Origin of the sequence: Ottowia thiooxydans DSM 14619 (assembly GCF_000422885.1) — a bacterium.
Lineage (GTDB): Bacteria > Pseudomonadota > Gammaproteobacteria > Burkholderiales > Burkholderiaceae_C > Ottowia > Ottowia thiooxydans.
Genome location: NZ_AUGX01000016.1, coordinates 113,611 through 159,353 on the forward strand (window position 1 = coordinate 113,611; position 45,743 = coordinate 159,353).

The window sequence follows — 45,743 nt, forward strand, 5'->3', positions numbered from 1 at the left end:
CGAAAAATCACTGTACTACGTGAGGCGCTAGCCGCCAACGTGGGCGCAGACGCGAGTGATCCGATAGCCGTGCTGGCCGCCCTGGGAGGGTTTGAGATCGCCACGCTCACAGGTGCCGTGCTGAGGGCTGCGTACGAACGGCGCGTGATCGTGGTCGATGGCTTTATCAGCTCAAGTGCCGTACTGCTCGCTTCACGATTGGCTCCCGGTGTATTGCAGCGATGCGTATTCGCCCATCTTTCGAACGAGCAGGGTCATGCCCGCATGTTGCGGGAGCTGGGTGCCGCGCCGCTACTCGATATGGGGCTTCGCCTGGGGGAAGGTAGCGGAGCTGCGCTGGCCTGGCCCATGTTGCAGTCGGCCTGCGCTATCTTGCGTGACATGGCCAGTTTTGAATCGGCAGGCGTGTCGGGAAAATCCGAATGAACGAAAAGAATCAGTCGGCACTGCGCCATTTTTTGCTGGCACTTCAGTTTTTCACGCGCATTCCTGTCACCGGCAAGCTAGGCGCATGGGTGGGGTATAGCCCTGAAATGCTGAGCGCGAGCAGTGCGTACTTCCCCGCAGTGGGGTGGGTAATAGGGGGCGTGGCTGCGGTGGTTATGGGGGTGGCGTTGGCGTGGTTGCCCATGGGTGCGCTTGGCGCATTGGCGGCGGCTTTCATCGCCACCATAGGTACGGTGTGGCTTACCGGTGCTTTTCATGAGGACGGCTTAGCTGATACGGCAGACGGTCTTGGTGGCAACGTTTCGCGCGAACGTGCCCTGCAGATCATGAAGGACTCACGCATTGGCAGCTACGGAACGGTGGCGCTGATTCTGGCCTTGGGCTTGAAAGTGGTGCTACTGGGATCCATAGCTCAAAGTGGTGCCTGGACTGTCATGACTGCGCTGTTGGCGGCGCATGTCTTGTCTCGCTTGGCACCGCTGGTGGTGATGCGCACTCTCCCTTACGTGAGCGATGCAGAACACTCCAAATCAAAGCCTATTGCTGAAGCAGTCACAGGCTTGGGTTTTCGCACCGGATGCCTGTGGTCGATTCCGGCGCTGCTTCTCATTTGGCAAGCTCACGGCTTCGGTCACCTGATCGTCGCGCTGATCCTTTGGACGGCTGCACTCGCTTTCATGCTGAGATGGCTCCGCCGACGTCTGCAGGGCTTTACGGGGGACACGCTGGGCGCGGTTCAGCAGGTCTGTGAACTCGCGCTCTACCTGGGGCTCGCCGTGCAATAAGCATGGTGATGGAGTCGTCTCAGGCATAAAAAAGCAGGCTCTCGCCTGCTTTTTTTATTCAGAGTATTACTCTGAGCTCTTGTTGGCTACGCACCAGGCGCCGGCCGTTTTGACTCGGTACTGCGCTGGCTGGTAGGGATCGACGGGTTGGATGTGGGCTGAATCCACTCCATAGTCCCAGAGTGCCTCGAAGTACGCGTCGCCTGATCGTGTGTTGGAGAAATAGGCTACTGCAGGTTGGCCTGGCCAGAACCCCTCAGTGTTGGGGACGTTTGTAGCCGTGGCCTGTTTGAAGCCCTTCTTGACGAACCATTCAAAAATGCCAGTGCCGCCGTCGGCATTGCCACTGTTATTGGGGCTGTCTTCACCTTTGACGACTGCATGCAACTCAGCCTCTGTCGGCAGACGCCAGGTAGAGTAACCACCGAATTTCTGCTTTGCCTTTTGCACGCAGGCGGAGTGAGCAAGGCTATGGTAATTTTCCCAGCCGTTTTCTTGAGTGGAGGGCAGATTGGTGATGGGCCCCCGCAGCCAGACGAGGCCAGTACGAAGCTGTTCGATCACGTCTTCGTCTTTGTAGCGCACTTCCTCAATGCGAGCCAGCTGCTTAGGCAGGCTGTCATAAAGATACAGATCAAGCGCTGCCTGGCCACCATTGTCTGCTGCCTTGGGCCGGTACGTGTCTGCAGCCTTCTGCGCTGGCCCATGGGCCCGGTAGCTGTATGCCTCCACCAAAAGATGAACACCCATCTCTTGAATGGCCCTGTAGTAATCGTGCAGCTCGATAAGGCGCGGATCAGTAATGGGCGCGTCAAACGGCCTGGTGGTTCGCAGGAAGTCGTTGGCACGCACAATCAGTCCGGGCTCTGTCACGGTCATGGCGATGTGCTGAGCGGCAATGGAGGCCAGACGTGCTTCCACCCCCGTCGTTTCATTCAGGATGGCGTCTATATAGCCCTCGATCTTCTTCTTGCGGATGTCCAGATCAAGGTTTCTGAAGTTCTCACAAGCCGAGAAGTTGGCCTGGTCTTTGGGGTCGCAGGTGTTGCTGGCGGCTTGAGCCACCGTGGTCAGATGTTTGTATTGTCCTTGGATGAACGTCACATCCTTGGCCAATGACAGCGTGAGGTTCTGGAGCAGTTCGTCCTTTTGGCCGCTGAGCAACTCGAACGTAAGTTTGATGAGGTTGTCGAGCTTGGCATTAATTTCGTGCAGCTGTTCCAGGATTTCAGCTGTGCTGTCAAGGCCGTCGAGCGCGGAGGCTTTCTCAAAGACCAAGCCAACACCTTCCTCTGCTAGAGCTTCGGCAAGAAAGTCCAGCAACGAGAATTCCTTTCCACCTACCGTAGGCGTTCTGGCGAAAGAGTGAGACGGAGCGCCTGCTGCCATTTCACCTACGACACTGTTCAGAAACACGTTCAGTGAGGTGGCATTGCTTTGCGCTGCCTGATTCAGCAGCACATCATGGCTGAAGTAGCTTTGCTTGGGGTTGGCTACGTCGAAACCTGCACTGGAGGTCGTAGGAATCTGGAGAAACTGCTTGACCTTATTAGATGCTTCTTCAACTCCAATGCCAGGGTGGAGGTCAATGTAGCGGCTGATCATGGTGGTGGCCGCGTTGGCGTACAGCACGTCTTCATCAACTACAAAATTCTCGACGTCCAGGACCAAGGTGTCCTTGAACGGCTTGCCTTCATAGGTGCCACCTGTCGCCGTGATGCGAAAACGTGAGGTTTTGTTTTCAGGTACGGCGAGATGAAAGACGCCGCCAGCGTCTGTTGGACGGTCTGTGTTGCCTACCTGGTTTCCGTTGGCGTCCAGCAATTTGACCTGAGCCCCAACGAGTGGGGCGCTCAGATGAATTTTGCCGATGGCTTGCTTGCTTGCGCTATCCGAATCAGAGTCTCCCGATCCGCCGCAGGCCGTAAGCAGCACAAACGCGGCGAGCGAGAGGCATTTTGAGAGTCTCTGCATGAGATTTCTTTCGTTAGGTGAAAATGTTTTCGTGCGGCTGAGCGGAAGTTCCTAGCTGCTGTTGCCGGAAGCCGTAACGAAAGAAGTGCGAAAGGTAATATATATTCTTACCCCACAAAGACCGCATTCTCAAGTAAGGCGGGACACATGGTCAACTGATAGATACGGGTGTAATAGCCGCTCCCTAGTTGAGTAACCTCACGAACGAACTGGTTCCATGGGGTCGGCTTAAAAACCGGATTCCGTCAAATGGCAAGCCGATTGACTGAATGACCCGCCCAAGTTGGACTCTGCCGAGATGAATAACGATTCCAGGCTCTTGCTGGTTCGCCATGCCCCCGTGCTGATTGAAAAAGGCGTGTGCTATGGCGCCACTGACCTGCCTGCGGACGGAGCAGCCAATGCTGAGGCGGCGGCGCGGCTGGCTGAAAGGGTGCCTGAGGGCTTGGTCGTGCGGGTTTCCCCCTTGCTGCGCTGCCAACAACTAGCCCGGAGCCTGCAGGCCCTCAGGCCGGACCTGAGCTTTAGTGATGATCCACGCCTTCGTGAAATGGACTTCGGAGCTTGGGAAGGCAAGCCATGGGCTGATATACCGCAGGCAGAGTTTGACCGTTGGCTGAGTGATTTTTCACATGCCAGACCGGGCGGTGAGGGTGAAACGGTCGCGGCCTTGATGGACCGCGTGGCACAAGCTTGGAGCGAATGGTGCTCCAGTGAAGTGGATGCCCTCTGGATTACCCATGCCGGCGTGATGCGTGCGTCGATCCTGCTCTCAAAAGGGGTGAATCTTCCTGCCACTGCTGCCGATTGGCCGGCGGTAGATCTACCGTTTGGCCAAACCCTGGAGTTACGACCCTGACGCGCTGAGGCTTGCACTGCTCTAAGGAGGGGCTGGTGATTGCCGTATTAGTATTAGGTGTAGCCTTCTAGCTCCAACACGCCGAAGTACGGCATGCGCGCTATCCGGCCCAGCTTCTTCATACAGCAATGAACCTGCCGACTTTTGACCGCGATGCAGCGCGAGCACTGATCAAAGAGAAGGCCGATGCACCTTTCTCTGCATTTGATATCGGCGACCGCGCGCATCGCAGGCAGGACCGGCAGCTTCACGCTGAGGCTGCCTTGCTTTTCTGCCTTGCTGCCGAACGGGCGGATGCCGAATATGGAGCGGATCAGTCCAAACCCAATCAGGCGATGAACTATCTCGTGCGCGCGGGCATCGCATTCAATAGCGGGGCCCAGATCGAAACTGCTGAGCCGCTACTGCGCCAGGCCATCGCCTTCGATTGGGGCGGACGAGGGCTTCCAAATGACACGCATATGGTGGAGTGGGCCTTCTTCCAGCTTCTGATAAACGCTCGGCATGATGCTGGCCGCTTTGCAAAGCTGTTCGACGAAGCCGTGTCACGATGTGCCGAAGTCGGCAGGGACTACGCGGGGATCCATCCGCACCAGGAAGCACTGCTTGAGATCGCCATTGGCATGGAGCATCGGCCTATTGTGGAGCGACTTGCCGGGAAGATGGCGGAGCGACGCCCCGCCAAGAAAGCGAGCAAGGAACTATTGGTGCGGGCTAAGGCATTCCTCGCTAGCCCCACCTGAATGTTGGCAGCCTCGGCACTTCAAGCTGCCTTGAATGCCCTGAGAAGGTGTGAACGAATCCCTCATGTCCGCCTTGACCGCCCAAAACCACCCGCTCTGCGTTACAAATGCTCGCCATAGCCCGAGCTATGCCTGCGCTTTGCGCCTTGATCGGGCAGTTTTTGACGGCCCTTTCGGGCACGCCGGATTCATTCACACCTTCTGAGTTCTTTTGCGAGGCTCTCCTTGAGTTTCTGAGCGGTGCGGGACTCCGGTTTCCATCTGTCCGTTTTGGCCAGCCACTTGTTGAAGCAGGCTCCTACAAACTGATTTCCAGTTTCGGTGAGGTCGGTCGGAGCAATGTAGAAGTGCTCGGGACTCTGGCGGTACCTTTCCAGAAGACTGACCGTCGCCAGCCCTAGCTCGTCAAATGCTTGCGCGACGCCAAGCGAGAACGTCAACACGCTTTGCCTGTAGGAGGTGTTCTTGTTTCTTGACAAGGCGAGGGGGTTCGAGACGTAGAGAACACCAAATTTCTTCCAGAGAGCATCGTTGAGCTCGGAGAGCGCTTTGTCGGCGGCGGCTCTGACGCATGACATGCACAAGCCGCTGTTGACCAGCAACGTACTCTCCAACGCAAGAGTGCCACAGACCTTGCAAGCTAGGCGATTGGGTTCCACTGTTGACCTAGGGTGTGTTTCCCGCAAAACCTGGGGAATAAGCTGAGTAATGCCGGATGCAACCACTCATGTTGGTCACAATTCGGGTGTTTGCCATATACTGTTGTTTTATCCAGTAATAACATCTTCTGGAGTTAACAGGATACCCGGTATGAATATCCAGTTATCGTTACTCGCTGATGAGACTGTGGAGTTGGTGCGAGATGCCGAAGGCGGTATCAGGTACTACCCGGGCTGCGTGCCTGAACGCTTAGTCTCCGAGTGGTTTTCGGCCTTGGGACCCCTAATACCCTGGCGCAGCGATCGGCGCCCCATGTACGACCGCATCGTGGATGTACCGCGGTTGATGGCCAGCGCGTCCTTGAACGATCCTGATTGCCCACCTTGTATCAAAGCCGCGCTCGAGGCCGTGCAAACAGTGGCCCCGGCCCCTTACACCCGTGTAGGGCTCAATCTATACCGAGATGAGCACGACAGCGTGGCCATGCACAACGACCGTACAAACGATCTGATGGCCGGCTACCCCATCGCCATTTTTTCCCTTGGTGCCCCGCGAGATATGTTGATTCGCTCCAAGAAGGGGGGCCCTAGCCAGCGAATAACATTGGATCCGGGCAGCGTGCTCGTGATGAGCCATGCTTCGCAGCATACGCATGACCACGGTATTCCGAAGTGCTCCAAGGCCCAGGGACCCAGGATCAGCCTGGCATTTCGGGTTCGGACGGCGGCTTGAAAGGGGCCGTGCGTCCTAGGAGGCTGTCGGACTTGGAAATCGCCGGCTGCAAATGGGCCGCAGCGGTCCATTTTTCACGGTCTTTTTGACCCATAGCTGGGCTATGGGCCTGCAAATCCCGCGAAAACTGTCCTCGCTGGGGCCCATTTTCGCTATCGGCGCTCCAAGTCCGACAGCCTCCTAGCCAGCCATCGCCCGCAAACTGGCTTCAACGGCAGCGGCGGTAGCAAGGGGCTTTTCCATTGGAAAGAGATGCGTGCCTTCCATCATCATTACCCGCCCGCGAGAGATACGACGCGTGTGGTCCAGCCCACCCACTTGCTTCATTTCCGCAGATTGCAGCCCACCGATGAAGGATACCGGGCAGCGAAGGGGATGCGCCCTCAGCAGCGCCCCAATGTTGTGCGGCAGCGTGTCATAAATGGCGGATTCAATCTCCCGATCAAAAGCCAATTGCCAGCGGCCGTCTGCATCTAACGTGCCGTGATCGACATAGTCATGTAGTACTTGTGGGTCCCATGAGGCAAAGATTTTCTTGCCACGGAAGTACTCATACACCGCTTCACGGTTGTCCCACTCATGGCGCCGCTTGCGGCTGATCAGGCTGGGCGAAAAGCGTTTCATCAGCGGAGTGAGCTTCGCCACACCCAGCGCGCCCGCTCGCCAACCGCCGAGCACGGGTGAATCCAGCAATAAAACGCCACGCGCCAGATCCGGGTGCCTGGCGGCGCACATCAAGCTCAGGATTCCGCCAAGTGAGTGGCCAACCAGCCAGGGTGCTTGGCCACCGTTGGCCTTGCGTTGGCTGGCGGCGAAGTCCGCCAGTTGTTGAACGAGATGAGGCCAGTTGTCGGTGACCGGGTATTTAGGGTCATGGCCGTATTTCTCGACCGCGCTCACGGTGAACCCGCGCGCCCGCAAACTGTCTAATACAACGCGATAAGTACTCGCGGGGAAGCTGTTTCCATGCGAGAAAACTAAAGAGAGCATGCGTTGAGTTCGGTTCAGTTCAGTTCAGTTCAGATCAGGCGCTCGTCCGCCGACGCAATTTTCTTCAAGGGCGGGTGGCGGGGTGAAGACACTCTGAGAGGAGTATCGGTTTGACCTCCATTCCATTGGGGGTCTTCTATGCTGTCAAACACTTCGCGCAAACGCTGACCCCATGAGTCGTGGAGCATCTTGAAGTAAGGGTTTTCGTAGTCAATGCAAACTATGCGATCCGTTTTTAGTTGATCTGCTTCGTACACCACCAAATCAAGCGGCAGGCCTACGGAGAGGTTTGATTTGAGCGTGGAGTCCATGGACACCAGCGCACATTTGGCCGCTTCCTCAAGAGGTGTGTCCGGGGTAATGACCCGATCAAGCACCGGCTTCCCATACTTGGATTCACCGATCTGGAAGTAGGGCGTTTCTGCGGTGGCTTCTATGAAGTTTCCCGCTGAATAAACCAGGAACAGGCGCATGCCTTCTCCGGCGATTTGGCCACCAAAAATCAGTGATACGTTGAACTCCAGTCCCGCCTTGCGCAACTCAGCCCCATCTCGCTGACTGACGTGCCGCACGGCGCTTCCCAGAACACGCGCTGCGTCGAACATGCTCCGAGCGTTCCAGATCGAAATGCCTTCACCCGTTTCAGCGTCCTTGACCTGTTCATTCTGGAGAATTTCCCGCACAGATTGCGAGATGGAGAGGTTGCCCGCCGAAAGCATCACCATGAAGCGATCGCCTGGGCGTTCATAGATCAGCATCTTGCGAAAGGTACTGATCGCATCCACGCCGGCGTTGGTGCGGGAGTCAGAAAGAAATACCAGGCCGGCGTTGGTCTTGATGGCGCAGCAATATGTCATGAGCGATGAGGCGTCCAGGGCGTGTACACACTAAAACCACCCCCGCGTGAGGTTCCGGCAACCCGCACGCGGCATTGCAACTCCTCGCCGGGCGTGCATTTAGTGGTGAGCAGGCCCTAGTTACGCGGCGGTAGCCAGTTTTTTGAGGGAATAAAGGGCATCGAGCGCTTCACGCGGGCTCAGTGCATCGGGATTAATCTTGTCAAGTGCTGATTCTACGGCGCTAGCCAGAGTGGGGGCTGCAAGTGGGGGCGGGGCAAACAAATCTATCTGTGCGCGGCTTTGACTGGCGCCGTCTTCCAGCGCTGTCAATGCGTGGCGGGCATGGTTGAGTACCGCCAGTGGCACGCCGGCCAGGCGCGCCACTTCCAGCCCATAGCTGCGATTGGCAGGGCCGGGCTGGATTTCATGCAGAAAAACGATCTCGGCGCCGGTTTCGGCCGCGCTCACGTGCACATTCACTGCTGCGTGGTGCGTGGCGGGAAACTCAGTCAACTCGAAGTAATGGGTCGCAAATAACGAGAACGATTGCGTCCGGTCATGTAGATGCGCCGCAATACCAGTAGCCAGCGCCAGCCCATCAAAAGTGCTGGTCCCTCGGCCAATCTCGTCCATCAGCACGAGCGATGCACGCGTGGCGCTATGCAAGATCTGAGCGGCTTCCGTCATCTCCAACATGAACGTCGATTGCGCGTTGGCGAGATCGTCAGCCGCCCCTATGCGCGTGTGAATAGCATCAATGGGCCCCAGGCGACAGCTTTCCGCCGGCACGTGGCTGCCCATGGAGGCCAGCAATACGATCAGTGCTACCTGGCGCATATAGGTGCTCTTACCACCCATGTTGGGGCCAGTGATCACCTGCATACGCCCTTTGAAACCGAGCAAGGTGTCGTTGGGAATAAACGGCGTGCCGGTGGTTTCCTTCAGCCGTGCTTCGACCACCGGATGGCGACCGCCGCGAATTTCTATACAGGGTTCGCGCACGAACTGGGGCGCGCACCAGCCCAGGGTGAGAGATCGTTCGGCCAACGCGCATAGCGCATCCAGGCCCGCAATAGCCCTGCCAAAGCGAGTCAGGCGGGGAACGTGCGCTTGCAATTCGGCCAGGAGGTGCTCATAAAGCCACTTCTCGCGTGCCAGTGCCCGCTCCTGCGCGGAGAGTGCCTTGTCTTCAAAGCTCTTCAGCTCCGGTGTGATGAAGCGCTCAGCGTTCTTGAGCGTTTGCCTGCGCCGGTAATCTGCAGGCACCTTCGCTGCCTGGCCTTGCGTGACTTCAATGTAAAAGCCATGCACTCTGTTGAACTGCACGCGCAGGTTTGCAATGCCTGTACGCTGACGCTCCCGCGCTTCCAACTCGAGCAGGAAGGCATCGCAGTTGCTGGAGATGGCGCGCAGTTCATCCAGCTCTGCATCCAGCCCTGCTGCGATCACGCCTCCGTCTCGGATCATGGCGGATGGCTCGTCCAGGAGCGCAAGCTGAAGCAGCCCTGCGGCATCGGTGGGAGGTTCCAGATCAGCCGATATTTGGTTCAAAAGCCCTTCTGCTCCGGCAGGAACCAGGCTCAGCAGGTCTCGGTTCTGAATCGCGTTTCGCAGCGCGACCAATTCACGCGGACGGACTTGATTGAGCGCCAAGCGTGCGGTGATCCGCTCTACATCGCTCGTGCCTTTCAACCGGGCACGCAGCCTTTGCCATGAACCATCAGATTGGAGAGCCGCAATGGCGCCGTGGCGGGCGCTGGCTTGTCCGCGATCACGCGCGGGAGCCAGCAGCCAGCTTTTAAGCATGCGGCTACCCATGCCGGTCATGCAGGAATCCAGCAGGGAAAACAGCGTTGGCGCGTCTTCACCACGCAGCGTTTGCACCAACTCAAGGTTTCGGCGTGTGGTTTGGGGCAGATCTATGAGTTCATCCGGGCGCTCCACGCGCAGCCCGCGCACGTGAGGAAGCGAGCGGCCCTGGGTATGTTCGGCGTAAGTGAGCAGCGCGGCGGCGGCAGCGTGAGCTTGAGGCAGTTCCTCGGCGCTCCAGGCGGCAAGATTCGCAGTCTGAAGTTGCTCGGTCAGTTTGCGGCGCCCTAGTTGGGCGTCAAACTGCCAAGCAGGTCGGTAGGTCAGGGCAGGGGGGCGGCCACTCGCCAGGCGTAAGCCTTTTAACCGTTGCTCAAAAGCAGGCGTCAGGTCACTGGCCGCTAGAAGCTCGCTGGGTGAAATGCGATCCAGCCAGCCGGCCAATTCGTCTGGAGAGCATTCGGCCAGATGCACCTCACCCTGCGTGACTGCTAGCCAAGCCAGGCCGCAACGATTGCGTGCGCCTGGATGAACTGCCAGCAAGACTGATTCGCTTTTTTCGGGAAGCAGCTCAGTGTCGGTCAGCGTTCCAGGGGTGACCACTCGCACCACCTTCCGCTCCACCGGGCCTTTCGAAGTCGCTGGATCACCGATTTGCTCGCAAATAGCGACCGACTCACCCATTTTGATCAGGCGCGCCAGATAGCCTTCGACCGAATGAAACGGCACCCCCGCCATCGCAATCGGTTGACCGGCCGATTGCCCCCGCTGAGTCAGCGTGATGTCCAGAAGCTCGGCAACCCGCTCCGCGTCGGTATAGAACATCTCATAGAAATCGCCCATGCGATAGAACAGCAGCGTGTCCGGATAGTCCGACTTGAGAGTCAGATATTGCTGCATCATGGGCGTATGGCCCGACAGGTCGGGTTTGCCTACCTCCTGATTGGTCTGGAGGTCTTTCTGTAGTCCCTTGGTCATCAATGCTTGGGTGTGGAATAGAGCTTGCTGGGCGAACGTGTGATTGTCGCTGATGGGCTGGGTTGCAAGTGTTTGATTCGTGCAGCGTGATTGAGCGCCTGATCTCGCGTAGGGAGGAGACGACGCTTGGATAGTGGCTTGAAATTAAAAAATCGGATCTGACCCCAGTTTCTCGGCAAGCTTGGACATAAGGCCGCTTGGACCCGTGGGCTGTTCGTCAGCAACAGCGGCTTCACCGAGGACGGCCTTGCCGCCTTCGGCAAGGGGAAGCGTATCGTCTGCATGGATAGCGTCGATCTCTACAAGACTCTGAGCCGTGAGTTGCCGCTTAACCACGTCTTTGAAAGCAAGGTGCGCAGTGCCGCTGAGACCGGCATGCCGTTCGCTCGCGTGCGCGATCTTTTTCCAATATAGATGACCGGAGAGATTTATGGCTAGTTCGCTGATCGAAAAAATTTTGCAGACACCCGCGGGGGCGGCGGAGGCTCGCGTTGTGCCCTCATTACGGGCGCCGATGGCTTCCGACATAGTCGTCTGGCCAATCAAAGTTACGGATTTATGGAGTTCAAGCCGAGCAACGCGGCGGCAGTCACAAAAAAATTGAGGGACCCATCGCTTCACATCGGACAGATCGATGTCCATCCGCACGACCGCCCGGTGAGTATCGATTGGGACTTGCAGCCTGGCGACACCCTTGCCGAGGCCGAGTTTGGCAAGGTTATGAAGACGATGAGAACTCTCACCAGTTTTTTAGATGGTTCGTGCCGTTCGAAGCGACTGCTCCAACGAAGCTGGCGTCCCCGTCGAGGGCGACGCCTGCGGGTTGAATGCTGGGTCGAGACAGGGCGCCTGGGTTGGTTTCAAAGCGAGAGATGGAAGGTTCCGTGGACTTTGCTTCCCGACAAAGTCGAGAGTCAATTCGTGAGGCTGTCGGGTTTTAAGTAAACTTCATTGAGGAAGACAATGCCCGCATCAGAAGTTCTTTTTAAGCCAAATTCTGGTGATGAATTCATTAGAAGCTGCAGCGGCTTGGCCCACAGCGATCGCGAGATCCTCGGCCATCGTTCAAACCGCGGTCATAGGCCTGCACTCGATCTACCGGCCGGGCTTCAAGCTAGCCAAGGCCGGCGTGATGTTGCTCGATCTCGCGCCGGCCAGCCGCGAGCAGTTTGAGCTCGATCTTGGCGAGCAGGAGTCGGAGCGGGGCCGAGGCCGGCTGATGCAGGCGCTCGATGCGGTCAAGGACCGTTGGGGAAGAGGCGTGCTGAAGGTCGCAAGCGTGAAGGTGGACGCGGCGCCGCAGGCTTGCCGCATGAAGGAGGACCGCAAATCACCAGATTACACGACATCTTGGGATGACCTGCCCACCCTGAGGGCCTGACCCATGGTCGACCGTATCCAAGTGCGAGAATATGGGCAAAAAGGGAGACTCGCCATGGCACAGCATCAGTATCCGGTCGAGGTCCAATCCGACTTCTTGGAAAAGATCACTCGCGCAAAGCCAGTGCAGGCCTTAGCGGAACTCATTTGGAATGGCCTCGACGCAGACGCTGGCCGAGTTTCAGTCTCGTTTGAGAACAACGAGATGGACACCTTGTCGGAAGTCATCATCCGAGACGATGGCAACGGCATTCCAAGGGCAAGCGCACCGGAGTTTTTTCGACGCCTAGGCGGTTCATGGAAGAAGCCGGGAGGTTCGACTGAAACTGGAAGGTTCTTGCACGGTCAAGAGGGAAGGGGGCGCTTCAAGGCGTTCGCCATCGGGACCCGTGCTGAATGGGCTGTCACATACAAACGCGACGAGAAGCTTTGGAAATATTCGATCACGATGTCGGCCAACGACATCCGTCATGTGAATATCTCAGATGAAGTTGAAGTCGTAAAACCGACCGATGCCGGCGTCACGTTGACGATCTCCGATCCACACAAGGACTTTCGCTCCTTTGTCAGCGACACCGGCATCCATGTTTTGGCCGAAGTGTTCGCCCTCTATTTGGCCGACTATTCTGATGTGAACGTGACCATTGGCGGCCGTCGCATTGATCCGGCCCAAATGATCGCCAGTAGGAAGGCCTTCAATCTGACCGACATTGAAGCAGTTGGGAAGACACATCCCGTCCGGCTCGAAATCGTCGAGTGGAAAGGCTTGTCCAATCGGGCCCTGTTTCTTTGCAATGAGAAGCGGTTTCCTCTCGTGCAGGTCGATCGCCGTTTTCACATCGGCGATTTCCAATTCACTGCGTATCTCGAATCCTCCTATTTGACGGTTGCTCAGACAGAGGGGACCGTGGACCTCGCGGAGATGCAGACGCCCGTCGTGGCGGCGATCGACGAGGCACAGAAGACGATCAAGGATTACTTCCGTCAGCGTTCCGCGATGGAGGCCCGCAGCTATGTGGAGGAATGGAAGACGGAGAATGTGTATCCCTTTGTTGGCGACCCGACCACGCGCGTGGAAGAAGTCGAGCGGCAAGTGTTCGAGATCGTTGCCGTCAGCGTTGCCAAGAACCTACCGGAGTTCGGCAGTTCTGCCCCGCAACACAAGTCGTTCCAGCTTCGGATGCTTAGGCAGGCAATCGAAAAAAGCCCCGAGGAGCTGCAAGTCATCTTGAACGAAGTTCTGCGGCTCCCCAAGCGTCAGCAAGAGGAGCTTGCTGAGTTGCTGCGGGACGTGTCGCTGTCGTCGATCATCAGCTCCGCCAAGATCGTGGCGGATCGATTGAAGTTTTTGACCGGCATCGAAGCGGTGCTGTTCGATCCCGAGCCAAAGAAGCGGCTCAAAGAGCGCACCCAGTTGCACCGCATCGTCGCTCAAAATTGCTGGATGTTTGGCGAGGACTTCATGCTGTCGGTCGATGATCAATCGCTGACGGAAGTCTTGCGGTCTCACAAGAAAATCCTCGGCGAAGATATCGTCATCGACGCCCCGGTCAAGCATGTCTCGCAAGAGCGCGGCATCGTGGATTTGATGCTGTCCCGATCGACACGGCGGCACAACTCGGATTCGATCACTCATTTGGTGGTCGAGTTGAAGGCGCCGAAGGTCAAGGTCAACACAGACGAGATATCGCAAATCGAGGGCTACGCCGCCTCAGTCATGGATGACCAGCGGTTTCGCAACGTCAAGGTGTCATGGGTGTTCTGGGTCATCAGCGACGATGTCGGCCCGCACGCGAAGTTCCGCATGACGGACGAGTCGGGACTGATTCACAAGAAGGACAATGTCTGCATCTTTGTTAAAACTTGGGGCCAGGTGCTGTCGGAGAACAGAAGCCGCATGAAATTCTTCCAAGAGCGGCTCGAATATCAAGCCGACAAAGGCGCCTCTCTCAAACATCTGCAAGACCACTATGCCAAATACTTGGAAGGTGTTTTTGATGCAGGACCTGTTGAGGCCGTTCCGGCCAGCGGAGAAGAAGTCGCTGTGGCGAAGTGAACGCCTCGCCGATTTGGGCAACTGACAGTGCGATTTGCTGGCAGTTATAGTTCCACCCGAACGCAAGTTCCCCTGCTTCAACCCCCTGAGCTGTGCCATCCAAGATGATTCGAAATCTACCCGCCACACGGCCGGTGGATTTGTTTTTCGCCCTCAGCCTTCGAGGGAAGAGAAGTCGAGCCCCTCAATCAACAAGGAGAGATCAAGGCCGTTCTTCTTGCAGAACTTTCTGAGATCGCTCCAAATGGGCCAGCCGGACTTAGCCTCCGCGATCCCAATCATCTGGACGCCGAAGTCGTTTTTATCGTTGTCGAATACAAAGCCTGCGTTGTCCAAAATCGAGAGGCATTCGCGCAGTTCGTCAGGCGCGAGCCGAGTGGCTTGCTTGATATCTGCGATGGAGCAATCAAGATCGGCGCTGAATTGGCCGTCCTCGCCACGCTTCACGAGAATCGAGAAGAGCTCCCGGCTTGGAAGCGGAATTTTGCTGATCTTGTCGATGAGCTTGACCAGCTCCGCAAGCGACTCGGCAAGTTCGTCGTCTGAGAGGTTCCATTTGAGCGTCTGATTGATCTTGTTCAGATTCTGTGGAGCCCGCGCCGTGGTCAGCGTGGTGTGGTCCGTGACCGACATCAGCATGGTGCCCACGACATCGGAGAATTTCTTCTCGTGCTCTACCTTGATGCGGACCATGGCATCGACGGGGAACTTGCCCACGTTGTTGGTCTCGACATGGTGGTCGTAGCACATGAGGACAAGGTTCGCGGGCGCGCGACGCTGCTCGTTGGTCTGCTTCTTGTTGAACCGTTCTCCGCCTGGCTCGGCCGCTTCGATATGGCATATCTGGCCTACGAAGACGCCCTTGATGTTGAACAAGGATTTCTTGCATCCGGTGAACGCGCAACGGTTTCCGGATTTGAGATAGAGCTCGCGAAGGGTTTCTCGCGTGGGCGCCAAGCGCTTGGGGACTTCGGGTGTGGCCATGGGCGGATTCGATGTTGTTCTTCGCACCATTTTGCCCGCTGCGACTTTAGCCATTTGCCTCGCGTTGGCGCATGGCATGATCGTTAACCATGACCAAACGCTTGTTGCTCGTGGATTTGGAGAAGGTTCACAAGATCGACCTCTCCCTGCTCGACGAGACCTATCGGGCGATCGTTTACGTTGGCGCCAAGCAGAACCCGCCGAAGGCCGCCTCGAAGAAGACCACGGCCCATCGCTTCCAACTGGTGGACTTCCAGAAGATCGAAGGCACGGGCAAGAACGCGTTGGACTTCCACATCGCGTTCCAGCTCGGACGCGTGATCCAGACCGAGCCCGGCACGGAGTGCATTGTGCTGTCGGCAGACAAGGGCTTCGATCCGCTGCTGGCCCATTTGAACAAGAACGGCCTCGCTTGCCGGCGGGTGAATGCCATGGCGGATTTGGTCCCGTAGGCCGAGCCATTGATCGAGGCGGACGACCCCGAGCGGACCGTATGCCCGAGGTGCTACAAGCCCAGCACCATCGAACACCACGGTGGCCGCTGGTGCTCAAACTGCGGTTGCTTCGCTGTGCGTCCCGATCCGAGCCGCTTGCCGTCGGCGTCCCTTGCCAATCAATCGACCCGCAGCTCGCTATTGATGGACTGATTGGAGAAGGAGCGGTATCTGCGAAACCTGCTGGTCTGCGGCTGGTGCCACCAGCAGAAGGACATGTCCACGGGCATCTACGACGATGGTGAGTGGATGTGCGGCGACTGAGTGTCTGACTACGCGACGTAGCCACTCTGCCAAGTTTTCAGCGTTGAGCTCCGCCAAGAATGCTTTGGGAGCAAAACTTGGCGCCACATGCACCAGAGAGGGCGTTCTCGAGAGAAAAGCGGTCTATCGAGCTGCGAATTTGGTAGCCAAGTTGCCGCCAAGTTTTGTGTTTTTCGTGAAGAATCCAGTATCCATGCGGGATGCAGAGCCTAGCGCGGATGATGCTGCACCATGGGCATGGGCGTATACCCCGATTGGTCGGGTTTGCCAGCCTCCTGATTGGTCTGGAGGTCTTTCTGTAGTCCCTTGGTCACATCAATGCTTGGGTTTGGAATAAAGCTTGCTGGGCGAACGTGTAAATGTCGCTGATGGGCTGGGTTGCAAGTGTTTGGTTCCATGCGGTGTGATTGAGCGCCTTATCCCCTAGGGGAGGGAGGAAGACTATCCTTGGATAGTGCTTGCAATTGCAAAAACGGGATCTGACGCCGTTTTTCTTTCCTCTGTCAGGCGCTACTAGAACGTTTTGCTGTGGAAATTTGATAAAGATTTAAAAATCGTAGTCAGACAGCGATTGCGAGGAAAAATCCAAATTTGCCAAAATTTTAAATAAATGATTGAATCGTAGTATGGCTACGACTAGAAGAAGCAAGTTAAACGCGCTCTATACACGCCTGCCTCCGGGCGCTCCGATTACTTCGGAAGACTTGGCAGGTCTTGGCATCTCCGCCGACCTGGCGGTGCACTACGTGCGTGCTGGCTGGCTCACGCGCCTGATGCGCGGGGTGTTCTGTCGTCCCAACGACACCCTGGCCCTGCATCCGAGTCTGCTGGTGTTGCAGCGCCGCTTTGAGGGCCTGCACGTGGGAGGTAAGTCGGCGTTGGACTGGTATGGGGTGCGTCAGTATGTAGCGCAGCAACCAGTGCTGCAGCTTTACGGCTGGACGGCTGGACATCTGCCGGAATGGTTTACAGAGCGATTTCCGGCCGAGTACCACCGAAAGCGGTTATTCAATGAGCAGCCGAGAGCGTTGTTGCATGTGGGACAGTTCGAGAAGCGCAGCGAGGCGCCACAGGTATCGGCGCCGGAGCGCGCGCTGCTGGAATTATTGAGCGAAGTGGGTGTACGTCAGCCGCTGCAGGAGGCCCGCGAGTTGGTGGAGAGCGCCTATAACCTGCGCGCCGACGTGCTGCGCGATCTGCTACAGCGCTGCACGAGTGTCAAGACTGTGCGCCTGTGCCTTCAACTGGGCCGCGAGGCTGCGTTGCCATGGGTGGACAAGCTCGACCCGGCCACGCTGCCGACGGGTAGCGGTCGGTCCTGGGTATCTCGATCGGCCGATGGTCTGCTGGTACTCAAGGCATGAACCAGACCTATCTCGATACCGCGCGACTACTGACCCAGGTTGCGCCGCTCGTGTTCGCTGACGACACCTTCGCATTGAAGGGGGGAACTGCGATCAACCTCTTCGTACGTGACATGCCACGCTTGTCGGTGGACCTCGATCTAGTCTTTCCGGATCACACGCTGCCGCGCGACGAAGCGCTCGCGCGCATCAATGAGGCCGTGCGGCAGGCAGCCGAGCGACTGAATAAGCGGGGCTTTCAGGCGCACGCGCCGGCAGCAGCAGCGGGTGAGACCAAGCTGCTGGTGCGTCGCGGTCCTGTTCAGGTCAAGATCGAAGTGAATTTTGTGATGCGAGGCACAGTGTTACCAGTGAGGCAGGCCACGCTTACGCCGACTGCGCGCGATGTGCTGATGGCTGACCTGGAGATTCCAGTCGTCTCGATGGAGGACGTGTATGGCGGCAAGCTGGTCGCGGCGTTGGATCGGCAGCATCCGCGTGACCTATTCGATGTGATGCAACTCTTCGCGCGCGATGGCATTACCCCCGGTATCCGGCGAGCCTTCGTGGTTTACTTGGCCAGTAGCAACCGGCCGGTGCATGAGGTGTTGTTTCCGCCATTGCGCGACATCCGGCACGATTTCGAGCACAACTTCCAGGGAATGACGGCAGAGCCGGTGCCGTTGGATGCATTGCTGGCAACCCGCGAGCGCTTGGTGCGTGAGATTCAGCAAGGGCTGGATGAGAAGGAGCGGAATTTCTTGCTGTCGCTCGTCTCAGGTATTCCTGAGTGTGCGCAGTTGAGCATCCCGCATTTGGAGCACCTGCCAGGCGTGAGGTGGAAGGTCCAGAACTTGGCACAGTTGAAGAAGACCAATCCGAAGAAATTCGCCGAGCAGGCCGAAGTGCTTGCTACGCGGTTATTCGCTATCGCACCGAGCGAGGACGAACCACCGACGAAGGACTGAGTATGAATGTCCTGTTTTTTCCGAAGGAGCGCACGAGCCTCCTTCGCCAATCGTATTGCCGATGGTTCACGCCTCCCAGTCAAACCGATATCGCGATCGTTGACCGGCTGATTGCTCTCAATGAGTCCGTGTGATGTCCAGTAGCTCAGCCATCCGCTCGGTATTGGCAGAGAACATCTCATAAAAATCGCCCATGCGATAGAACAGCAGCGCGTCCGGATAGCCCGACTTTAGAGTCAGATATTGCTGCATCATGGGCGTATGCCTCGACAGGTCGGGTTCGCCTAACTCCTGATTGGTTTGGAGGCCTTTCAGTAGTCTTTTGGTCGTGGAATAGAGCTTGCTGGGTGAAAGTGTTATTTTTTCTGATGGACTGGGTGGCAGTGTTTGATCAAGTGCGGTGGGGTTGAACGTCTGATCTTGCGCAGGGGAGGGTGGAAGGGGATCCTTTGATAGTGTCTTGCAATTGCAAAAAATGAGATCTGATCCTGGTTAATCTGCGGCTGTGTTCGTCGTCGTCCTCATGGACCACTACTCGGGTGGCTTCTCCGCCTGAGGCTGATGATTACGCGGACTTGCGGCCCTTCGAATTGCGCAGTCTCGTCGCGCCGCGGCTGACGCGCAACGCGGGATCCTGATCGGTCTCCGTTTTCGCCAGGTGCTCTCGCAGCTTCTCTCCCTCGGTGAGGTTGTGCGCTTCGGCATGAGCGCCAGCCTCGTCGGAACGGCCCGCTAGGATGGCCTCAACTAACGGACGGTGCTGCTCCAGGATGGCCTCCGGGCTTTCGACCAAAGCGTCGCTTGAACGAATGCACATTCGGATCTGGCGTTCGATAGTTTCGTACTGCAGCTTAAGCCTCGAATGGCCCGAAAGCTCGATCAACGCTTTGTGCAAGGCGAAGTCCGCTTCTGCGATTTCTTCCTTATCGCCTCGTGAACATGCATCGCGAAGTGTGATCCACGCCGCACCAAGCGCCGAGCTCTTGTCGACGCTCAGCGTTTGCACGACCAGCTTGGCGGCTAGTCGCTCCAGTCCCGAGCGAAGCGTGTAGAGCTCCCAGACGTCAGCGGCACTCAGGGTGGCCACTGTCCAGCCCGTGTAGGGAATTAACGAAGTCAGGCCCTCTTTGGCGAGTTGGTGGAGAGCTGCCCGCGCGGAGGCGCGGGAAAGCTGCAGCTCAGCTGCAAGCTGGGCTTCGGTAATTCGGCTGCCTGGCGAGATGCGCCCACTGACAATCGCCTCGCGCAGTGCTTCTGCAGCCTGGATTTCGACCGGAACCTTGTTGATGGGATGGATGCCGATGACACTCATTGTGCGCCCTGATTTTGGTTTATAAGATTATTGTCGCCAATTGTGTGGATTATGGCTGACTCCAGATGCAGTCGAGCTACACATGCTAAATCACCAGAAAATTTCATCTCATGAGGGTAATTACCAAATACATCATGGTCGACAATCACCAATAATGTGTCCCATGACACTAATCAAGAACAGCGACAAACTTACCGCTTGTGGTGACGCCGCGCTGCGCGGTCTGGCCCTGGAAATTGCCGAGGAAAGCGTTGAGTTCGCCAACCCTGGCAACGCGGTTCGCCGGCAAGTGCGGCTGGAAGGGCGTCGACTTGTAGTGGGTGCCACTAGCTTCGAGCTCGGGGTTGGGCGTGTCTTCGTGATTGGTGCAGGAAAGGCCACGTTTCCCATAGCGAAAGCGCTTGAGGAAGTGCTCGGTGAGTTCCTATACCGGGGCCTGGTGGTCTGCAAGCACGGGCAGGAGGGCAGTCTCGAGCGCATTGAAATGCTGCAAGCCGCGCACCCGTTGCCCGACGCCAATTCGGTGGATGGCGCCCGCAAGACGGTGGAACTGCTGCGAGAAGTTCGCGCCGAAGACATGGTGATTGCCTGCTTCACCGGGGGCTCGTCGTCTCTCTTTGTTCTGCCAGCAGGCGACATAGGGCTGGACGATAAGGCGCGGGCGAGTGAGCTCCTGCTGACCTGCGGCGCAAACATCGTTGAGATCAATGACGTGAGGAAGCACTTGAGTATTGTCAAGGGCGGTCGTCTCGTTCGTAACCTACCGCGCGGAACGCGCTTGTTGAACCTAACCGTGTCAGACGTGATTGGAGATGCGCTCGACTACATCACGGATCCCTCGTACCCTGACGAGTCCACCTTCGCGAGTGCGGCTGCAGTGCTCTCCAAGTACGAACTCTGGGGCCGCATGCCGCACTCCGTCGTCGCGCACCTGCGCCGTGCCGCGCCGGAGCAGGAAACCGCCACCGCGCAGCAACTCGCACACCTCGAACGCACGGACGTGCTGTTGCTTAGCGCCGACGCTGCCTGTCGTGCCGCTGCCGACGCGGCGCGCGCCAGAGGCTTCACTCCCGTGCTGCTCTCAACGCTGTTCGAAGGCGACAGCGGCATGCTGGGCAAGAACTTCGTCGCCATCGCCAAGCAGATCATGCGCGACGGCCATCCAGTGATGCCGCCGTGCGCACTCATTGGTGGCGGGGAGACGACGGTGATCACCAACGGTGCGCGTGGACGCGGTGGTCCCAATCAGGAATTCGCAGTCGCAGCAGCACTTGACCTGCACGAGCACCCAGGCATCGTCGTGCTCGGCATCGACACTGACGGGACAGACGGCCCCACTCCATACGCGGGCGGCCTTGCCGATGCCGAAACGCTGAATGTGGCTGCTGCCAGGGGCATCGATCTGCATGCGGCATTGCGTATGCACGACGTTTCCACGGCGCTCCATGCTATCGACCACCACATAGTGACGGGAAACACCGGCACGAACGTCAACGACCTCAAGCTCGCGCTCATCGCCGCCCAGCCCACGGAATCCTCTCAATCTCGTTCCTGAGACCATCACCCTAAACCGGAGTTCACCATGCCGAAACTCAATCTCATGCGTCTGATTACGGCCGTCGGCCTGGCAGGCGTTGTCAATTTCGCCCACGCCCAAGAGAAGCTGTCTGTTCGCCTGGACTTTTCCCCGTGGGGTATTCACGCCGCCATGCACCTCGCCAAGGAGAAGGGTTGGTTCAAGGAGGCTGGACTCGATGTGGACGTCCAGGACGGCCGAGGGTCGGGCAACACGCTCCAACTGGTCAATTCTGGTCAGGCTGACGTGGGGCAGATTCAGCTGGGTTTGCTGCCGCAGGCGCGTGCCAATGGTGCCACCGTGGTCGGCATCGCCGGCTTTGGTCGTCGCACCGACCTGGGCGTTCTGGTAGACCGTAACTCATCCATCAAGAAGGCAGCAGACTTTAACGGCAAGACGGTGGCCGTGTTCGCCGCGAGCCCTTGGGCGCCGCTGATTGATTACTGGTTGAAGCTGGGGGGTCTTGATCGACAGAAGGTTAACGTGATGTTCGTCGACCCGTCGGCACTCTGGGGTATCTATACCAACGGGCGTGCCGACGGCCTGATGTCCACGCAGCCTTCCGCCGTTCCTGTAGCGGAAGCGAACAGGCCCTCCCGCGCTGTGCTGGCCGAGGACGTCGGAATCGCATTTCCGGGCTACGGCCTCATCGCCACCGAGAAGACAGTCCAGGCACGCAAGCAGGCGCTCAAGGCGTTGGTCGGCGTCCAGCGCAAGGCGTGGGATTACATCCGTGCAGGCAACCTCGACGAAGCCACGGCAGCAATCATGAGGCAGCGTCCTGACGTCAAGCTCGATCGTACCGTCGTCCGCGAGCAGATCAAGCAGTCGATTGAGTTCTTCGACACCCCGGCGACCAAAGGAAAGCCTAACGGCTGGCAGGCCGAAGAGGACTGGAACAAGGCGCTCAAGGTGATGGAAGCCGCAGGCGCGATCAAGGCCGGCTGGAAGACTGCCGACTACTACACCAACGAATTCGTGCAGTGAGCGAGACCACGATGCTGACCAGGGTTGAACCACCAGTGCGAGTTGTCGAATCGTCTTCCGCGGCAGAAGCGCACATCCGCGTCGATCACGTCGACAAAATCTACAAGTCCGACCACGGCCCCGTGCATGCGTTGCAGGACATCTCGCTGGATATCAAGCGCGGCGAGTTCGTCTCAATCCTCGGGCCCAGCGGTTGCGGCAAGTCCACTTTGCTTAAGTGCATGACCGGGCTTGAGGGCATCAGCAGCGGAAACATGCGAATCGCCGGCAAGCGGCTCGATGGCCCGCCTCTGAATACCGGGATGGTCTTCCAGCGCGACGTACTGCTCGACTGGCGAAGCATCCTCGACAACGTCCTGATCACCGCTGAATTCCAGGGGTGCAAGACTCCCGAAATGCGCGCCCGCGCCATGAAACTACTTGATCGCTTCGGCCTAGTCGGCTTTGAGGACCGGCATCCGTGGGAGCTTTCGGGCGGCATGCGCCAGCGTGCGTCGATCTGTCGCGCGCTGCTGACCGATCCCGAACTGTTGATGATGGACGAGCCGTTCGGTGCGCTCGATGCTATGACGCGGGAGGATCTGAACTTGGAACTGGCACGCATTTGGCAGGAAACCCGCAAGACGGTTGTGTTCATCACACATAGCATTTCGGAGGCGATTTTCCTCTCGGATCGCGTCGTCATGATGGATCGCAACCCGGGTCGAATCGTGGAAATCATCGACATTGACCTACCGAGGCCGCGCCAGCTTTCAGTGCGCGAAACGGCAGACTTCGGGCGCTACAGCAGCCACATCCGCCAGATCTTCGCCAGCCTCGGCATCCTCAAGGAGTAACGCTATGTCACGCACCACTGCCCACCTCAAGGAGGCGGGAACTATCCTACTGGTGATCGCCGGCGCCATGCTGACTTGGGAGGTGCTCGTGCACGCATTCTCCCTCAAGCCGATCATTCTCCCCGCCCCGTCGCGAATCTGGACGGAGTTCCTGCAAACGCCCGCCTACTTCTTCAAGGAGTCGGCCCAGACTTTGGTGACCACCATGGCCGGGTTCGTCGCCGCCGTGGTCCTGGGGCTAGCGCTGGCCATCGGGATCGTCCACTCGAAGTTCCTCGAGCGTACCGTGTACACGCTGCTGGTCGCGCTGAATAGCGTACCGAAGGTAGCGCTTGCGCCCCTGTTCGTAATCTGGATGGGCACTGGTATCGAACCCAAGATCGCCATTGCAGTGCTGCTAGCTATTTTCTCGATCGTGATCGACGGGGTACTGGGCTTGCGATCGGTCGATCCGGACATGCTGCACTTGGCGCGAATCTCTAGGGCTTCCAAGCTCAGCGTGTTGCTGAAAATCCGGCTGCCCAACGCGCTACCCAGCATCTTTGCGGGCCTGAAGGTCGCCATCTCTTTCGCGCTCGTTGGCGCCATCGTTGGCGAATTCGTCGCCGGCTCAGGCGGTCTGGGCTTCGCGATCCTAATGGCCCAAGGGCAGTTTGACACGCTGCGGGTCTTCGTCTGCCTCATCCTGCTCGGATTGTTGGGCACGGGCCTTTTCTACGTCATCGAAGTGCTAGAGCGGCTCGCGCTGCCCTGGCACGTTTCCCAGCGCGGCCACGTCGGCGCAGGTCACTAAATTCTTCGGAGCAACTCAATGGCAAACGCACGCATCGGCGTCGACATCGGTGGGACTTTCACCGATATCGTCCTCCTCAACGGCTCGGGTGAGTCGTTCTCCACTAAGGTGTCGTCCACCCCAGCCGCACCGGAACAGGCCGTGCTCACGGGCATTCGGCGCATCGTTGATCTGGCGCAGATGCGTGTAGAGGACGTGATGGAAGTGCTTCACGGCACCACGGTCGGCTCCAACACGCTGCTGCAAAAGGCCGGGGCGCGCTGTGGTCTGATCACGACGAAGGGCTTCCGCGACGTGCTGGAAATTGGCCGCGTACGCACACCGACGATGTTCGACCTGTCCTGGGACAAGCCTGAGCCGTTGGTGGCGCGCCGGTACCGCCTCGAAGTGCGCGAGAGGGTGTTGGCGAACGGGACGGTTGAAGCGCCCTTGAATGTCGATGACGTTGTCGAGGCGGGCCGGTTCTTCGAAGCCGAAGGCGTGGAGTCGGTGGCTATCTGCTTCATCAACTCGTACAAGAACGGCGCGAATGAACGCGCCGCTCAAGAGGCGTTTGCAAAGGCTTTCCCAAAGATGCATGTGACTGCATCGATCTCGGTGCTACCGGAGCAGCGTGAGTACGAGCGGACATCTACCACTGTCGTGAATGCCTATGTGCTGCCCGCGCTAAGCGCCTACTTGAAGAGGCTGGAAACCGGCCTGCAGGACATCGGCGTGAAGGCGCCCCTTCTTGTGAGCAACTCCAACGGTGGTCTGTCTTCGGCGCGAGTCGCACAGGATCGACCCGTGTTTTTCATCTCGTCTGGACGCTCGGCGGGTGTGGTCGGCGCAGGGCGACTTGGCGCTGCCACGAATGAGGCCGACCTAGTCGTGTTCGACATGGGCGGCACGACGGCATCCGCCTCCCTCATTCAAGAAGGTAACCTCGCGCGAGCGAACGAGTACGAGTTTCGTGCGGGGATTTCGACGCCCAGCCGCTTCATCAAGGCGGGCGGCTATCTGATGCGCGTGCCGACCATTGATGTAGCCGAAGTCGGCAGCGGCGCTGGCTCAATTGCCTGGGTGGATGAAGGCGGCTTGTTGAACGTTGGCCCCCTGTCGGCTGGTGCGGACCCGGGTCCTGTCTGCTATGGCATCGGCGGAAAGCGTCCGACTGTCACGGATGCAAATGCCGTGCTCGGCTTCCTACCGTCGAAGCTTGCAGCTGGCTCGATGCAGCTTGACCTAGAGGGTGCACGCAGTGCTATCGACGAGACGCTCGGTCAACCTCTCGGCCTGAGCGTGGAAGACGCAGCTTACGGGATCCGCGAAGTAGTGAATGTCAACATGGCGCGTACGATCAAAGCCGTGACCGTCGAGCGCGGGGTTGACCCGCGAGAGTTCACGCTGATGGCCTTCGGCGGCTCCGGCCCCGTGCATGCTTGCGATCTCGCGGACGCACTGGGCATGCGCCGCGTGATGTTCCCTAATGCCCCCGGTGTCTTCACCGCCATGGGCATGCTAGCGGGCAGCGTTGAGCGCTACTTCGTCAAACCGCTCGAATCTGCCATCCAGTCGCTTGATGTGCGCGAACTGGCGCGCGTTCGTGATGCACTGCGCGAAGATGCACGAAGGGCACTGGAAGACGAAGGCTACGCGGGCGAGCGCGTCGAATACGTTTTCGAGCTCGACATGCGCTTCAAGGGCCAGGACTACGAGCTGCCGGTGCGCATCCCGGAACGGCTCGACGCTGAAAGCCTGTCACAGATGACGGATGACTTCCGTCAGGCCTACACCGCCATGTACGGTTACGCGTCCCGGGACACGATGGAGTGCGCCAACGTCCGCCTCCTTGCTCGCGGGATCGCCGAAAGAGTGCTCGATTTCCGTGACCTTCGCAGTGGCGGGGAACCCCGCGCGCAAGCCGAAGAGAAGACGCGCCCGGTGTACTTCAGCCGCAAGAGTGGATGGGTCGACGCGAAGGTGCTCAGGCGCGTAAGTCTGCCCTCCACGCTCGATGGCCCTGCGATCATCGAGAGTGCCGACACCACGATTGTGTTACCGCCCGGTTGGCAGGCCGCCACCGACCCGATCGGCAACGTGATCGCATCCCGCGTTGCGCAATAAAAAGTAGGAGCCGACATGTTAAAAATCAAGCTCGACCCGATTACCTTCGCCATTATCAAGAACGCCCTCGACACGATGGTTGATGACATGGCGTATGCCGTGATGCGCACGGCGCGTTCTCCGATCATCCGCGACGTTCTCGACTACTCGGTGACGATGTGCGATGCGCAAGGCCGCATCCTCTCGCAGGCAAAGACTGTGGCGCTGCACCTTGGCGCAGTCCCCGACGCCATGGACGTGGTGCTCAAGAAGTTCGCTGGCCGGTGGGAGCAGGGCGATGTCGTGGTGCTGAACGACCCATACGAAGGCGGCATGCACCTGCCGGACATCTTCATGTTTAAGCCCGTGTTTCTCGATGGCCGGTTGCAGGGCTTCGCCGTCGTCATAGCCCATCATTGCGACGTGGGTGGCCGCGTCCCGGGCTCGAACGCAGCGGACTCCACCGAAATATTCCAGGAAGGCCTGCGCATCGCGCCGATGAAACTGTACAGCCGAGGCGAGCGTAATGAGACGCTGTTCGAAATCATTGCGAAGAACGTGCGCCTCCCCGAGTTGGTGTTCGGAGACCTCGATGCACAATTGGCAACCTGCAACATCGGTGAACGTGAGCTGCTGCGATTGATTGATCGCTACGGAGAGAATGATCTCATTGCCTACTTCGACGAGTTGTTGGATTATGGAGAGCGCCTTACGCGCGGCGCCATCGCGAAGTGGCCTCAAGGTAGCTTCGAGTTTACCGACCACATCGACGACGACGGCTTTTCGCCGGATCCGATCCCGATCCGTTGCAAGATCACGGTGAAGGGCGACCACCTGCTGGTCGACTTCGCAGGCTCGTCTCCGCAGGTGAAAGGGGCTATCAACTCCACATTGTCGTTCGTGAAGTCGTCGACTTATCTCACCGTGCGTTGTGCACTCGGCGCGGACGTGCCGAACAATGCCGGTGTATATCGGTGCATTGATGTGGTTGCACCGGAAGGATCTATCCTAAATCCGCGTATTCCGGCGCCGGTGGCCGCGCGTGCGCTGACGGGCTATCGCGTTGTGGACGCTGTTTTCGGCGCGTTAGCGCAGATCGCGCCAGAGAAGGTTATGGCGGCAGGCGAGGGCGGTAACACCGTGATCGCATTAAGCGGAGTCGATCCCGTGCGTAAAGAGTCATTCATCCTGGTGGACATGATCAATGGAGCCTGGGGTGGCCGCGCGAACAAGGATGGCATTGAAGGCGTCACGAATCCTTCACAGAACATGTCGAACCTGCCGGTAGAGACGCTGGAGGCGCGTTATCCGATCGTGATTGAGGAGTACGGGTTCCGCGCGGACTCCGGTGGTGCAGGGCGCTTTCGCGGCGGCCTAGGCCTGGTGCGCCAATACCGCCTGGCGTCCGACGATGTGGTAGCGCAGGTTCGATCCGACCGCGCGGTACATGTGCCGTACGGCCTGTTCGGCGGCGACGCGGGCGCTGGCTCGCGCAACGTCCTGAACCCCTCCACGACGAATGAGGTGCTGCCGAGCAAGTTTACGCGCAGCTTGCCAATTGGCTCGGTCATCCGACACGAGCAGGCCGGTGCCGGGGGTTACGGTGCGCCGGGTGAACGTGAGCTCTCGTCCATCGAGAAGGACGTGCGCAATGGCAAGGTCACGCGCGCAGCCGCGGAATACCGCTATGGAGTGACGTTCAACGGTGAAGAAATCGCGCGCCAGGGGGATCGCTGATGACTGACCTTAGCCGTTTCTCGATCAACCAGATCACGACGCCGAGTTGGAATATGCCGCAAGCCATTGACGGCTATGCGCGGCATGGGGTCCACGGCATCGCTGTATGGCGCAACTTCATGGAGGAGTACGGCGTAGCGGCCACGCGCCAACACTTGCGTAGCGCGGACATGTGGGTAGCGAGCCTTTGCACCAGCGAGTGGCTCAACGTTACGTCGCCAGAGGAGATGGCGGGCGCCATCGACACGAACAGGCGCCTTCTCGACAACGCGGCAGAAATTGGTGCTCCCTGTTTGATGATGGTGGTAGGTGGCGTGCAGCCGAACGACAAAGACATTGCGGGCCAGCGTGCGCGCGTGCGCGAAGCGCTGCACGTGCTGGTGCGGCACGCCCGTCAGGTCGGCGTGAAGCTCGGCCTTGAGCCGTTGCATCCGATGTACGCCGGTGACCGCAGCGTTCTGAACACATTGAAGATGGCCAACGACCTGTGTGATGAGTTGGGCGAGGGCGCGGCGGTGGTGCCGGACGTTTACCACTGCTGGTGGGACCCCGATTTCGAAGCCCAGCTTCGCCGGGCCGGCCCTGACCGCATCGCGACCTTCCACTACTGCGACTGGCTCGTGCCCACGCGCAACCTTCGCGATCGCGGCATGGTGGGCGACGGTGTCGTCGACATTCCTCGCATCCGGTCCTGGCTTGACGCCATCGGCTACGACGGCTGCTTCGAGCTGGAGATCTTCTCCGAGCTGGATTGGTGGAAGCGTGACCCGGACGAGACCGTGCGTATTGCCATCGAGCGCTGCGCACCCTACGTGCAACCCCGAAAGAAATGACCATGAGCATCGACCAGAAACTCGTTGACCTCGGAATCGAGCTCCCCGACGCGCCTGTGGCCGGCGGCAATTTCGTTCCTGCGCGAATTGTCGGCCCCTTTCTGTATATCTCCGGCCAGGTGCCCGTGGTGAATGGCAAGGACCAACACGTTGGCCAGCTTGGTGCGGAGATCACGCTTGAGCAAGGGCAGGATGCAGCGCGCCTGTGTGCACTCAATATCCTCGCGCAGGCCCGGATCGCACTAGGGGGAGACCTCGGCCGCATCCGATCGTGCATCCGGTTGGGCGGTTTCGTGAACGCAGCTCCCGGTTTTGGCCTGCAACCCAAGGTGATTAACGGTGCATCGGACCTGATGGGCCAGGTGATGGGCGAGGCTGGCCGCCATGTGCGGGTAGCTGTCGGTTGTAGTTCCCTGCCGCGCAACGTCGCGGTGGAGATCGAGGCGCTTTTCGAGATCGATACAAAATGAACAAAGCACAAGGAAAAATGGTAAATGCTTTCACTGCCGGCGACTTAGAAAAACTGGATCCCCAAACGCGGCAGACGATTGACCGACGTGCGAAGCTGTTGGGGCCTGCCTACCGCCTGTTCTACCAGAAGCCCGTTGAGGTGTGCCGTGGTAGCGGGGTGCATCTCTATGACAGCGCCGGCAACGAATACCTCGATGCGTACAACAACGTCGTTTCCGTTGGGCATGCGCATCCCGCCGTCGTTCGCGCCGTTAGTGAGCAGATGGCCACGCTGTGCACGCACACGCGTTACCTGCAGGAGGGTATCCTGCATTATGGCGAAAAGCTGCAAAAGACGTTCGATGGCGCGGTGCGTGAATACCACGTGATGTTCACGTGCACGGGCTCCGAAGCCAACGATCTGGCTATGCGCATGGCGCAACACCACACCGGCAGGCGCGGCATCATCATTACCTCTGAGGCTTATCACGGCAATTCGCATCTCACAGCTGGCTTCTCCCCATCGCTTGGCGAGCGTTCGCCGCTGGGTACTTGGGTGCGTCGTGTGCCAGCGCCTGATTCCTATCGCGTTCCGGTTGAGGAGCTTGGATATCGCATGGCCGCACATGTCGCCGAGCAGATTGCCGATCTTGAGCGACGGGGCGAGGGGCTGGCCGCGTTCATCGTCGATTCGCTGTTCTCTTCCGACGGAATCTACGCGCAACCTACGGGCTTGCTCGCCCCCGTTGCCGAAATCGTTCGCAAGGCTGGAGGTTTGTTTGTCGCAGACGAAGTGCAAAGCGGCTTCGGCCGTTCGGGTGACCGTTTCTGGGGCTACCAACGCCATGGAATCTGCCCCGACATCGTGACCATGGGCAAGCCAATGGGCAATGGCTTCCCGGTTGCCGCAACCGTCGTCGCGCCCGAGATCGTGCAGGGGTTCGGTCGAGACATGCGCTACTTCAACACGTTCGGCGGCAACAGCGTCGCGATCGCTGCGGCGCAGGCAACGCTCGATGTCAATCAGTCGGAGGGGCTGCAGGAGAACGCCCTTCGGGTCGGCCAGGTGATCCAGGACGGTGTAAGGCAACTTTCCAAGCGGTTCGACGTGATCGGTGATGTTCGCGGTGCCGGTCTCTACATCGGCGTGGAACTGGTGACAGACCGCGAAATAAAGACCCCCGCCGCCGAAGCTGCGACCCGCGTGGTGAACGGATTACGCGAACGTCGCGTCCTAATTTCTGCGACTGGCCCGGATTCCAACATCCTCAAAATCCGGCCCCCGCTGGTGTTCAGTGCCGCTGATGCGGACCGACTGCTGACTGAGCTGGAAGCCGTCTTATCCGGACCCGCCTGAGAAAACCGTGTCGATGCAACTCGATGCAACGGTCATGGCCCTGGCGCATGGGCTGCGACAGGAAATTCTGTGACGGCTCGCCCAGGGGGAAGTGACGGTGAACGCACTCGCGCGCCTCTCGACGTTACGACGCCTGCGATCTTCAAGCACCCAAGGTGCTCGAGCGCGTGGCCCTCATCGTCCAGAGCTGGGTAGGGTCGGGTAGAGCTTTCTGGTTGAACGTGTGTGTCGCTGATGGGCTGGGTCGCAAGTGTTTGATTCAGTGCGGTGGGGTTGAACGCCTGATCTTGCGCAGAGGCGGGGGAAGACGATCCATTTATGGTGCCTTGAAATGGCAAAAAAACGGGATCTGACCCCGTTATCCCCAGTAGTTCAGCTATCCGCTCGGTATCGGAATAGAACATGTCATGACCCTTTGTTAAATCGGCTTGTATCGGCGCTATTCGCTATTCGCGAATAGCGAATATTGATCTCTTATGGACTTTCTTAAACGTCAAGATCTACTCGTGCTACTCAAAGTAGCGGCGCATCCACCACAGCGCTGGACATACGCTGCGCTTGGTGAAGCCTTGGCCATGAGCGCTTCGGAAACTCATGCGAGCGTGAAGCGCGCCGTGGTTTCCGGCCTGGCGGTGGCGCCTGCGCGTGAAGAATGGTTGCCGGTCAAGCCGAATCTGCTGGAATTTATCCTTCATGGTGTGCGCTACGTCTGACCGGCCACGGTGGGCCCGGTCAAGCGCGGTGTGTCAACGGCCTTTGGCGCTGATCCTTTGGCCGGCGAATTGACGGCAGCGCCGGGTGAGGCACCGGTATGGGCACATCCCGCCGGTAGTGCCAAGGGCCCCACAATTTCGCCGATTTACCGGACTGCACCGCAAGCCGCGCTGACTGACCCGGCGTTGTATCGCATGCTGGCTCTGCTGGGTGCTTTGCGCACTGCGCGCGCGCGAGCGTGCGCTGGCCGCCAAGCTGATGGAAAAGGAACTGATGCAGTTTGATTCAGGAGCCGCAACGCATGCGAGTCATCAATGTTTGGATATGGAAGCCGCTGCTCGGGGCGTTGGGGCGCTAGGCCGCTGTTGCTAAACTCGATGCTTTATTCCTGAATCGGGCTCGATGACACCTTTTCGCGGCAAACTTCGTGCGCGGCATCTGGAGGTTGTTGTCGCCGTTTCGGAATTGGGAAACCTGTCACGCGCAGCGGAGCAACTGCACATGACACAGTCTGGCCTGTCGCGCGCAGTCGCTGAGGTCGAGGAGATTGTGGAAGGCCGGCTGTTTGATCGCACGGCCAAAGGCATGACTTGCACAGACTTGGGCTCGGCCTTATGCCGGCATGCACTCCTTTTGCTGAGTGACATGCGCAAAGCTGAATTGGAGTTGCAGTCGATCTCAAGCGGAAGTACTGGCCATCTTGTGGTCGGCTGTTTTTCAATGTACGCCAGTGCGGCACTGGCGGATGGCATTACCCGTTTTATGCAGGTGGCCCCACGTGTGCAAATTGGTATCGAGGTCGGCTCCCACGAAACCCTGATCGAAAAGCTTGACTACGGAAGAATTGACCTTTTCATCAGCCGCAGCTTTCCAGGTATGCATGGATCACAGTACCGCTATGTTGAACTGCTCCGGGATGATGTCGTGTTGGGATGCCATCCCCAGCATCCGCTGGCCAATGCGGAACCTACGCTTCGGGACTGCGTGCAGTACCCCTGGGTTTCTGCCCCAGCTGGAAGCTTCATGCATGAGTGGTTGAATGAAAAAATCCGTGCTGAAGGATTGGCTTCTCCGCGTATTGTTGGCGTTCTCTCCCTGGAGCTGGGACGTAGTTTGATCATGCAAGGGCAAATGATCTGGCTTTTGCCTGGCAGCATTGCCCGGCAATTGGCTACGCGGGGGGAGGTCGTGGTGTTGCCAGTAGCGTTGAACATGCAACTCGGCCCATTGGCCGCAGTTTGGCGTCGAGAGCGCAGCAGCACGCGTGCCATGCGCGAATTTATCGTGGCTTTACGAAAGAGCATGGAACACAGTCCTGCATAGGACGACTGGGTTTACTCGTCTTTGAGCGCGCGCCAAGGGCTTGCGCAACTCGCATGGACATACGCAGAACGCGCATGTCTCCTGAACCTCCAATGCATCTACGATCCATCTCGCTATTCGCGAATGCATTCGTTGATGGATTTTTCAGGACATTCCTTTTGAGAGGTAGATGTGAGTACAACCACACTTTCTTCGGCGGAGCTGCGGTCTTCTACCCCCATCAATGGTTTGCTCAATAAGCCGGTGCCTGGATGGCGGCGAGCGATTGTCGTGGCCTTGTGCTTCGTCATAGTGGCCATCGAAGGATTCGATGCGGCCATCATTGGCTTTGTCGCCCCTCAAGTGGCAGAGCAGTTTGGCGCCATGCCTGGGCAGGTTTCCCTGGCCATCAGTGCAGGGATGCTTGGCCTGTTGCTGGGTTATCTGGTAGGAGGCCCACAGGCGGATAGACGCGGACGTAAGCCAGTGCTGATTGTCGGCATCGCAGTATTCGGCATTGCGACTGTGGCAACGGCCTTTAGCGGAACCCTGACACAGCTCATCGCCTGGCGACTAGTGACGGGCATAGGAATTGGCGCCGCTATGCCGGCCATGTCTGCTTTGCTGGCCGAGATTTTGCCCGCCACACGCAGAGCTTCCATCTTGTCAGCTGTCTTCTGTGGCTTTCTGTTCGGTAGTGCCGCCGCAGGCATTCTTACCGGGCAACTGATTGACTCCATCGGATGGCATGGCTTGTTCGTGATGGGCGGCATTGCTCCGTTGGTGGTGTTGCCATTAATGCTGATGTTGGTACCCGAGTCTCCGCAGTTCCTTCTAGTGAACGGCAAGACTCAAGAAAAGGTGCGAGATGCCCTGCGCAAGATCGGAATCGCACCACCCTCCGGCACGGAGATCGCATTGGTGGCCACGGGGGAGCAAGGTGAGGCGGGTGGATTGCGCGCTTTGTTCGGCCCGCACCTGCGGCTGACTTCCATGCTCATCTGGGCATTGATGTTCCTGATCCTCGGTAGTTTCTATGTCATTGCCAGCTACTTGCCGACCATGCTCAAAGCCTCTGGCGTCTCGTTGGCTGTGGCTTCCAAGACGGCGGCGCTGTTTCAGACGGGTGGTCTGGTCGGTGCCGTGGTGGGGTCCATTGTGATTCGCAAGCTGTCCCCTATGAAGTTGGTTTGGATGGCTCTCCTGCTTGGTGCGGCAACGCCGTTGATTTTGTCAGCACCAGCACAGAGTGGTTTGTACAACGCTAGCATCTTTGTAGCAGGCGTTTTGATCAGTGGCCCCATTGTTGTGATCAATGCCGTCATCGTCATGTTTTATCCCACTGCGGTGCGCTCGACGGGGGCTGGGTGGGCCAACAGCATGGGGCGGTTGGGGTCCTTTGTTTGTGCCGGCTCCATCGGGTGGTTGGTGCAGCAAGGCATTTCTCTTCAAAACGTCATTGCAAGCGTCTCAATCGCTATCTTTATCTGCGCGGTGTTGGCGTTCTTCCTCAGCCGCAACGTTCCAACTACGAGAGATTGAAAATGGAAATCGACAACAATCAACCCGTAGTGCGCCTGCAGGCTGGCAAGGCACGTGGCCAATTGCGCGAAGGCGTCGCCGTATTTAGAGGCTTGCCTTATGGACAGCGGGTTGACACCGCCAGCCGCCTTTCAGATTTGAAAGCACCTGATGCTTGGCAAGGTGAGCTGGACGCCACTCAGCTAGCCGCCGTATTTCCCCAAAGCCGCTCGCGGCTTGCGCTGGTCATGGGCGACGGCATCAAAGACAACCCGCAATCGGAAGACGCATTCGTGGTCAATGTCTGGGCGCCAGAAAACGCTAAGTCATTACCCGTTCTCTTCTTTATTCACGGAGGAGCTTTTGTCTCGGGCGGGGGAAGTGCGCCCTGGTATGACGGGGAGCGACTAGCCCGCGAAGAGGCCGTCGTGGTAGTGACTGTGAACTATCGGCTGGGAGCGCTTGGGCATTTGGGAACGCAGCCGGATATCCAAGGCGCCAACCGTCCTGTGCGTGATCTTCTTCAGGCATTGCGGTGGGTGCAGGAAAATATTGCAGCCTTTGGGGGCAACGCTGATCAGGTGACGGTGGGTGGGCAATCGGCGGGTGCCTGGTATGCCTGGCTATTGGGAATGAGCCCCGCAAGCAAGGGACTATTGCGTCGCAATATTTTGATGAGCTTGCCCAAGTTGCCGCCGATGAGTCAAGAAGAAGTTCATGAGCTTCGCCGCTCATTTGGTGACTTTGCGGGAGGCTTATCTATCGACAGTTCCTTGACGGTGGAGCAAGTGCTTGCGGCGCAGATGAAGGTCATGCAATCTGCGGCAGCATTCGGTGATGTCAGCGCGTCATTTCGACCAGCTTACGAAGAGTCTGTAGTGCCGGAATGGATGTTCGACATAACGGAAGCAGCGCGCAACTCCCATGTGTCGGAAACGCTTCTTGGCTCCACTGCCGAGGAAAACGCCTCTTTCTTTTTTCGGTCTGAAGAAGTACTTTCAGCCACCGAGCAACGGGTGCGCCAGTGGTTTGAGCAGAGCTTTGGGGCAGACGCTGATGCCGTGTATGACCGGTGCGCGAAGAAGCGTCCGGGTCACACGCCTTATACGCAGTTGGTGGACGCGGGTTCAGAGCTGATGTTTGGTCGAATCGTGCCAGAAATTGCTCAGGCCCTGACGCTAAACGAGCGTAGTGCCTATGCGTACAGTTTCAATGTTGCGAGCGGCCTCCCGCATCTGATGTCACCGCATTGCATGGAGCTCCCATTTCTGTTTGGCAATCGCAAGGACTGGTCAGATGCGCCCATGCTGACTGGTGTCTCGGAGCAGGTGTTTGAGCACGTGGGTGGGCAGATCCGACGAGCTATTGGTGGCTTTGTGCGTGAGGGCGTGCCGCGCGATTCATCTGGCGCAGCTTGGCCCCGCTGGGATGAACAGCAGCGCATATTGACCGAAATGATAGCGAGCGGAGTGCGCCGCCTGCCTTTTGTGGAATGAAACAAATTTGGCAGGGCTACTCAGAACGAGCCTGTCGAATCGAGCCATGAACGGGCTTGCTGAATCGTGATCGCACCGCGAAGCCGCAGTTCCAAGCGATTGTGCTTGCGTGCAACCGACTACGGGGCTAGCTTGACCGATGTAGCCAGTGCAGCCGCTTCAGCGTTGCAGTCTGCCGCCGGAGGTACTTGTCCGGCGGAGCGGGCTTTGGCGATCTCTTGCTTGGCGGCGGCCAGCTGAGCGCGGAACACTTCGTTGTCATGGAGCCGGGCCACCGTGGCGGAGCCGATCAAACGGCCTGCTTCGATGTCGCTCTTCCAGTGCACACCACAGACACCACGACTTTGAATGTAGGAGCGGCCACGCTGAAGCAGCACATCCGTGCGCTCTGGGGCCAGCTCGGTGAGCACCAATGCCCAAGCCCAACCCAATGCAGAGTGGCCGGAAGGGTAGGAGCCATCTTTGCGCAGTGCCGCTTCTTCGGCTGGCGTGCAGCTTTGCTCGTTGAAGGCTACAAAGGGGCGGGTGCGGTTGTAGTGATCTTTGGCTTTGTAGGTGGCCAGGCCTGCATCTGCGAGGGTGCGGCGCAGCAGCATGTTCAAGTGAGGCGTGTTCTGTTCGGAAATGCTCACGCCTAGTGCGCAGGCAAAGTGTGAGGTGACTGCCGGAGGTCTGAGGTTGGCATCCTTCGCGGCCTGGGCGCCGCGTGGACCTTTTTGTAGCGCGGTGAGGGCGCGGTAAGCCTCGCCATCCGCAGCCAGCGCAGATGAACCTTCGGCCGGAGGGGGCGGCAACAGCGCCAGGCTGTCAGGCAGTTCGCTGCGTTTCAGGTAGCCATTGACCAAACCGGGGCGTATCTCGCCCACTTCTGCTGCAACGATGGGTGGTTTGGGCGTGCTGGTGCTGGTGCATGAAGCAGAGAGCAGGGCGGCAGCGCCGAGCGCCAACAGGGTACGAGGATGCATGGAAAAGGTCTCCGGATTTTTTCTAGTTGATGATTTGATCGGCCTCGGAAGGTCAGCGCAGTATGTCGATATTCGGCGAAAGACAGCGCCACGAATGACTATAGGACCGAACAGATGCAGCTTGCTTCGCACAGGTGACAATTCGCCTGAAGGCGCTTCAGCTGAAGTGGTCCAAAGAACGCCACAGGCATCATGAATGCCAAGGCCGTATTCCCGCTCACCGGGTGCTATCAATAGCCACTTGTGCTTAAGCCAGCTGTACCGATTGCAGCAAGCGCACCAAGTCCGTCTGCCGATGGCAACCGGTCTTGCGCATGAGGTTCTTCAAATGCGTGCGGGCCGTATGCCAGCTGCAAGCTTCCATCGCCGCGTAGTCTTTAATGGTTTTGCCGGCAGCCAGCAGCAGAGCCAACCGAGCTTCTGCAGGTGAAAGGCCCAGCATGTCTGTCACTAATTCCGGACTCAAACCGCCCGAAGCATCCGGGTCTACCAAGACGATCAATGCAAGGGGAGCTTGGTGTAACGCTGCCACATGGCTGGCTTTCAGCGGAAGAACAGTGACCACCAGCCGCGCAGGGCTCCCGATGAGCTGCAATGCACCCGCCGGACCACGCATACCTGGGCCGCAGTTCTGCGCCACCAGCTTGTGCAAGCGGCGTTGGGCAGCATCATCGAGGCACCGCAATTGGCCATGTCGCACGCCTAAGGGGCTGAGCTTATTGCCTAGCCAACGCTCTGCGGCCGGATTGCTGTATTGGATGCGGCAGCTCGCATCGACTAGCGCTATGCCTTGCGGCAGACTGTGCAATGCAGCCGAGCCCAGGGCCGCATTCTGAGCTAGCTGGCCCATGCGCGAGCGCAAGCGTGCGGCGCGCATTAAATCGGGCATGAGCTGCTGCATTAATGCGTTGTCGCTGGCGCCATAGTGAGTGTGGTCCCGCGGACGCAGAAAACCCAGAAAATCGCGGGCGCCGCCTTCGTCGCGCACCAATGCCCCGAGTGTGTGCCGAAAACCGTGGGGCTCCAGGAAATCGGCATACACCATGTTGCGAGACCTTTCACGCGCACCGATGTGCTCGTGATCCAACATCACGTGACCCAAGGGCATATTCATGAGGACGGCCATGCGAAGGTCATGTCCGATGTGATGGGTTTCGTACTCGCGTAGTTTCTCTGAGTGAATACCCACGGTGCCTTGGTTGTCCACGCTGTCAATGACCCCAGCATCGGCGGGGCCCAGCGTAAAGAAGTGGAAGACTCCCGCGCCCAAGGCATCTCGCATGGTGTCGATGCCCTCGTACCAGTCTTGCGGCGACATCACTCCGTCATACAGCAGCCCGGTGATGCGTGTCCTGACGTCTTGGAGCATGGTGGACTTCTTTGTTCTGTCTCTTCCTGCTGTTAATTCTAGTAACAATCAAGCAGGCCGTCTCTTTTTTTGATTCGCAGTTGATCTGATGCGACTCAGAGGCTCAAAGGCACAGCCAGAGATGCCTTCAAGGTCTGCATCACCACGATGGTCCGAAACGCTTTGATATTGCTCGAACTGAAGAATAGTTCACGCGTGAGCTTCTCGTACTCCACCATGTCCTGGACGTTGAAGATCAGAAGAAAATCGAAGTCGCCAGTGATGTAGTAAGCCTGCTGAACCTGTGAGCACGCTGAGAACCTCTGTTTTATTTCATCCAGCAAATCAAGGCGTTCGCTTTCTACCTTCACCTCGACCGCGAGTGTGATGGGGCGTCCGGCTTTCACGGGATCTACAACGGCGACGGTGGCCGTAATGAGGCCGCTGGCCTCGTACTGAGCGATGCGCCGGTTGACTGCTGAAGCGGACAGGTTGACGGCTTCCGAGAGTTGCCGCTGGGGCGTCTTGCTGTTCTTCTGCAGAAGGCCCAATAGCTTGATGTCGTAGCTGTCTAGTTCCATAGCGTGTTTTGCCTCAATTCGAAATAGAGCCACTCAAACGCAACAGTGTTGCGTTTGAGTGGCTCATTCGGGGATAGTTTGCCATGTTGACGCAGCAATACTTCTCTCATTGAAACACTGACTCGGTGGGAGCATTCCACCGGGTGACCGAGGAGACGCATGCTGTTCACCAACCCGGCCGCCATAAAAACGGCCTATCCAACGGAATTGAAGGCCATTTTGTCCAAAGCCGGAGCAGACGAATGCCGGCTGTGGATTTCGTTTTGGAACAGGATCTACGCGAGAGCAACTCCGCTGCGTGCACTGCCACGGCTCGCAGAACACCTTGGAGTAGGTTCTGTACTGATCAAGGACGAAGGTGATCGCTCCGTGCTTGGAAGCTTCAAAGCGCTTGGCGCTCCCATCGCACTGGTGAGGTTGATCTTGCGCCGATGGCCCTCGTCAGGTTTTGAGCCTGGCCGGCTGTTCCAAGGTGCGTACAAGAACGAAGTGGCTGATTTCACCGTCATCAGCGCAACAGACGGCAACCACGGCAAAGCCCTCGCGGCGGCCGCGCAGAGCATCGGCTGCGGTTGCGTCATCGTTTTGCACGCCAAGGTGAGCAAAGAACGCGAACAGGCTATTGCGCAATATGGCGCGCAGATAGTGCGCATCGCAGGCAACTACGACGAGTCTGTGGAGGAGGCTGCAAGGCTCGGCCGGGTCAACGGTTGGGAGGTGGTTTCCGACACTTCCTACGAAGGCTACGAGGAGGTTCCGCGAGACGTCATGCAGGGCTATGGTGTCATCTCGGCTGAAATTGTTGAAGCTTTGTCAGCTCCTGAGGGGCAAGGCGCACCGTTCACACACGTCTTTCTTCAGGGAGGTGTGGGAGGCCTCGCAGCTGGCGTGTTGAGCTATTTTTGGGAGCGCTATGGCGACAAGCGGCCTCAGGTCGTGATTGTTGAGCCAGCGCAAGCAGATTGCCTGTACCAAAGTGCGACCAGCGGTATTCCCTCCAGAACGAACGGCTCCGTTGATTCCGTCATGGCGGGTTTGGCATGTGGTGAGACTTCGCCGCTGGCATGGAAGTTTCTGGAAACGGGTGCGGACTTCTTTCTCACGATTGAGGATAGCGACGCCACAGAGGCCATGCGAGTGCTTGCCGAAGGCCGCCATGGAGACATTCCTTTGGTTTCCGGCGAGTCTGGCGCAGCGGGTCTGGCAGCGCTTCAGGTACTCAGGGCATCGGACGTTCTAGCTCGCCAAGCTGGGCTCACTGACGCTTCCCGGATTTTGCTTATCAACACGGAAGCTGCGACTGCGCCCGCTATCTACGCCGAAATCGTCGGTACTACCGATGATGCCATTCGCGCTCGTCAAGCAGCCTGGACATCACCGGTCACGCTTTAAGAGATTCCGCTTCGCGGACGACGCGAAGCATCCCAACGTCCGTCATTTGGCGGCGAGGTGCGGATATCCATGACGCGCCATTCACATGACTCCATTGACAAGAACCAGGAAGACAATATGCAAATCAATCTGTTCAAGCTTACGCTGCCGGCCCTACTCACCATCGCCTTGATGCCTGCGGTAGCGCAGGACAGGGGTAGCTCGGTCAAGTTATTGGTTGGCTACTCAGCCGGAGGCGCACTCGATTCCGTCGCACGGGCTGTGGCAGACAACCTGCGCGTCACACTTCAGCAAACGGTGGTGGTGGAGAACAAGCCTGGGGCGAATCAACGGCTGGCGATTGCAGAAGTGAAGCGTTCGCGCCCTGATGGGCAAACCATTGTCATTGCCAACAATGGCCCATTCACGCTGTTTCCACACCTGTACAAAAACCTGGATTTTGATCCGGTCAAAGACTTCACGCCCATCGGCCGGCTCGCGGGGATGGAGTTGTGTCTGTCTGTGGGGCCCAAGGTGCCTTCGGGAGGTATGAAGGAGCTGGTTGCTTGGGCCAAGGCCAACCCCAGCGAGGCAGCTTACGCCACATCAGGGCCAGCCACGATGGGGCAGTTTGTGGGCATTATGTTGGGCAAAGCGACCGGGGTGGATTTCAATCACATCCCATACAAGGGCGGCTCGCCCGCGCTGCTGGACGTGGCGGCAGGGCAGGTACCTGTTTCCATTGACACCTGCCTGGAGCCCATGGAGTTAGCCAAGTCGGGAAAGGTGCGAATCTTGGCGACCACCGGGCGCAAGCGCAATCCAGAGCTGCCAACCGTGCCCACATTGCGTGAAAGCGGGTTTGATGTGGTCGCGGAGGGGTACGTAGGAGTCTATGCGCCCGCCAACCTGCCGCCGGAGGTCGCTCAGCGCTTGGTACAAGCGGTTGCCACGGCCGGGAAAGCACCTGAAGTTTTGCGCCGAATTACCCAAGCCGGCATGATTGTTGACTATGGGAAGCCCGAGGAGTTGGCCGCAGCACAAGCCGCGGGTGTAGAGACATGGCGCGCGCCCATCAAAGCAAGTGGCATGACTCTGGATTAATGGTCTGTCGCCGACTCTGGCGCTGATAGGCGCAGTCGGTGACTATTTCTTGAGGCGGCCTTATGAAGTTTGAATTTCGTTCGCCCTATGAAGGCTCTAAGCCCTTCGACCTCAAAAATCCGTTCGCGCTGAGCTTGCCGAAGCGGTGCGCAAGGCTTCGATCCTTCGACAGACTCAGGACAGGCCAAGCTCCAGCTCGAACGGTTTTATTGCTTGACCGAAACCCTAGAACGTCAGGGTAAACGGTTAATACATCACCGTGCCGGATCACTAGACACTCCAGGAAACTAAGACAATTTCGTCCCAAGCCTCTATGAAACTCGACCTCAACCAAGATGGCATTCTGAATAAGCTCGTAAGCATTCGCAGAGATATTCACGCGAATCCAGAGTTTGGTTTTCAGGAAACGCGTACCGCTGGTCGCGTGGCCGCGTTCCTGACGGCCTGCGGAATCCCGGTCACGACGGGGGTGGGGGGAACGGGCGTTGTGGGCACGTTAAAGCGTGGCACCAGCAATAGGTCCATCATTTTGCGTGCGGACATGGACGCGCTAAAAATTCAGGAGACGCCCGCGCATACGCGCGCCCATGGCTCTTTGAATCCTGGTTACATGCATGCGTGCGGTCATGATGGTCACACCACGATGCTTTTGGGGGCTGCCCAGGTTCTCGCTGCGCAAGGTGGATTCGATGGCACCGTACAGTTCGTATTCCAGCCTGCGGAGGAATGGGGGAAAGGCATGCTCGCCATGCTGGAAGATGGGTTGCTTGAGCGATTTCCGGCTTCCGAGGCCTACGGTCTGCATAACGTTCCCGGCTTGGCAATCGGCAAGTTTGAAACCCGTGCTGGCGCGTTTCGCTCTGCTGAAGATAACTTCACCATCAATATTCGCGGAAAGAGCGTGCATTCCGCGCGGCCGCAGCAGGGCAGAGATGCATTGGTTGCCGCTGCTGCTGTCATTACGGCGTTGCAAACCATCATCTCCAGAGTGATCACGCCGGGTGAGCAGGCCGTGGTTTCGTGTACCGATATCAAGGTGCCGGGCATACGGAATGTGATCTGCGGTGAGGCTGAGATTTCTGGGGATTGCCGCTCGTTTTCACCGCAGGTCAGCGCCCTGATAGAGCGCGAACTCCGCACTGTTGCAGAGAACGTGAGCCGCGCACATGGATGTGAAGCCTTGGTTGAGTACACACGGGAGTTTGTGCCTACCGTTAACCACCCTGAACTTGCGATGGAGGTGGGAAGGGTTCTGACGGGTGTATTCGGCGTAGATGCCGTTGATGCGAACGCACGTCCTCAATCGGGCTCCGAAGATTTCGGGCAGCTTCTTTTAAAAATCCCCGGTTGCTTCGTGAATATCGGGAATGGCGCTACAGAGTCACTGCATAACTCTGCGTATGACTTCAACGACGAAGCTATTCCATTTGGTGTGGAGTTCTTCGCGACTGTTGCCCGGGCACGGCTTCCTCTCACATCACGCTGACCTGCAATCTGCAGCCCACAGGGTATCGCCGCCGTCGGGTCTGTAACTCCCTCTGGCGAAGTGGGCCTGGTGTTGCGTGCTCCTTGGGCGCCTGATTGCCCGTCGTTCCGCTGCTCATTTCCCCGCTGGGCGAATAGGGCGAGACGGGTTTCATCCCCCCAATTTCGACTTTCTTTCTCTGCTTCGCCGGTTGTGCTGGATACCGGGGATGCATTGGGAGTCGCTCCTACCTCCAACCGCCATGTCGGTGGGTTTCCCCCATGCGCGAAGTGCAATCTTGTTTGTTAAAGTGCAATTATTCAATCTTGTATACAAGATTGAATAATGTGTACAATAAAAGCGTGAACAACATGGATTGACCTCGTATGCAGCCTCGCGCCCCCGTTGAGCCCACTGATTCCGCAGAAGCGCGCCCCAACACGCACGATGGGGTTTACCAATCAATCCGTGAGCGCATCCTGAGCATGGTCAACACGATTGAGGAGCCAGTACACCTGCGTGAAGAAGATGTGGCCCAGGAGTTGTCTGTCAGCCGAACGCCGGTCCGAGAGGCGTTGAAGCGCCTGGGTCAAGAGGGATTGCTCAGCTTGCAGCCGCGTCGCGGCGCTGTGCTTATGCCGGTGACGCACAAGGAGTACACAGACTGGCTAAAGCTGCGAGCGGAGCTCGAGTCATTTACCGCGAGCGAAGCGGCACTGAATGCGTCCAAGCGCGATGTTGACCATCTGAGGTCCATCTTTGCCCCGTTCAACGAGAGCAATCTGAGCGAGCGCGCAGATGAGTACGCCGCAGCCAATGTGGCGTTCCACGCCGATCTTATGCGTTTGGCGAACAACGTGGTGCTGGAGAAGATCTGGAAATCTTTTGGCCACGGCCAGATGTTGCGCTTCAAGACTATCCAACGCCTGAACCGCGCTCACGACTCTCTACGTGAGCATCTGGACATCATTGATGCCATCAATGCGCGCGACGCTGAGTTGGCATCGCAACTTGCGAAATCCCATGTGTTGGGCCTGCTCGGCCAAGTCAACAAGAGCCGTTAGTTTGAATTTGCTTACTTCTTATCTGGAAGACATGAAATTTTTTACCTATGAAATCGATTCGGCCGCTCCGCGTTTAGGGGTGGTGTTGGGGGAGGGGGGCGCATTCGATGTGACAGAGCTTCTCGCGCATTCGTTGGCTCCAAAATCCCGGAGCAACATTCCGCAGAATTTGCTTTCACTCATCGCGTTGCCTGATCAGGGGGCATCGACCATGGCGGACATCAGCGCGGCCCCGCAGGAGGCAAAAGACAAGTGCCAGATCAATCTGGAGAGCATCGTGTGGTGTGCGCCCATCGTTCGGCCACGCCGCAACGTGTTCTGCGTGGGACGCAACTACAAGGCCCACATCATTGAGGGCAATGTGGCGCGTGGCCGGAACATTAATGATTTTCCGAGAGCGGTGGAGTTCTTCACCAAGCCTCCCTCCACGGTGAGAGGGCATCAACGCGCCGTGAGCAACCACCAGGCAAGCACGCAGAAGTTGGATTACGAGGTGGAGCTCGCCATCGTGATCGGCAAGCGGGGCATCAACATCGCTGAGAAGGACGCGATGGACCATGTGTTTGGCTACACCATCCTCAATGACATCACCGCGCGCGATCTTCAAGATCTTCACGGGCAGTGGTTCAAGGGTAAGGGGCTTGACGGCACGTGCCCGATGGGGCCTTATGTGGTTCCCAGCCAGTTCATAGAGCAGCCGCACAAGCTGCGCATCGCGCTGAGCGTGAATGGTGAACCGCGCCAGGATTCCAACACGGCGGATCTGCTTTTCAGCATTCCCCAGATCGTGAGCCAGTTGTCGAATGGCATGGCCTTGGAGCCCGGCGATGTGATTGCCACAGGTACGCCATCCGGCGTGGGCCTTGGCTTGACGCCGCAGAAATTCTTGAAACCAGGTGACGTGATCACCGCCCATATTGAGTCAATCGGTGAGTTGACCAACACCATCAGCCTAGGAGATTGAAAAATGAAAATCCGTTTCGCACTTGCCCTCTCGATGACGGTCCTCGTTCCCATTACGGCGATGGCGCAAAACTATCCAGCCAAGGCCATCACCATCGTGGTGCCTTTTCCCGCCGGTGGAACTCTGGACAATCTGACCCGCTCAATCGGTCAGAAGCTTGGTGAAAACCTGAAGCAGCCTGTTTTGGTAGACAACAAACCTGGCGCCGGTACAACCATAGGTACGGAATTCGTAGCACGTGCCAAGCCAGACGGCTACACCTTTGGCATGGTGGCCAACAGCTTCACCATCAACCCCAGTCTTTATGACAATCTGAGGTACAACACTTCGGAAGACTTCATTCCCATCGCCATGCTGGCCTATACGCCTCATGTGCTGGTAGCCAGCCCACAACTGGGCATCACCCAATTGGGAGAGTTGATGGAGTCTGCAAAAAAATCTCCAGGCAAGCTCTCGTTCGCCTCGTTCGGTAGCGGGACTTCATCGCATATTGCCATCGAGGTGTTCAAGTCGCTGGCGAAGATCGACGTGTCACATGTGCCCTACAAGGGCCAAGCCCCTGCACTCAATGATCTTCTGGGTGGCCACGTCAATATGATGTTTGCGAACTTGCCGGATGTTCTGCCGCATATCCAATCGGGCAAGCTGCGTGCAATCGCCATCGTTAACGATGTGCGCACGAAAACGGCGCCGAACATTCCAACGTTCAAGGAGTTGGGTTACGCATCATTCCAGTCGAATTCCTGGTACGGAATGATTGCACCGAAGAGCACTCCGGCCAGCATCATCAGCAAGATCGATGCAGAGCTGAAGTCCATCGTGAAATCAGAAGAAATCCAGAAGCGACTGGCTGAACAAGGCCTTGAGGTTGCATCGATGAGCTCCGCAGATTTCAAGTCGTTCATTGCTGACGAAATCAAGAAATCAGAAAAGATCGTCAAGGCCTCCGGGGCCACCGTCAATTGATTCACAAGCAGTTTTCCTGCACCCTATCTATCTAAGGAGAAATCATGGCCAAGAAAATCATCCGTTCAGACAAAGTCACACCTCCTAAGGCGCCGCTTTCCCCGGCTGTAGTATCAAATGGTTTTGTGTTTGTCTCAGGCCAACCCGCGTTCTATGGTGATCGCCAGATTGCCCATGGTGACTTCAACGCGCAGATGCACCAGGTCATGAAGAACCTGATTGCCTTGCTTGAAGAGGCTGGCAGCAATCTTGAAAAAGTCGTCAAGGTCAACGTGATTCTGAAGCATTCCACGGACTTCGCGAAGATGAACGAGATCTACAAGACCTACTTCACCGAAGGCAACTATCCCGCCCGGACTACCATTGCAGCGGACATGGGGTACGACGACTTCCTGCTCGAGATCGAATGCACCGCTGAAGTATGATTTAGTAGGCAGGCCAGCACAGCGGTGGCTCGGCTGGCTTGCGTTTTATGAAAACTCCATTTAGGTTGAGCTTGCGGAAACCTCGCGCAAGGCTTCGACAGGCTTGTATGGTTTGGTTTCCATCAACCAACCATGAAGAAAGGGCGAGGAGCCGGGATGGAGGGACATCGACGGGCATCGGCCATT

The 45,743-nt window shown here is 58.0% G+C and carries 43 protein-coding genes (1 of these 43 running past the window's edge); 31 read left to right on the forward strand and 12 right to left on the reverse strand.

Features of this window, described 5'->3' with window-relative positions:
* Positions 1-426: the final stretch of a nicotinate-nucleotide--dimethylbenzimidazole phosphoribosyltransferase gene (gene cobT, locus G518_RS0115745; RefSeq protein ID WP_028603375.1), read on the forward strand. The gene continues 621 nt to the left of window position 1, outside the view; only the last 426 of its 1,047 coding nucleotides appear in the window; its start codon lies beyond the left edge, outside the window; its stop codon occupies positions 424-426.
* Positions 423-1,232, forward strand: a complete 810-nt coding sequence (locus G518_RS0115750) for an adenosylcobinamide-GDP ribazoletransferase (RefSeq protein WP_036594881.1) — start codon at positions 423-425, stop codon at positions 1,230-1,232. Before cobT ends, G518_RS0115750 begins: the two co-directional genes overlap by 4 nt.
* Positions 1,233-1,298: 66 nt before the next feature.
* Here the strand turns inward: G518_RS0115750 and G518_RS0115755 are convergent, their stop codons facing one another.
* Positions 1,299-3,206 carry an Lcl domain-containing protein gene (locus tag G518_RS0115755; RefSeq protein ID WP_028603377.1) on the reverse strand — a complete coding sequence of 636 codons (1,908 nt, stop codon included), beginning with the start codon at positions 3,204-3,206 and terminating at the stop codon, positions 1,299-1,301.
* A 298-nt stretch (positions 3,207-3,504) separates the two neighbouring features.
* On the opposite strand from G518_RS0115755, the gene G518_RS0115760 reads away from it, so the two are divergent.
* Entirely contained in the window at positions 3,505-4,065 is a 561-nt protein-coding gene (locus G518_RS0115760) for a histidine phosphatase family protein (RefSeq protein WP_028603378.1), read from the forward strand.
* Positions 4,066-4,193: 128 nt separating this feature from the next.
* Positions 4,194-4,808, forward strand: a complete 615-nt coding sequence (locus G518_RS0115765; RefSeq protein WP_028603379.1) for a hypothetical protein — start codon at positions 4,194-4,196, stop codon at positions 4,806-4,808.
* 188 nt (positions 4,809-4,996) lie between these two features.
* Here G518_RS0115765 and G518_RS0115770 read toward each other — a convergent pair whose 3' ends face one another.
* Positions 4,997-5,410, reverse strand: coding sequence for a hypothetical protein (locus tag G518_RS0115770; protein WP_156909416.1), 414 nt, complete (start codon positions 5,408-5,410; stop codon positions 4,997-4,999).
* A gap of 208 nt (positions 5,411-5,618) precedes the next feature.
* Here G518_RS0115770 and G518_RS35390 point away from each other — a divergent pair, with 208 nt between their 5' ends.
* Positions 5,619-6,200 carry an alpha-ketoglutarate-dependent dioxygenase AlkB gene (locus G518_RS35390; RefSeq protein WP_051236793.1) on the forward strand — a complete coding sequence of 194 codons (582 nt, stop codon included), beginning with the start codon at positions 5,619-5,621 and terminating at the stop codon, positions 6,198-6,200.
* A 180-nt stretch (positions 6,201-6,380) separates the two neighbouring features.
* Here G518_RS35390 and G518_RS0115785 read toward each other — a convergent pair whose 3' ends face one another.
* The 4 genes from G518_RS0115785 to G518_RS39980 form a co-directional block, all read right to left on the reverse strand.
* Entirely contained in the window at positions 6,381-7,190 is an 810-nt protein-coding gene (locus G518_RS0115785) for an alpha/beta fold hydrolase (protein WP_028603381.1), read from the reverse strand.
* 29 nt (positions 7,191-7,219) lie between these two features.
* Complete coding sequence (locus tag G518_RS0115790; protein ID WP_028603382.1) at positions 7,220-8,047, reverse strand: proteasome-type protease; 828 nt, start codon at positions 8,045-8,047, stop codon at positions 7,220-7,222.
* A 120-nt stretch (positions 8,048-8,167) separates the two neighbouring features.
* Positions 8,168-10,816, reverse strand: a complete 2,649-nt coding sequence (gene mutS, locus G518_RS0115795) for a DNA mismatch repair protein MutS (RefSeq protein ID WP_051236795.1) — start codon at positions 10,814-10,816, stop codon at positions 8,168-8,170.
* Positions 10,817-10,960: 144 nt separating this feature from the next.
* Positions 10,961-11,458 (reverse strand): hypothetical protein, encoded by a 498-nt coding sequence (locus tag G518_RS39980; RefSeq protein ID WP_156909417.1) that lies wholly within the window; start codon positions 11,456-11,458, stop codon positions 10,961-10,963.
* A gap of 361 nt (positions 11,459-11,819) precedes the next feature.
* Here G518_RS39980 and G518_RS0115810 point away from each other — a divergent pair, with 361 nt between their 5' ends.
* Both G518_RS0115810 and G518_RS35395 read left to right on the forward strand, forming a co-directional pair.
* A complete protein-coding gene (locus G518_RS0115810; protein ID WP_028603386.1) occupies positions 11,820-12,197 on the forward strand; it encodes a DUF4113 domain-containing protein in 378 nt (125 codons plus the stop codon).
* Positions 12,198-12,251: 54 nt separating this feature from the next.
* Positions 12,252-14,252: an ATP-binding protein gene (locus tag G518_RS35395; RefSeq protein ID WP_051236797.1), complete on the forward strand. Its 2,001-nt coding sequence runs from the start codon at positions 12,252-12,254 to the stop codon at positions 14,250-14,252.
* A gap of 153 nt (positions 14,253-14,405) precedes the next feature.
* Here G518_RS35395 and G518_RS0115820 read toward each other — a convergent pair whose 3' ends face one another.
* A complete protein-coding gene (locus G518_RS0115820; protein ID WP_028603387.1) occupies positions 14,406-15,236 on the reverse strand; it encodes a hypothetical protein in 831 nt (276 codons plus the stop codon).
* An 89-nt stretch (positions 15,237-15,325) separates the two neighbouring features.
* Between G518_RS0115820 and G518_RS38540 the strand changes: the two genes are divergently transcribed.
* The 3 genes from G518_RS38540 to G518_RS0115835 all read left to right on the forward strand — a co-directional run bounded on the left by G518_RS38540 (position 15,326) and on the right by G518_RS0115835 (position 18,305).
* Positions 15,326-15,688: a PIN domain-containing protein gene (locus tag G518_RS38540; RefSeq protein WP_028603388.1), complete on the forward strand. Its 363-nt coding sequence runs from the start codon at positions 15,326-15,328 to the stop codon at positions 15,686-15,688.
* A gap of 932 nt (positions 15,689-16,620) precedes the next feature.
* A complete protein-coding gene (locus tag G518_RS0115830) occupies positions 16,621-17,358 on the forward strand; it encodes a type IV toxin-antitoxin system AbiEi family antitoxin (protein WP_028603389.1) in 738 nt (245 codons plus the stop codon).
* Positions 17,355-18,305, forward strand: a complete 951-nt coding sequence (locus G518_RS0115835; RefSeq protein ID WP_028603390.1) for a nucleotidyl transferase AbiEii/AbiGii toxin family protein — start codon at positions 17,355-17,357, stop codon at positions 18,303-18,305. Before G518_RS0115830 ends, G518_RS0115835 begins: the two co-directional genes overlap by 4 nt.
* A 117-nt stretch (positions 18,306-18,422) precedes the next feature.
* Here G518_RS0115835 and G518_RS39355 read toward each other — a convergent pair whose 3' ends face one another.
* A complete protein-coding gene (locus G518_RS39355; RefSeq protein WP_084651870.1) occupies positions 18,423-18,560 on the reverse strand; it encodes a MutS N-terminal domain-containing protein in 138 nt (45 codons plus the stop codon).
* A 310-nt stretch (positions 18,561-18,870) separates the two neighbouring features.
* Positions 18,871-19,617 (reverse strand): GntR family transcriptional regulator, encoded by a 747-nt coding sequence (locus G518_RS35405; protein WP_051236799.1) that lies wholly within the window; start codon positions 19,615-19,617, stop codon positions 18,871-18,873.
* Positions 19,618-19,780: 163 nt separating this feature from the next.
* Here G518_RS35405 and G518_RS35410 point away from each other — a divergent pair, with 163 nt between their 5' ends.
* From G518_RS35410 to G518_RS35430, 14 genes are all read left to right on the forward strand, one after another.
* Positions 19,781-21,172: a glycerate kinase type-2 family protein gene (locus G518_RS35410; protein ID WP_051236801.1), complete on the forward strand. Its 1,392-nt coding sequence runs from the start codon at positions 19,781-19,783 to the stop codon at positions 21,170-21,172.
* 27 nt (positions 21,173-21,199) lie between these two features.
* On the forward strand, positions 21,200-22,180 hold the full coding sequence (locus G518_RS0115855) for an ABC transporter substrate-binding protein (RefSeq protein ID WP_028603392.1): 981 nt from the start codon (positions 21,200-21,202) through the stop codon (positions 22,178-22,180).
* Positions 22,177-23,016: an ABC transporter ATP-binding protein gene (locus G518_RS0115860; RefSeq protein WP_245597981.1), complete on the forward strand. Its 840-nt coding sequence runs from the start codon at positions 22,177-22,179 to the stop codon at positions 23,014-23,016. The genes G518_RS0115855 and G518_RS0115860 overlap by 4 nt, the downstream gene beginning before the upstream one ends.
* Before the next feature lie 4 nt (positions 23,017-23,020).
* Positions 23,021-23,809, forward strand: coding sequence for an ABC transporter permease (locus tag G518_RS35415; RefSeq protein WP_036594882.1), 789 nt, complete (start codon positions 23,021-23,023; stop codon positions 23,807-23,809).
* Positions 23,810-23,827: 18 nt separating this feature from the next.
* On the forward strand, positions 23,828-25,915 hold the full coding sequence (locus tag G518_RS0115870) for a hydantoinase/oxoprolinase family protein (protein ID WP_036594885.1): 2,088 nt from the start codon (positions 23,828-23,830) through the stop codon (positions 25,913-25,915).
* A gap of 15 nt (positions 25,916-25,930) precedes the next feature.
* Positions 25,931-27,631 (forward strand): hydantoinase B/oxoprolinase family protein, encoded by a 1,701-nt coding sequence (locus G518_RS0115875; RefSeq protein ID WP_028603395.1) that lies wholly within the window; start codon positions 25,931-25,933, stop codon positions 27,629-27,631.
* Positions 27,631-28,464: a sugar phosphate isomerase/epimerase family protein gene (locus G518_RS0115880; RefSeq protein ID WP_028603396.1), complete on the forward strand. Its 834-nt coding sequence runs from the start codon at positions 27,631-27,633 to the stop codon at positions 28,462-28,464. Before G518_RS0115875 ends, G518_RS0115880 begins: the two co-directional genes overlap by 1 nt.
* A gap of 2 nt (positions 28,465-28,466) precedes the next feature.
* Entirely contained in the window at positions 28,467-28,934 is a 468-nt protein-coding gene (locus G518_RS0115885; protein WP_245597982.1) for a RidA family protein, read from the forward strand.
* Entirely contained in the window at positions 28,931-30,271 is a 1,341-nt protein-coding gene (locus G518_RS0115890; protein WP_028603398.1) for an aspartate aminotransferase family protein, read from the forward strand. The genes G518_RS0115885 and G518_RS0115890 overlap by 4 nt, the downstream gene beginning before the upstream one ends.
* Positions 30,272-30,747: 476 nt before the next feature.
* The gene (locus G518_RS40665; protein WP_211231719.1) at positions 30,748-30,984 is read left to right on the forward strand and encodes a hypothetical protein; all 237 of its coding nucleotides are present in this window, start codon (positions 30,748-30,750) and stop codon (positions 30,982-30,984) included.
* A gap of 9 nt (positions 30,985-30,993) precedes the next feature.
* On the forward strand, positions 30,994-31,269 hold the full coding sequence (locus G518_RS40670) for a hypothetical protein (RefSeq protein ID WP_211231720.1): 276 nt from the start codon (positions 30,994-30,996) through the stop codon (positions 31,267-31,269).
* A gap of 118 nt (positions 31,270-31,387) precedes the next feature.
* Positions 31,388-32,308 carry a LysR family transcriptional regulator gene (locus tag G518_RS0115900; RefSeq protein ID WP_028603399.1) on the forward strand — a complete coding sequence of 307 codons (921 nt, stop codon included), beginning with the start codon at positions 31,388-31,390 and terminating at the stop codon, positions 32,306-32,308.
* Between the two features lie 171 nt (positions 32,309-32,479).
* Positions 32,480-33,829, forward strand: coding sequence for an MFS transporter (locus tag G518_RS35425; protein WP_051236803.1), 1,350 nt, complete (start codon positions 32,480-32,482; stop codon positions 33,827-33,829).
* A gap of 2 nt (positions 33,830-33,831) precedes the next feature.
* Positions 33,832-35,304, forward strand: a complete 1,473-nt coding sequence (locus G518_RS35430; RefSeq protein ID WP_051236804.1) for a carboxylesterase family protein — start codon at positions 33,832-33,834, stop codon at positions 35,302-35,304.
* A 119-nt stretch (positions 35,305-35,423) separates the two neighbouring features.
* On the opposite strand, the gene G518_RS0115915 is transcribed toward G518_RS35430, so the two are convergent.
* From G518_RS0115915 to G518_RS0115925, 3 genes are all read right to left on the reverse strand, one after another.
* Positions 35,424-36,269 carry an acid phosphatase gene (locus G518_RS0115915; RefSeq protein ID WP_036594888.1) on the reverse strand — a complete coding sequence of 282 codons (846 nt, stop codon included), beginning with the start codon at positions 36,267-36,269 and terminating at the stop codon, positions 35,424-35,426.
* A gap of 247 nt (positions 36,270-36,516) precedes the next feature.
* On the reverse strand, positions 36,517-37,638 hold the full coding sequence (locus G518_RS0115920) for a helix-turn-helix transcriptional regulator (RefSeq protein WP_028603401.1): 1,122 nt from the start codon (positions 37,636-37,638) through the stop codon (positions 36,517-36,519).
* Between the two features lie 95 nt (positions 37,639-37,733).
* Positions 37,734-38,198 (reverse strand): Lrp/AsnC family transcriptional regulator, encoded by a 465-nt coding sequence (locus tag G518_RS0115925; protein ID WP_028603402.1) that lies wholly within the window; start codon positions 38,196-38,198, stop codon positions 37,734-37,736.
* Between the two features lie 159 nt (positions 38,199-38,357).
* Between G518_RS0115925 and G518_RS0115930 the strand changes: the two genes are divergently transcribed.
* The 7 genes from G518_RS0115930 (at position 38,358) to G518_RS0115960 (ending at position 45,557) form a co-directional block, all read left to right on the forward strand.
* On the forward strand, positions 38,358-39,590 hold the full coding sequence (locus G518_RS0115930; protein WP_028603403.1) for a diaminopropionate ammonia-lyase: 1,233 nt from the start codon (positions 38,358-38,360) through the stop codon (positions 39,588-39,590).
* Between the two features lie 69 nt (positions 39,591-39,659).
* Entirely contained in the window at positions 39,660-40,673 is a 1,014-nt protein-coding gene (locus tag G518_RS0115935) for a Bug family tripartite tricarboxylate transporter substrate binding protein (protein ID WP_245597983.1), read from the forward strand.
* 313 nt (positions 40,674-40,986) lie between these two features.
* The gene (locus tag G518_RS0115940) at positions 40,987-42,159 is read left to right on the forward strand and encodes an amidohydrolase (RefSeq protein ID WP_028603405.1); all 1,173 of its coding nucleotides are present in this window, start codon (positions 40,987-40,989) and stop codon (positions 42,157-42,159) included.
* 365 nt (positions 42,160-42,524) lie between these two features.
* The gene (locus G518_RS35435) at positions 42,525-43,202 is read left to right on the forward strand and encodes a GntR family transcriptional regulator (protein WP_084651872.1); all 678 of its coding nucleotides are present in this window, start codon (positions 42,525-42,527) and stop codon (positions 43,200-43,202) included.
* Between the two features lie 31 nt (positions 43,203-43,233).
* On the forward strand, positions 43,234-44,166 hold the full coding sequence (locus G518_RS0115950) for a fumarylacetoacetate hydrolase family protein (RefSeq protein ID WP_028603406.1): 933 nt from the start codon (positions 43,234-43,236) through the stop codon (positions 44,164-44,166).
* A 3-nt stretch (positions 44,167-44,169) separates the two neighbouring features.
* Positions 44,170-45,132 (forward strand): tripartite tricarboxylate transporter substrate binding protein, encoded by a 963-nt coding sequence (locus tag G518_RS0115955; RefSeq protein ID WP_028603407.1) that lies wholly within the window; start codon positions 44,170-44,172, stop codon positions 45,130-45,132.
* A gap of 44 nt (positions 45,133-45,176) precedes the next feature.
* Positions 45,177-45,557 (forward strand): RidA family protein, encoded by a 381-nt coding sequence (locus tag G518_RS0115960; RefSeq protein WP_028603408.1) that lies wholly within the window; start codon positions 45,177-45,179, stop codon positions 45,555-45,557.
* Positions 45,558-45,743 lie beyond the last annotated feature (186 nt).

Coding starts and splice junctions, on each gene's coding strand:
- G518_RS0115750 (WP_036594881.1), top strand. CDS start 423: ATGAACGAAAAGAATCAGTCGGCACTGCGCCATTTTTTGCTGGCACTT.
- G518_RS0115755 (WP_028603377.1), bottom strand. CDS start 3,206: ATGCAGAGACTCTCAAAATGCCTCTCGCTCGCCGCGTTTGTGCTGCTT.
- G518_RS0115760 (WP_028603378.1), top strand. CDS start 3,505: ATGAATAACGATTCCAGGCTCTTGCTGGTTCGCCATGCCCCCGTGCTG.
- G518_RS0115765 (WP_028603379.1), top strand. CDS start 4,194: ATGAACCTGCCGACTTTTGACCGCGATGCAGCGCGAGCACTGATCAAA.
- G518_RS35390 (WP_051236793.1), top strand. CDS start 5,619: ATGAATATCCAGTTATCGTTACTCGCTGATGAGACTGTGGAGTTGGTG.
- G518_RS0115785 (WP_028603381.1), bottom strand. CDS start 7,190: ATGCTCTCTTTAGTTTTCTCGCATGGAAACAGCTTCCCCGCGAGTACT.
- G518_RS0115790 (WP_028603382.1), bottom strand. CDS start 8,047: ATGACATATTGCTGCGCCATCAAGACCAACGCCGGCCTGGTATTTCTT.
- mutS (WP_051236795.1), bottom strand. CDS start 10,816: ATGACCAAGGGACTACAGAAAGACCTCCAGACCAATCAGGAGGTAGGC.
- G518_RS39980 (WP_156909417.1), bottom strand. CDS start 11,458: ATGGACATCGATCTGTCCGATGTGAAGCGATGGGTCCCTCAATTTTTT.
- G518_RS0115810 (WP_028603386.1), top strand. CDS start 11,820: ATGAATTCATTAGAAGCTGCAGCGGCTTGGCCCACAGCGATCGCGAGA.
- G518_RS35395 (WP_051236797.1), top strand. CDS start 12,252: ATGGCACAGCATCAGTATCCGGTCGAGGTCCAATCCGACTTCTTGGAA.
- G518_RS0115820 (WP_028603387.1), bottom strand. CDS start 15,236: ATGGCCACACCCGAAGTCCCCAAGCGCTTGGCGCCCACGCGAGAAACC.
- G518_RS38540 (WP_028603388.1), top strand. CDS start 15,326: ATGACCAAACGCTTGTTGCTCGTGGATTTGGAGAAGGTTCACAAGATC.
- G518_RS0115830 (WP_028603389.1), top strand. CDS start 16,621: ATGGCTACGACTAGAAGAAGCAAGTTAAACGCGCTCTATACACGCCTG.
- G518_RS0115835 (WP_028603390.1), top strand. CDS start 17,355: ATGAACCAGACCTATCTCGATACCGCGCGACTACTGACCCAGGTTGCG.
- G518_RS39355 (WP_084651870.1), bottom strand. CDS start 18,560: ATGATGCAGCAATATCTGACTCTAAAGTCGGGCTATCCGGACGCGCTG.
- G518_RS35405 (WP_051236799.1), bottom strand. CDS start 19,617: ATGAGTGTCATCGGCATCCATCCCATCAACAAGGTTCCGGTCGAAATC.
- G518_RS35410 (WP_051236801.1), top strand. CDS start 19,781: ATGACACTAATCAAGAACAGCGACAAACTTACCGCTTGTGGTGACGCC.
- G518_RS0115855 (WP_028603392.1), top strand. CDS start 21,200: ATGCCGAAACTCAATCTCATGCGTCTGATTACGGCCGTCGGCCTGGCA.
- G518_RS35415 (WP_036594882.1), top strand. CDS start 23,021: ATGTCACGCACCACTGCCCACCTCAAGGAGGCGGGAACTATCCTACTG.
- G518_RS0115870 (WP_036594885.1), top strand. CDS start 23,828: ATGGCAAACGCACGCATCGGCGTCGACATCGGTGGGACTTTCACCGAT.
- G518_RS0115875 (WP_028603395.1), top strand. CDS start 25,931: ATGTTAAAAATCAAGCTCGACCCGATTACCTTCGCCATTATCAAGAAC.
- G518_RS0115880 (WP_028603396.1), top strand. CDS start 27,631: ATGACTGACCTTAGCCGTTTCTCGATCAACCAGATCACGACGCCGAGT.
- G518_RS0115885 (WP_245597982.1), top strand. CDS start 28,467: ATGAGCATCGACCAGAAACTCGTTGACCTCGGAATCGAGCTCCCCGAC.
- G518_RS0115890 (WP_028603398.1), top strand. CDS start 28,931: ATGAACAAAGCACAAGGAAAAATGGTAAATGCTTTCACTGCCGGCGAC.
- G518_RS40665 (WP_211231719.1), top strand. CDS start 30,748: ATGGACTTTCTTAAACGTCAAGATCTACTCGTGCTACTCAAAGTAGCG.
- G518_RS0115900 (WP_028603399.1), top strand. CDS start 31,388: ATGACACCTTTTCGCGGCAAACTTCGTGCGCGGCATCTGGAGGTTGTT.
- G518_RS35430 (WP_051236804.1), top strand. CDS start 33,832: ATGGAAATCGACAACAATCAACCCGTAGTGCGCCTGCAGGCTGGCAAG.
- G518_RS0115915 (WP_036594888.1), bottom strand. CDS start 36,269: ATGCATCCTCGTACCCTGTTGGCGCTCGGCGCTGCCGCCCTGCTCTCT.
- G518_RS0115920 (WP_028603401.1), bottom strand. CDS start 37,638: ATGCTCCAAGACGTCAGGACACGCATCACCGGGCTGCTGTATGACGGA.
- G518_RS0115925 (WP_028603402.1), bottom strand. CDS start 38,198: ATGGAACTAGACAGCTACGACATCAAGCTATTGGGCCTTCTGCAGAAG.
- G518_RS0115930 (WP_028603403.1), top strand. CDS start 38,358: ATGCTGTTCACCAACCCGGCCGCCATAAAAACGGCCTATCCAACGGAA.
- G518_RS0115935 (WP_245597983.1), top strand. CDS start 39,660: ATGACGCGCCATTCACATGACTCCATTGACAAGAACCAGGAAGACAAT.
- G518_RS0115940 (WP_028603405.1), top strand. CDS start 40,987: ATGAAACTCGACCTCAACCAAGATGGCATTCTGAATAAGCTCGTAAGC.
- G518_RS35435 (WP_084651872.1), top strand. CDS start 42,525: ATGCAGCCTCGCGCCCCCGTTGAGCCCACTGATTCCGCAGAAGCGCGC.
- G518_RS0115950 (WP_028603406.1), top strand. CDS start 43,234: ATGAAATTTTTTACCTATGAAATCGATTCGGCCGCTCCGCGTTTAGGG.
- G518_RS0115955 (WP_028603407.1), top strand. CDS start 44,170: ATGAAAATCCGTTTCGCACTTGCCCTCTCGATGACGGTCCTCGTTCCC.
- G518_RS0115960 (WP_028603408.1), top strand. CDS start 45,177: ATGGCCAAGAAAATCATCCGTTCAGACAAAGTCACACCTCCTAAGGCG.